This window comes from Marinitoga sp. 1154, assembly GCF_013363285.1.
GTDB lineage: Bacteria > Thermotogota > Thermotogae > Petrotogales > Petrotogaceae > Marinitoga.
The window spans coordinates 57,672-115,342 of the sequence record NZ_LBFB01000002.1; the positions used below are offsets into that span (position 1 = coordinate 57,672).

Annotated in this window: 58 protein-coding genes and 1 riboswitch (2 of these 59 cut by a window edge); of the genes, 30 read left to right on the forward strand and 28 right to left on the reverse strand. The window is 27.4% G+C overall.

Annotated elements, in window-relative coordinates; all coding sequences use genetic code 11:
- The 4 genes in view from recG to XO12_RS01415 are tightly spaced (at most 1 nt apart) and all read right to left on the reverse strand, a layout consistent with a single transcriptional unit that may run on beyond the window.
- Nucleotides 1-504: the 5' portion of an ATP-dependent DNA helicase RecG gene (recG, locus tag XO12_RS01400; RefSeq protein WP_047265319.1), read on the reverse strand. 1,839 nt of this gene lie to the left of the window's left edge; the window shows 504 of its 2,343 coding nt (coding positions 1-504); the start codon lies at nt 502-504; the stop codon falls past the left edge of the window.
- Nucleotides 504-1,382, reverse strand: coding sequence for a DegV family protein (locus tag XO12_RS01405; RefSeq protein WP_047265318.1), 879 nt, complete (start codon nt 1,380-1,382; stop codon nt 504-506). Before XO12_RS01405 ends, recG begins: the two co-directional genes overlap by 1 nt.
- 1 nt (nt 1,383) lies before the next feature.
- On the reverse strand, nt 1,384-1,632 hold the full coding sequence (locus XO12_RS01410) for a hypothetical protein (RefSeq protein WP_047265317.1): 249 nt from the start codon (nt 1,630-1,632) through the stop codon (nt 1,384-1,386).
- Complete coding sequence (locus XO12_RS01415) at nt 1,629-4,259, reverse strand: O-antigen ligase (RefSeq protein ID WP_047265316.1); 2,631 nt, start codon at nt 4,257-4,259, stop codon at nt 1,629-1,631. The genes XO12_RS01410 and XO12_RS01415 overlap by 4 nt, the downstream gene beginning before the upstream one ends.
- Before the next feature lie 132 nt (nt 4,260-4,391).
- On the opposite strand from XO12_RS01415, the gene XO12_RS01420 reads away from it, so the two are divergent.
- From XO12_RS01420 to XO12_RS01435, 4 genes are all read left to right on the forward strand, one after another.
- Nucleotides 4,392-4,688: a metal-sensing transcriptional repressor gene (locus XO12_RS01420; protein WP_231580372.1), complete on the forward strand. Its 297-nt coding sequence runs from the start codon at nt 4,392-4,394 to the stop codon at nt 4,686-4,688.
- Nucleotides 4,689-4,869: 181 nt separating this feature from the next.
- On the forward strand, nt 4,870-5,322 hold the full coding sequence (locus XO12_RS11560; protein WP_052913145.1) for a ferrous iron transport protein A: 453 nt from the start codon (nt 4,870-4,872) through the stop codon (nt 5,320-5,322).
- 237 nt (nt 5,323-5,559) lie between these two features.
- The gene (gene feoB / locus XO12_RS01430) at nt 5,560-7,509 is read left to right on the forward strand and encodes a ferrous iron transport protein B (RefSeq protein ID WP_047265314.1); all 1,950 of its coding nucleotides are present in this window, start codon (nt 5,560-5,562) and stop codon (nt 7,507-7,509) included.
- Nucleotides 7,506-7,892 carry a hypothetical protein gene (locus XO12_RS01435; RefSeq protein WP_047265313.1) on the forward strand — a complete coding sequence of 129 codons (387 nt, stop codon included), beginning with the start codon at nt 7,506-7,508 and terminating at the stop codon, nt 7,890-7,892. Before feoB ends, XO12_RS01435 begins: the two co-directional genes overlap by 4 nt.
- Before the next feature lie 67 nt (nt 7,893-7,959).
- On the opposite strand, the gene XO12_RS01440 is transcribed toward XO12_RS01435, so the two are convergent.
- The 10 genes from XO12_RS01440 to XO12_RS01485 are packed head-to-tail and all read right to left on the reverse strand — an operon-like array spanning nt 7,960 to nt 15,785.
- On the reverse strand, nt 7,960-9,816 hold the full coding sequence (locus tag XO12_RS01440) for a hypothetical protein (RefSeq protein WP_047265312.1): 1,857 nt from the start codon (nt 9,814-9,816) through the stop codon (nt 7,960-7,962).
- A 34-nt stretch (nt 9,817-9,850) separates the two neighbouring features.
- Nucleotides 9,851-11,278 (reverse strand): complex I subunit 5 family protein, encoded by a 1,428-nt coding sequence (locus XO12_RS01445; RefSeq protein WP_175419560.1) that lies wholly within the window; start codon nt 11,276-11,278, stop codon nt 9,851-9,853.
- Nucleotides 11,278-11,613 carry a cation:proton antiporter subunit C gene (locus tag XO12_RS01450; RefSeq protein ID WP_047268146.1) on the reverse strand — a complete coding sequence of 112 codons (336 nt, stop codon included), beginning with the start codon at nt 11,611-11,613 and terminating at the stop codon, nt 11,278-11,280. The genes XO12_RS01445 and XO12_RS01450 overlap by 1 nt, the downstream gene beginning before the upstream one ends.
- A complete protein-coding gene (mbhE, locus tag XO12_RS01455; protein WP_047268145.1) occupies nt 11,613-12,296 on the reverse strand; it encodes a hydrogen gas-evolving membrane-bound hydrogenase subunit E in 684 nt (227 codons plus the stop codon). Before mbhE ends, XO12_RS01450 begins: the two co-directional genes overlap by 1 nt.
- A complete protein-coding gene (locus XO12_RS01460; RefSeq protein WP_175419561.1) occupies nt 12,293-13,042 on the reverse strand; it encodes a transporter substrate-binding domain-containing protein in 750 nt (249 codons plus the stop codon). Before XO12_RS01460 ends, mbhE begins: the two co-directional genes overlap by 4 nt.
- A complete protein-coding gene (locus XO12_RS01465) occupies nt 13,035-13,316 on the reverse strand; it encodes a monovalent cation/H(+) antiporter subunit G (RefSeq protein WP_047265307.1) in 282 nt (93 codons plus the stop codon). Before XO12_RS01465 ends, XO12_RS01460 begins: the two co-directional genes overlap by 8 nt.
- Nucleotides 13,316-13,570 carry a monovalent cation/H+ antiporter complex subunit F gene (locus XO12_RS01470; protein WP_175419562.1) on the reverse strand — a complete coding sequence of 85 codons (255 nt, stop codon included), beginning with the start codon at nt 13,568-13,570 and terminating at the stop codon, nt 13,316-13,318. The genes XO12_RS01465 and XO12_RS01470 overlap by 1 nt, the downstream gene beginning before the upstream one ends.
- On the reverse strand, nt 13,567-13,989 hold the full coding sequence (locus XO12_RS01475; protein WP_047265305.1) for a Na+/H+ antiporter subunit E: 423 nt from the start codon (nt 13,987-13,989) through the stop codon (nt 13,567-13,569). Before XO12_RS01475 ends, XO12_RS01470 begins: the two co-directional genes overlap by 4 nt.
- Nucleotides 13,986-14,963, reverse strand: a complete 978-nt coding sequence (locus tag XO12_RS01480; protein WP_052913144.1) for a bifunctional oligoribonuclease/PAP phosphatase NrnA — start codon at nt 14,961-14,963, stop codon at nt 13,986-13,988. The genes XO12_RS01475 and XO12_RS01480 overlap by 4 nt, the downstream gene beginning before the upstream one ends.
- 9 nt (nt 14,964-14,972) lie before the next feature.
- A complete protein-coding gene (locus XO12_RS01485; protein ID WP_047265304.1) occupies nt 14,973-15,785 on the reverse strand; it encodes a purine-nucleoside phosphorylase in 813 nt (270 codons plus the stop codon).
- Nucleotides 15,786-15,909: 124 nt separating this feature from the next.
- Between XO12_RS01485 and XO12_RS01490 the strand changes: the two genes are divergently transcribed.
- From XO12_RS01490 to XO12_RS01500, 3 genes are all read left to right on the forward strand, one after another.
- The gene (locus tag XO12_RS01490; RefSeq protein ID WP_175419563.1) at nt 15,910-16,533 is read left to right on the forward strand and encodes a cyclodeaminase/cyclohydrolase family protein; all 624 of its coding nucleotides are present in this window, start codon (nt 15,910-15,912) and stop codon (nt 16,531-16,533) included.
- A complete protein-coding gene (tgt, locus tag XO12_RS01495; RefSeq protein WP_175419564.1) occupies nt 16,526-17,650 on the forward strand; it encodes a tRNA guanosine(34) transglycosylase Tgt in 1,125 nt (374 codons plus the stop codon). Before XO12_RS01490 ends, tgt begins: the two co-directional genes overlap by 8 nt.
- A 162-nt stretch (nt 17,651-17,812) precedes the next feature.
- On the forward strand, nt 17,813-18,967 hold the full coding sequence (locus XO12_RS01500) for a hypothetical protein (RefSeq protein WP_175419565.1): 1,155 nt from the start codon (nt 17,813-17,815) through the stop codon (nt 18,965-18,967).
- 57 nt (nt 18,968-19,024) lie between these two features.
- Here XO12_RS01500 and XO12_RS01505 read toward each other — a convergent pair whose 3' ends face one another.
- Both XO12_RS01505 and XO12_RS01510 read right to left on the reverse strand, forming a co-directional pair.
- A complete protein-coding gene (locus tag XO12_RS01505; RefSeq protein ID WP_175419566.1) occupies nt 19,025-19,681 on the reverse strand; it encodes a hypothetical protein in 657 nt (218 codons plus the stop codon).
- 55 nt (nt 19,682-19,736) lie between these two features.
- Nucleotides 19,737-20,876: an MFS transporter gene (locus XO12_RS01510; RefSeq protein WP_047265294.1), complete on the reverse strand. Its 1,140-nt coding sequence runs from the start codon at nt 20,874-20,876 to the stop codon at nt 19,737-19,739.
- Nucleotides 20,877-21,036: 160 nt separating this feature from the next.
- Between XO12_RS01510 and XO12_RS01515 the strand changes: the two genes are divergently transcribed.
- From XO12_RS01515 to XO12_RS01570, 12 genes are all read left to right on the forward strand, one after another.
- A complete protein-coding gene (locus XO12_RS01515; protein ID WP_047265293.1) occupies nt 21,037-21,702 on the forward strand; it encodes a hypothetical protein in 666 nt (221 codons plus the stop codon).
- 176 nt (nt 21,703-21,878) lie between these two features.
- Nucleotides 21,879-22,847 (forward strand): LacI family DNA-binding transcriptional regulator, encoded by a 969-nt coding sequence (locus tag XO12_RS01520; protein WP_047265292.1) that lies wholly within the window; start codon nt 21,879-21,881, stop codon nt 22,845-22,847.
- A 56-nt stretch (nt 22,848-22,903) separates the two neighbouring features.
- Nucleotides 22,904-24,118 carry an ABC transporter substrate-binding protein gene (locus tag XO12_RS01525; protein ID WP_175419567.1) on the forward strand — a complete coding sequence of 405 codons (1,215 nt, stop codon included), beginning with the start codon at nt 22,904-22,906 and terminating at the stop codon, nt 24,116-24,118.
- A gap of 49 nt (nt 24,119-24,167) precedes the next feature.
- Complete coding sequence (locus tag XO12_RS01530; RefSeq protein ID WP_052913141.1) at nt 24,168-25,325, forward strand: carbohydrate ABC transporter permease; 1,158 nt, start codon at nt 24,168-24,170, stop codon at nt 25,323-25,325.
- Between the two features lie 9 nt (nt 25,326-25,334).
- On the forward strand, nt 25,335-26,222 hold the full coding sequence (locus tag XO12_RS01535) for a carbohydrate ABC transporter permease (protein WP_047265290.1): 888 nt from the start codon (nt 25,335-25,337) through the stop codon (nt 26,220-26,222).
- A 10-nt stretch (nt 26,223-26,232) separates the two neighbouring features.
- On the forward strand, nt 26,233-26,892 hold the full coding sequence (locus XO12_RS01540) for an HAD family phosphatase (RefSeq protein ID WP_175419568.1): 660 nt from the start codon (nt 26,233-26,235) through the stop codon (nt 26,890-26,892).
- On the forward strand, nt 26,889-29,120 hold the full coding sequence (locus tag XO12_RS01545) for a glycoside hydrolase family 65 protein (RefSeq protein WP_047265288.1): 2,232 nt from the start codon (nt 26,889-26,891) through the stop codon (nt 29,118-29,120). Before XO12_RS01540 ends, XO12_RS01545 begins: the two co-directional genes overlap by 4 nt.
- A gap of 43 nt (nt 29,121-29,163) precedes the next feature.
- Nucleotides 29,164-29,292: riboswitch (FMN riboswitch) on the forward strand.
- A 124-nt stretch (nt 29,293-29,416) separates the two neighbouring features.
- Nucleotides 29,417-30,601, forward strand: a complete 1,185-nt coding sequence (locus tag XO12_RS01550) for a bifunctional 3,4-dihydroxy-2-butanone-4-phosphate synthase/GTP cyclohydrolase II (RefSeq protein ID WP_047265286.1) — start codon at nt 29,417-29,419, stop codon at nt 30,599-30,601.
- Complete coding sequence (gene ribH / locus XO12_RS01555) at nt 30,602-31,066, forward strand: 6,7-dimethyl-8-ribityllumazine synthase (RefSeq protein ID WP_047265285.1); 465 nt, start codon at nt 30,602-30,604, stop codon at nt 31,064-31,066.
- A 4-nt stretch (nt 31,067-31,070) separates the two neighbouring features.
- The gene (ribD, locus tag XO12_RS01560; RefSeq protein WP_047265284.1) at nt 31,071-32,132 is read left to right on the forward strand and encodes a bifunctional diaminohydroxyphosphoribosylaminopyrimidine deaminase/5-amino-6-(5-phosphoribosylamino)uracil reductase RibD; all 1,062 of its coding nucleotides are present in this window, start codon (nt 31,071-31,073) and stop codon (nt 32,130-32,132) included.
- The gene (locus XO12_RS01565; protein WP_047265283.1) at nt 32,117-32,674 is read left to right on the forward strand and encodes a riboflavin synthase; all 558 of its coding nucleotides are present in this window, start codon (nt 32,117-32,119) and stop codon (nt 32,672-32,674) included. Before ribD ends, XO12_RS01565 begins: the two co-directional genes overlap by 16 nt.
- 92 nt (nt 32,675-32,766) lie before the next feature.
- Complete coding sequence (locus XO12_RS01570; RefSeq protein WP_047265282.1) at nt 32,767-33,132, forward strand: NifB/NifX family molybdenum-iron cluster-binding protein; 366 nt, start codon at nt 32,767-32,769, stop codon at nt 33,130-33,132.
- A 20-nt stretch (nt 33,133-33,152) separates the two neighbouring features.
- Here XO12_RS01570 and XO12_RS01575 read toward each other — a convergent pair whose 3' ends face one another.
- Genes XO12_RS01575 through XO12_RS01595 form a run of 5 tightly spaced genes read right to left on the reverse strand, consistent with a single transcriptional unit; the run spans nt 33,153 to nt 37,988 of the window.
- The gene (locus tag XO12_RS01575; RefSeq protein WP_047265281.1) at nt 33,153-34,037 is read right to left on the reverse strand and encodes a glycosidase; all 885 of its coding nucleotides are present in this window, start codon (nt 34,035-34,037) and stop codon (nt 33,153-33,155) included.
- Between the two features lie 10 nt (nt 34,038-34,047).
- Nucleotides 34,048-34,866 carry a carbohydrate ABC transporter permease gene (locus XO12_RS01580; protein ID WP_047265280.1) on the reverse strand — a complete coding sequence of 273 codons (819 nt, stop codon included), beginning with the start codon at nt 34,864-34,866 and terminating at the stop codon, nt 34,048-34,050.
- Nucleotides 34,863-35,741, reverse strand: coding sequence for a carbohydrate ABC transporter permease (locus XO12_RS01585; protein ID WP_047265279.1), 879 nt, complete (start codon nt 35,739-35,741; stop codon nt 34,863-34,865). The genes XO12_RS01580 and XO12_RS01585 overlap by 4 nt, the downstream gene beginning before the upstream one ends.
- Before the next feature lie 4 nt (nt 35,742-35,745).
- On the reverse strand, nt 35,746-36,996 hold the full coding sequence (locus tag XO12_RS01590; protein ID WP_047265278.1) for an ABC transporter substrate-binding protein: 1,251 nt from the start codon (nt 36,994-36,996) through the stop codon (nt 35,746-35,748).
- 2 nt (nt 36,997-36,998) lie between these two features.
- Nucleotides 36,999-37,988 carry a LacI family DNA-binding transcriptional regulator gene (locus tag XO12_RS01595; protein ID WP_047265277.1) on the reverse strand — a complete coding sequence of 330 codons (990 nt, stop codon included), beginning with the start codon at nt 37,986-37,988 and terminating at the stop codon, nt 36,999-37,001.
- A 348-nt stretch (nt 37,989-38,336) separates the two neighbouring features.
- Here XO12_RS01595 and aglA point away from each other — a divergent pair, with 348 nt between their 5' ends.
- The 11 genes from aglA to XO12_RS01650 all read left to right on the forward strand — a co-directional run bounded on the left by aglA (nt 38,337) and on the right by XO12_RS01650 (nt 50,288).
- Entirely contained in the window at nt 38,337-39,773 is a 1,437-nt protein-coding gene (gene aglA / locus XO12_RS01600) for an alpha-glucosidase AglA (protein WP_047265276.1), read from the forward strand.
- A gap of 13 nt (nt 39,774-39,786) precedes the next feature.
- Nucleotides 39,787-40,731 (forward strand): hypothetical protein, encoded by a 945-nt coding sequence (locus tag XO12_RS01605; protein ID WP_175419569.1) that lies wholly within the window; start codon nt 39,787-39,789, stop codon nt 40,729-40,731.
- Nucleotides 40,732-40,926: 195 nt separating this feature from the next.
- Nucleotides 40,927-41,136: a hypothetical protein gene (locus XO12_RS01610; RefSeq protein WP_175419570.1), complete on the forward strand. Its 210-nt coding sequence runs from the start codon at nt 40,927-40,929 to the stop codon at nt 41,134-41,136.
- A gap of 39 nt (nt 41,137-41,175) precedes the next feature.
- Nucleotides 41,176-43,368, forward strand: coding sequence for a hypothetical protein (locus XO12_RS01615; protein WP_047265274.1), 2,193 nt, complete (start codon nt 41,176-41,178; stop codon nt 43,366-43,368).
- A gap of 242 nt (nt 43,369-43,610) precedes the next feature.
- Nucleotides 43,611-44,375 (forward strand): DeoR/GlpR family DNA-binding transcription regulator, encoded by a 765-nt coding sequence (locus XO12_RS01620; protein WP_047265273.1) that lies wholly within the window; start codon nt 43,611-43,613, stop codon nt 44,373-44,375.
- Between the two features lie 14 nt (nt 44,376-44,389).
- Entirely contained in the window at nt 44,390-45,235 is an 846-nt protein-coding gene (locus XO12_RS01625) for a PfkB family carbohydrate kinase (protein ID WP_047265272.1), read from the forward strand.
- Between the two features lie 27 nt (nt 45,236-45,262).
- Entirely contained in the window at nt 45,263-46,615 is a 1,353-nt protein-coding gene (locus XO12_RS01630) for an ABC transporter substrate-binding protein (protein ID WP_047265271.1), read from the forward strand.
- Nucleotides 46,616-46,678: 63 nt separating this feature from the next.
- Nucleotides 46,679-47,599, forward strand: a complete 921-nt coding sequence (locus XO12_RS01635; RefSeq protein WP_047265270.1) for a carbohydrate ABC transporter permease — start codon at nt 46,679-46,681, stop codon at nt 47,597-47,599.
- Nucleotides 47,599-48,462: a carbohydrate ABC transporter permease gene (locus XO12_RS01640; protein WP_047265269.1), complete on the forward strand. Its 864-nt coding sequence runs from the start codon at nt 47,599-47,601 to the stop codon at nt 48,460-48,462. Before XO12_RS01635 ends, XO12_RS01640 begins: the two co-directional genes overlap by 1 nt.
- Before the next feature lie 12 nt (nt 48,463-48,474).
- Nucleotides 48,475-49,575, forward strand: coding sequence for an ABC transporter ATP-binding protein (locus tag XO12_RS01645; protein ID WP_047265268.1), 1,101 nt, complete (start codon nt 48,475-48,477; stop codon nt 49,573-49,575).
- Between the two features lie 8 nt (nt 49,576-49,583).
- A complete protein-coding gene (locus XO12_RS01650; protein ID WP_047265267.1) occupies nt 49,584-50,288 on the forward strand; it encodes a glycerophosphodiester phosphodiesterase in 705 nt (234 codons plus the stop codon).
- A 267-nt stretch (nt 50,289-50,555) separates the two neighbouring features.
- Here XO12_RS01650 and iolG read toward each other — a convergent pair whose 3' ends face one another.
- The 7 genes in view from iolG to XO12_RS01685 are tightly spaced (at most 14 nt apart) and all read right to left on the reverse strand, a layout consistent with a single transcriptional unit that may run on beyond the window.
- Nucleotides 50,556-51,569 carry an inositol 2-dehydrogenase gene (gene iolG, locus XO12_RS01655; RefSeq protein ID WP_047265266.1) on the reverse strand — a complete coding sequence of 338 codons (1,014 nt, stop codon included), beginning with the start codon at nt 51,567-51,569 and terminating at the stop codon, nt 50,556-50,558.
- A 9-nt stretch (nt 51,570-51,578) separates the two neighbouring features.
- A complete protein-coding gene (iolE, locus tag XO12_RS01660) occupies nt 51,579-52,475 on the reverse strand; it encodes a myo-inosose-2 dehydratase (protein ID WP_047265265.1) in 897 nt (298 codons plus the stop codon).
- A gap of 14 nt (nt 52,476-52,489) precedes the next feature.
- Nucleotides 52,490-54,364: a 3D-(3,5/4)-trihydroxycyclohexane-1,2-dione acylhydrolase (decyclizing) gene (gene iolD / locus XO12_RS01665; RefSeq protein WP_047265264.1), complete on the reverse strand. Its 1,875-nt coding sequence runs from the start codon at nt 54,362-54,364 to the stop codon at nt 52,490-52,492.
- On the reverse strand, nt 54,365-55,159 hold the full coding sequence (locus XO12_RS01670) for a 5-deoxy-glucuronate isomerase (protein WP_047265263.1): 795 nt from the start codon (nt 55,157-55,159) through the stop codon (nt 54,365-54,367). It abuts the gene before it with no gap.
- Nucleotides 55,160-55,172: 13 nt separating this feature from the next.
- Nucleotides 55,173-56,138 (reverse strand): transketolase family protein, encoded by a 966-nt coding sequence (locus tag XO12_RS01675; protein WP_047265262.1) that lies wholly within the window; start codon nt 56,136-56,138, stop codon nt 55,173-55,175.
- Nucleotides 56,138-56,989, reverse strand: a complete 852-nt coding sequence (locus XO12_RS01680) for a transketolase (protein ID WP_047265261.1) — start codon at nt 56,987-56,989, stop codon at nt 56,138-56,140. Before XO12_RS01680 ends, XO12_RS01675 begins: the two co-directional genes overlap by 1 nt.
- 4 nt (nt 56,990-56,993) lie before the next feature.
- On the reverse strand, nt 56,994-57,671 hold the 3' portion of the coding sequence (locus tag XO12_RS01685; RefSeq protein WP_047265260.1) for a tartrate dehydrogenase. 396 nt of this gene lie beyond the right edge of the window; 678 of the gene's 1,074 nt are visible here — the last part of the coding sequence; the start codon falls outside the window, past its right edge; the stop codon is at nt 56,994-56,996.

The following is a 57,671-nucleotide window of genomic DNA, read 5'->3' on the forward strand; positions in this document are numbered from 1 at the left end:
TTCTTCATAATTTACTATATTTCCAACAATTAAGCAATTTTGTCCATGGTAACAATCTAATATACACTTTATCTCTCTTCTATCTTCATATTCTCTTGGAAAAAAATAAAACGTATCTTCAATATTATTAATCCCTAATTCTCTCATTAACGTAGCTCTTTTATTCCCTACTCCTTTTATAAATTTAATATCTGTTTTCAATGGCAATTCTTTATGTGGAAAAGCAGGAGTATCAATTAAATACATATTCTTTAATTTTTCAATTAAATTAAACCCTTCTTTTATTCTTCTAATTCTTCTCTCTTCTGATAATTTATTTATGGGTTTGTAATATGCTAAAAATGAGCCTATTTTCTCTTTTAGGCCCTTTTCTTTTTCTATAATATTTATATTATTTTCACAAAATCTGTATATTTCCGGGAAAAAAGTATTCCACGAAATTTCTTTATTCAATCCTCTTTTTAAATATTTTTCGAGTTCTTTAAAAAAATCCTCAAGAAACATTATAAAGAATTTTCCTCCCCATAAACACCCAATCCAAAAACCTCTGGACCACTATGACATGCAACTGTTGGCCAGATTCTCCCCTCAATTAATTCGTATTTATAATTTAATTTTTCAAATTTTTCCATAAACATATTAAAAACTTTATTTTCCTGTTCTAAATTTGACTCAAATCCATGCACTTTATAAATTTTTATATTATATGGCCTTTCTTTTATAAATTCAAAGGCATTATCAGCCATCACTTTGAAAACTTTATTTATTCCTCTTACTTTTGTTAAAGGGGTTATTTCACCATCCTCAACTGTTAATACAGGCAAAATTTTCAATAGTGTACCAGCCATACCTGATGCTTTTCCTATTCTTCCATTTTTTATAAGATATTTTAGAGTTGGAACTGAAAATTCCATAAAAGTGTTATTAATAATTTTTGGTATTAAATCATCAAGCTTTTCAGAAGGAATTTTTTCATCTACTAACAATTCAACAATTCTTCTTGCTACCAAAGATGCTCCTATTGATACCATTTTAGTATCAATAATTTTAAGATTTATATTATCAAGCATATTTCTTGCCATTTGCGCAGTATTATATAATCCAGACATTTTAGATGAAAAATGTATATCAACTATTTCTTCGTATCCCTCTTCCATTAATTTTTCATAGATGTTCATTATTTCCTTTAAAGATGGCTGTGCAGTATGAATTTCTTTAGCATTTTTTACTAAATCATAAAATTTGTCATGATTTAAACTTATTCCATCAGTATATTCTCCACCGTCAACATATACTTTCATTCCCATAAATTTCAAATTATATTTTTTTATCCATTCTGGCGTTGGGGAACATCCGGAATCTATGATTATAGCTCTTTTCATTTTATTCCTCCTTAACAATAATTTTATTTCCTTCTCTCTTAAATATAAGCCCATTTAATTCTACTTCTTGAATATTATTATGATTTAACATAAATATTATAAGTTTATCATAAAATCTTGTCTTCATATATACATCATATATCGAATACTGTGAATTAACTGATTCGATATTTTTTATTTTTAAATAAAAATAAAATGTTATAGAATTCAAAATAATAACTATAGTTAATAAAATTATTGCTATTCTCATTTTAAAAATTCATATGTTTTTATGAAATTTTCTACTCTACTTTTATATCTATAATCAGGATATTTTTTTAAATACTCCACATAAAAACTATATACATTTTCATAATTTTTGGATACAGCTTTTGATAATTTTAAAGCCAAATCTTCCTTTTTATTTGATTTTAAATAAAAATATAAATCTTCAAAAAATTTAAATGATTTATCTGGTATTCCTTTATATTTCTTTGCCATATAATAATCAGCTTTTCCTTCCTTTTCTGATATCTTTATTATATTGTCTACGACTGTTTCATATCCTAAGTATTGATTAAAATTAAACATTATTCTCATGTACTCAGTATATACATCTTCCCATTCTGGAAATCTATTCCAGCCTCCTGGTAATATTTCAATAGTTTTATCATACCAATGAACAAAATCATTATAATACTTTTCTTTTAATCTATTTATTTCTTTAACAATATCTTCTTCTGTCTTAAAAAATTTTTCTATATTGCTTAAATTTTGAAATATTAAAACATTTAATTTAGCAATTAACCTATATGCATTTTTTTCATTAAAAGATATATAATTGCTTTCTAATTGATCAATTTCATCCTGTACTATCTGAATATAAGCTAAAGCCTGCAATAATTGTTTATTATTATTATCCTTTAACAACTCATAGAGTCTCATTATAGTATCCCTTATTTGATATCTATTAAATGGCATTAAATCTATTGACCCTTCAAATTTATTTAATATAAAATTATAATCTGGAGTTTCCATTTTCATATATTTTTCAAGATTATTATAATCTATTTCCATTAATCTATATGGAGTTTTAGCTAATAATTGGGCCAGATAAAATCCAGATTTTCCAAAAGCAGAATTTGATTTTAATGATTTCAAAAAGTATTTTTTAGCCTTTTTGTATGACTCAAAAGCTTTATTTTCATACTCTGTTTTAGCAGATATATATTTTTGTTTTTGCTCCTCTAAATTTTTTATTTCCATTGATATCTTTTGCAAATCCAGAGGATTTGTAACTTTATAACTTTTATATTCCTGTATCTTTTTATCTATTTGTCTTAAAACATCTGGTATTTGTTTTTTTACTACATTTTCATATGCATCAATTTTCATATATTCAGTATTTCCTATTTTAAAATAAACCTCAGCTGCTGTTGACTGAATTTTTAAATAAGATACAATTATACCTATAACAAAAAAAACTAATAATAAAACTTTCAATCCCTGTTTTGAAACTCTTATTTTTCTTGTTTCTCCAAATTGTCTGGAAAGTGCCACCGATATAATGAATAATGCAGACATTATATTTGGATGAAGATGCATTGGAAATTCTGTAAATGAATGTATTGCAACTATAGTTAAACTCCACGCAAATAAATTAAATAATAAAATTTTATCAAAGTCTTCTATTTTAAAAACTCTTTTTATAAAAACTGTTATTAATCCGAATAATAACAAAATTATTGCTATAAATCCAAAAAGACCTGTTTCACCTAAAACCTGTAGATAATCATTATGAGCTCTTTTAAAATTATTCCAGGCATAATAAAATTTTTCAGGATTTCTTGCCTGAATATCTGACATATATCTAACAGCATAAACAGGATAAGTAGCTATTCCCCCGCCTATAAATCTATTTTCTATATGATTTTTATCCTGCCATTGTTCAACAGCAGCTAACCAAGATAAAGTTCTTTCATCCCATGAAGATACTGATGCCATTGCTCCAAATCTTTTTGATGCTACCACTTCTCCACTTTTATTAAACGGTGAAGGAATATTAAACATTATAAATAAAAATAAAATTGACAAAAAAACTGACAGCAAAGGTATGATGAATCGTTTAGATGTTATATATTTAACTTTTTCTTCGTCTTTATTTTTTAAAATACTAAGAGTAAAGAAAATTGCAAAAATCATCATTCCCAGAAAAAAAGACAAATAAACTGAACGTGTCTGTGCAAATAATAATACCCAGAACATTATAAAAACAGATATTATGGAAAAAATTTTTTTAAATATATTAGAATTTCTGGATAATGCAAAATATATACCTATTGGTATCATTTGCCCCATATAATCAGATACAAAATTTGGATTTCCAATTGTTGTTCTTAAAGTAATTCTTTGAGATGGATCTCCATACTTACCAAAAAAGATGTCAAATCCAAAAAATTTATTTAGAAGACCATCGAATCCGATTATAACTCCTGTAATTAAAAAAATAAATAAAGCATCCTCAATATATTTATAATCTTTCCCAAATCTATTAGTTAATATATAAGAAACAAAAACAATAATTAAAGTATATAATGACACTTCAAATGAATATCTAAAATAATATTTATTCTGAATAATAACACTTATTAAAGAAAACAAAGTCGCTATACCAAATAAAGAAAAATATACATGATTTAATGAATATTCTATTTCATATTTTTCTTTTTGAATTTTATAGTAATAAATAAAAAACATTATTGTAAAGAATAATGAAAAAACAAGATGTTTCTGTGTTGAATATTCGTATACCCAATTTGGAACCATTAAAAAAGGCAATAACAAAAAAAATATTCCCATTGCAATTATGTCTTTAGAATATTTTGATAATTCTTTCATATTCAACCTCCCTCGAATTTTTTCTTTCTATATTATCATACCACAAATTTTTTATTTGACAACACACAAAATAAATAAAAATAGTATATAATTATATATGAGAAGAAAATATAGAACAGGGAGGAAAAAAAAATGGATAAACACACACATCATCATATGAAGCACAAAAAAACTTTAAATGTATTAAAAACTGCAAGAGGACAGGTTGAAGCTGTTATAAAGATGATAGAAGATAACAGATATTGTATTGATATATCAAAACAAATTTTGGCTTCTATATCTTTATTAAAAAAAGCTAATTCACAAATTTTAAAAGAACATCTTGAAACTTGTGTAAGAGAAGCTGCATATTCGGATGATTCAAAAGAAATAGAAATAAAACTAAAAGAATTAGAAGATGTTATAGAATATATAAATAAAACTTTGTAAAATATAATAATATATATTTAATGTTTTAATTTATTATTGTTAATTATTTTATATGAAAAGTTTATATTTATTTTATATATAGAATTAAGTAATTCTCTATTTTATTTTATGCTGTAAGATTTTAACAGAAATTGGATATAATATAAACGAAAAATATCACTTATTTCAGGAGGAAACTAATGTGATTATACCATTAAGTAGTTTAAAAATAGGAATGGATGGCATAATTGTAAGATTGGAATTTGATGAAGGTATTAAAGAAAGATTTATCGCCATGGGTTTAATCCCTGGAAAAAAAATAATATATATACACGAATCTCCTTTTGGCGATCCAATGGTATTTAAAATAGATGATAATAAAATCATGATAAGGAAAAATGAAGCTCAAAAAATTTTTGTAGAAGTTACAAATGAAATATTTTCCTTAGATGAAGCTTCACCTGGGAAATATGAGATTTTTTTCATTAAAGGCGGAATCTTTTTTAAAAAGGATATGGAAAGTTTAAATTTATCTGTTGGAAAACAAATAAATGTACTTCATAATCATCGTGGTAAAGTAACAATAGACATAAATGGAAAACAAATAATCTTTGGTAAAGGTCGCGCAAAAAAAATTCTTTTAAAAAAAGAATAAAAAAGTGGTGAGCATATGATAAATCAAGTTCTAACATTTTTGAAAAACACAAACGAAAATATTTCTATAGATGAAATTAAAAGGAAATTCAATTTAAATAATCAAGAATGGGAAATTTTATTCCCTTTTTTAATATCTAACGGCATAAAAATAAATACATTTGATTCATTAAATTTAAAATGCAGTGATTGTCCAATAAATAAATTTTGTAATAAAAAAAATTGCGGAGGGTAAAACATGACTTTTGAAATTGCTATAATCGGAAATCCAAATGTTGGTAAAACCTCTATATTTAACATTATAACTGGAAGTAGACAATATATTGCAAATTGGCCTGGAGTAACTGTTGAAAAAAAAGTTGGCTCATTTAAATATAAAAATCATCATTTTAAACTTGTAGATTTACCTGGAATCTATACTTTATCTGCTCAAAGTGATGATGAAAAGGTTGCAAGAGATTATTTGATAAATGAATCTCCAGATGCAGTTGTCGTCGTTGCTGACTCCCTTAATTTAGAAAGGTCTATTTATCTTTTAATACAAATTTTAGAAATGAATCTTCCTGTAATTCTAGCAATTAATTCTATTGATGAAGCATATTCAAAAGGTAAAGTTATAAATCCCTCTTTTATTGAAAAAACTCTAAATATACCTGTTGTTTTAACCTCTGCAAAAAAAAATATTGGGATAGATCAACTACTAGAAGCCATTCATAAAACAGCAGAAAATAAAAATATTCCACTAAAAAAATTCGCATATACAAATTCAATAAATTCTTTTATAAAAATCTTTTCGAAAGGATTAGAGAAATTTGATTTCTTAAAATCATATGACAAAAGGTGGCTATCAATATATTATTTAGAATTTGGATCCAAAAATTTATATTATCCAGAAGAATTGATTAAAGAAATAAATTCAAAGGTTGATATTAATAAATTAAAATCAGAATATATGGATTGGAAATTTAAGTTTATTTCAACTGTTATAAAAAGTTCTGTAATTGAACAAGGTAGAAGCTGGGCAATGAGAGATATTCTTGACCATGTAATGACACATAAAATATTAGGACTATTAATATATATCGTTGCTTTATATTTTGTTTTTTCGTTAACCTTTAATATTGCCAGCCCTCTTTCAGATTTGATTGATATATTATTTAGCAATTTAGGAAATTCAATAAATGGAAAAATTCCTATACCATGGTTAAATTCATTAATTGTTGATGGAGTGATAGGAGGAGTAGGTGGCGTTTTAATTTTTGTTCCTCAATTATTTGTACTATTCTTTTTTATGGGTTTTTTAGAAGAATCAGGATATTTACCCAGAGCAGCTTTTTTAGTTGATAAATTAGTTAGAAAATTTGGCCTCAGTGGTCGCTCTTTCATGTCTATTATACTTGGGTTCGGATGTAGTGTTCCTGCAATAATGTCAACAAAAACTATAGCTAATAAAAAGGAAAGAATGGCTTTAATATTAAGTATACCTTTTGCCTCCTGTTCTGCAAGATTACCTGTTTATATATTATTAATAAGTGCCTTTTTTGAAAAAAACGCTGCTACTATATTACTTTTCGTGTACATATCAAGTATAATTTTAGTATTATTATCTGCAAAGATACTTCAAATATTTTTTATAAAAGGAGAAGAGGTTCCCTTTACAATAGAATTACCAAGGTTTAGAATGCCTACTTTTAGAAATTTAATCTTATATTCCTGGAATAGAGGGAAGCATTTCTTAGAGAAGGCTGGAGGGATTATATTAATAGCAACTATTTTTATATGGCTTTTATCTTATTTTCCAAACAATAATGATATTGCAAATTCTTATGCTGCTTATCTGGGAAAATTTTTTGAGCCTATAACTCAAAATCTTGGATGGAATTGGCAAACGAATATTTCTTTGATTTTTGGAGCAGTTGCAAAGGAAGTTGTAGCTTCTTCTTATATGACTATTTTAAATGTTGGAGAAGAGAGTATAACTTATGCATTGCAAACAATATTATCTCCTCAATCAGCATTAGCTCTAATTTTCTTTGTTTTAGCTTACATTCCATGTTTTGCTACATTAAGTGTAATAAAACAAGAAACTAATGGTTGGAAATGGGTTTTCTTTGAATTAATTTATACATTAATTGTAGCTTATATAATAGCCAATATAGTTTATGTGATAGGAGGAATATTCCTATGAAAAATAAAAAAAATAATTTTAAGAAAAATATTTTAATTTTTATTGGAATTTTATCCATATTTATGGCTATAATTAATTTTAAATATGATAATTTCATATTTGTATCTTATATCATAGTATCACTTATTGCTTTTATTGGATTATGGGAGGATATAAAAAACGTCTGGTATCATTTCTCTGCTCATATTATAGTTAGTGGAATTATATCCTTGTTAATTGGTACATACGAACTATTAAAATATATTTTTGGATGGCTTGCAGTTTATACGAGCGGTAATGATATCCCTGATTTTAAAATTTCAATATACTTATTCTCCTTTTTAATGCTATATGTACTTTACAAAGAAACTAATTTTTTAAAAAAAGAAGGGTATAATAAATAATTTATTAATATAAAAATGGCTGATAATTCAGCCATTTTTATATTTAAACACTTTTTATAAACACTTTTTAATATTCAAATATTTTCATAGATACAACAGAATTATTTTTTAATAAGAATATAACATCACCTGTTGAATCTAATAACGTATAAATTATATCTTTTCCAATATTAAATTTTGAAACTTTATTTAAATTTATACTATTCCATACTTCTATTTCTCCATTTTTTCCTGATACTATAAAATAATTTTTCAATAAAGATGGTAAAATACTATATACACCTTCAAATGATTGAAATGAGGTTAAAACATTTCCATTTTCGATATTTAAAATTGATATTTTCCCATTATATTGTGCTGCTACTAAATATTTATCATTTTTTAATAATAAAATATCTGTTATAGAATTATCAAATTTTATATTCCAAATTGTTTTTCCGTTAAATTTATCAATTTTTGAAATTTTTCCATTTTTCATAGAAATATATATTGCTCTATCATTCACACTTACTCTCGTTATCTCATCATTCATATCAATCAATAATTTACTTTCAACCCCTGTAATTGTATATAATTTTCCGTTTTCGAGAGCTACATATAATACCTTATTTTTTGATATTAAATATGTAATTTTACTTTTAAAATCAAACATATAATCAATTTTTTTAGTAATTAAATTATAAACATTCAATATCCCCTTTTCATCTCCTGAATACAGTAATTGACTTTCATCATCAAACGATAATGCTGTAACCTTTGAATCATGGTTATAATTACCAAAACCTTCATTATTTACTGCAGAAACTATCATCACCATTTTGTCATTTCCATAAGCTAATAAATTATATTTACTCAAAGCCAGAGATTTATTTATTACATTTGTTTTCAATTCCCAATTTTTCATTGGAGTACTTACAATACTTTCTTTTTCTTTATTAGAATTAACTAATATAATATCTATTTTACCAATATTTTCTGGATTTAAAGATATTTTTCTATTCTCACGTTCATAATTTCCATATAAAACCTCGTCTTTGGAAACGATAAGCATTATTTTTTCATCAGGTATTTTAGCATATGTTAAAATGGAACTTTTTGATATTTTATGTTCTCCAAATATACTTGTAACATTTAAGTTTTCTTCGTCACTACCAGTAATATCCCCAAAAAATTTCATTCCATTTTTTAATATAAAATATGTATATTTAGTAGTCGGAGTCTTCATACCACCAGAAAAGCCAAAAATTGATGAATTAAACAAACTTAATGTACCATACCCTAAATCAAAGAAATAATAGTCATTAACCTTTTTCAAAAAATTTACATATTTAAATTCATAACCATTATATAATTTTAGAATATATGGTTCTTTAAAATCATACTTTGGATATGAAATGCTTTTTATTACACTCAAATCCAATACACCCTGCCCCAAAATAGGTATATTTAAAAACAATTGATTTTCTTTTGCTTCAAAAATATTACCTTTTATTTCTGTATAATCATCACCTAATGTTATATCAAAATTTTGAGGTTGTTTTTCTCTAAACCATTTTATATCTGGAACTTCAGAATTGGCAAAATTAACAAACTTCAATTTAGAAACATCATTTAATATAAATTCACCTATATTCATCTGAATGTTTGCAGTTGTTGATGCATATGATGTCAGCTTACCAGAAAAGACTTTATCATCTATAATAACTCCATAATCAGCTGTGGTTTTTTCATCAAAAGATATATACAATACATTACTTTCCTGAACTGTATATATTTGATTAAAAAGTTTTACCTTGATATTTCCATCTTTTATTTCCAAAACTTCTACTTTAACAGTATTACCATCAACAGATTTCATTAACGCAGCAAATGAAAAAGAATAGAAAAAAATAATAAACAGTAAAGAAATTACGACTTTTTTCATAAACCTCCTCCTCTCATTTTTTATCTAAATATTTTTATATTACTTTTATTATATAATATCCTATTATTATAGAAAAAACCTGTAAAATTAATGCATTTTCAAGATAATTAAGCCTAACCAATATTGGTTTTGTCTTTATTCTTGAAAGAATTAATGCTGTTACAAATGCCGATATTGAAATACTCATATCTTTTAAACTAAAATGTAATGATAAAAAATTAAGTATTGGCAGAGTTGTAATTAAAAGACTAAAATAATAGAACTTTTTAGTTAATTTTAATGAGGCTATTAATTTAATTGAATAAGAAGCTGTTATAAATGCCGAAATATACAATAAAGTTTTAAGCCCTCCTTGCAATTCAATACCTTCTTTAATAAAAAATGTATGCGTTGGAAAAATCCCGGATAATCCGAAAACACTAAGCATTGCCAATATCTTATTTGTATTGTAACCTTTTATATTTTTTAATAAATATATATCTCTACATTTTGTTTTCTCATAAATTCGACCAATATTATAAAAAGCTAAAGCCTTATACAACATTTGTAATATAAAAAATAAAATAAATAATTCTTTTTTTACAGCAATAATTATTATTGCTAATCCCATTTGAGAAATTGTGGAATAGGCCAATATTCTTTTCGAATCATTTTCAAAAAAGGCCAAAATTCCACCCAATATTAATGATATAAAACCATACATAAGGAAAATTACTTTTGCTTCGTTATAAAATCCATCGTATAATGAAAAAGAATATAAAACATATGTTCCTATTGGAGCTATATATCCTGATAATACCGCCGAAATTTCAGAAGAAGCTTCAGAATGAGCTGTTGGAAGCCATGCTGATAAAAATAACATACCACTTTTTACCAATAAACCAGTAATAATAAAAGATACCGCTAACGGGTTAGGTTCTTTAGAAAATGCTATATGCAAATTTAAACTTCCAGTTTTCGCATAAATTAATCCTACTCCTAAAAGATAAAAGCTTAAACCAATATAGCTTAAAAACATGTATTTTAAACTTGCCCAAATTCTTTTTTCAGTCCTTCCAATTCCAATTAATAAAAATGAAGATATTGATATCAGCTCAAGATGAACATATGTATTAAAAAAATCCTCAGAAGTTAGAATTCCTATTAATGTTCCATTTATTATCAACCACAAAGCGGTAAAAATATTGTTATGTCTTCGTGCAGAACGCCAATAAATAATAAACATCATAATATTAAAAAAGAAGGCTACTACATACATTTCTTTTGGAAAATATATTTCTATTCCTTTTAATCGATTCCATCCACCTGGAAATATTCTTTCTTCTTTACCAAAAAAAGTTAAATATGTATTTAAGGTTAATAAAATTATATAAGTAATATATCCAATCTTCTTATGATGTTCTTTAAAAAGATAAGCTAAAATTCCCAAAGAAATAGGAAATATTATTAATAATATTGCCATTATTTTTCTAACTCCTCTTCAATTATATCTACATTATGAGTTTTGAAATTTTCTGCTAAAATCATTATATATACTAAAGATAGTGATATTGTTGCAAAGCCTATAACAATTACAGTTAACAAAAATGAGTGTATCAATGGATCAGCATTTTTAAGTATAATATTAGACATTATAATAGGAATATTTTCATCATATCCCAGAAAAATAAAGAATAATAGAACTCCCGATTGAAATATACTCAAAAAAAATAATTTCATTATTAAATCCTTTTTTATAATTATACCTAATAGTCCCAAAAACAAAACTATATAAGCATATATAAAATATATCCTCATTAAAGCAACCCCCTGTGCTTTATAAATTGATAAAGAATGGTCCATGAACCTCCAAAAACTTCAAAAGCTATAAACGAATTCAGCATAATGGCACTTCCACCACTAAAAATACTACCTGGTTGAAATTTTGGAAAAAAATTGATAAAATACTCTCCGAAAAATATTTTTCCTACTACTCCATACACTATTATAAATAAAGGCATTAAAACTTTGATTTCTTCTATTTTTGATTTTTCAAATATATCTTCTATATCTTCATATTTTTTTATAAGTGTCAAAGAAAGAACTCCAGTTCCAAGTATGATCCCAGAATTAAAACCACCACCTGGATATAAATGTCCTGTTAATGTATTATAAAACCCCAATAATAGAGTAATTGGAAACATCACTGGAGCAAATACCTTTAAAACAACAGATGGTTCAGAAAATTGCGTTTTAGCCGGTTGAAAAAATTTCATAAAATAAGATATTCCAATTATTGTTACTGTAAAAACTAAAATTTCAAAAAAAGTATCATAAAATCTATAATCTAATACAATAGCAGATACCATGTTTAAAGATCCATTTTCTGATAAAATATTAATATTATAATTAGGATTTTTTACAAATTCTCTCGGCGTCTCTTCATATAAAATAAAAAAAAGAATTAATATTGCTATTAATGAAATTATTATTTTTTTCATCCTATATTCCTCCGGATTATAGTTTCATATTCTTTCGATTTTAAAAAGGTTTTTAAAAATCTGTTAAAATCATCTCTTAAAGCTTTATTATTTTTAGAAAAAATCAACACATATCCTGTACTTATAAATTCTTCCGTTTTCAAATAAGAATTGTTTCTAAAATATTCTTTCAAACGTAAATAATCTATAATTTTCTGCTTCTTTGTCCTGTTTAAAATAACACATTCAAACTCTTTATCTATTACACCATCATATTTAAATAATTTTGTTGGTAAATATTCTTTAGAACATAAAAATTTATCAAATCTTTTATTTTCAATTATTATCCCTCCAACAATAATATCAAATTCATCTTTATAAATATAATCATTAATCTTTTCCTTTTCTATTGGTATATAATCAATTTCAAAAAAAGAGTTTTCCGAAAAAATATCCAATAATTCTTTTTCAAAACCTTTTAATTTTTTACCCTGCTTTTCAAATAAATACGGTGTTTCAATATAACCAACTTTTATTTTTGATCTTGTTTTTACAGCAATAATATAAACGAAAATTATAAATGCCGATCCTATCGTCATTTGAACCGCTGCGACATCTGGTGCATTAAAAATAAAAAATATTCCTGATAATATTGTTCCAAAAGCTGCATATATTAAAATAGCATTAATATATTTTTTTACAAAAAACATCAGAATTGTTAATATTACTGTGGAAATCAAAAAAACACTTTCTATAATTTCACTCATTGTCTTTCACCCTTATTTTATTATATGCCGCACTATGAGCAATTGCATGTGATAAAACCGGCCCTATTAATAAAACCAATAATCCTATTATAATAAATCTGAATATCTCATTTTGCGTTTTTAATGCCAATCCAATTAAAACAGTAAATGTACCTACAGTATCAGCTATACCGCCAAATTGTATTCTGGTATATAAATCCTTTTGTGTTAACATACCTATACTTCCTAAAAATATCAAAATTCCGCCTAAAACAAGAAGAGCGTTAGCAAACATTATTTTCTCCTTCTTTCTAAAAAACGTGAAATAATGACAACACCCCACAAGTTTAATACTAAAAAAATTATAATAATATCTATCATAACAAAAAAACCTTTATTTATAGCATATATTAAAGAAATAATAGAAATTTTTGAAGACATAGATGCAAATGCCAAAACTCGGTCCCAGGCAGTAGGACCGAGAATTAATTTAACAATCATTAAAACCAGGGATACAATTACCAATAAATCCAATATTAAATATATCAAAATAATTCACCCTTCCAAACATCCTCATAAGAATGTGCCTCTACTGGGGTTTCATCAAATTTATGTATAACAAGTTGATTATTTTCTTCTAAAATAAACATAGTTCCTGGTGTCAATGTAATACAATTTGCTATTGCGGCTTTTTCTGAATCAGTCTTATTTTCAACATTAATCGGAACTAATCCACAATAACTTTTTTTGACTAAATATTTTAAAGATTTAAAGGTCATCTTATACATATCTAAAATTCTACCTATCGCAGAAATAAAAAGTTCAACAAAACCATAAATTTCAGATTTTAAAAAAAATTCTGAAATTTTTACTACTAAAATTGATATTATTATTCCTAAAAAAATTGTCATATCATTTAATACTCCTATAAAACCTAACCATAGAAACATAATAAATAAGTATATCATTTATAACTCTCCATCAAAATTTTTATAGTTTCTATAACTTCTTTTTCCAATTTTTCAAGGTCATGTGTTTCTTTACTAAATCCTGCAGCTCTTGGATGACCTCCACCGCCAAAATGCACCGCCACTTTTGAAACATCAAACCAATTTTTCGACCTCATACTTACGTGATAAACATTCTTTTCTGCTTCTAAAAATGTAATGGCAACTTCAACGCCTTTAATCGCTCTTAATTCCCCAACAAATGAAGGAGCATCCTTAGGTAAAATATTGTATTTACTTAACATATCAAGAGTAATATGAGAATACACAATTGTATTATCTTTTTCTAATTTCATAACGTCAAGAAAATCTTTATATAATTTTAAATTTTCCAATGGTTTATTTTCTAAAATCATATTGCTTATTAACCCAATATCTCCACCTTTTCCAACAAGCCAGGCAACATCTTCAAACACTGCTGCATCAGTATTGGAATATCTAAAAAAGCCAGTATCAGTTGCAATTCCTAAAAGATTAACTGTAGATATATCCTTATCATATTCAATTTCTAACATCTTATTTAACCTTAAAATCATTTGAGCAGTTGCTCCATAAGTATCGACCCAATTTATATTTCCAAAATATGTATTAGTTGCATGATGGTCTATAACTATACTCCTAGCATATTTAAAATGCTCATACACCCTGCCAATTCTATCCGGTGATGAAGCATCAACAGAAATTATTAATTCAGCTGGAAATTTATTAATACAATCATATGATTTTATTTTATCTTTTACAAAGGGAAACTCTTCAAGATAACCTGGAATATTGTCATCAATTACTGCTCGAACATTTTTATTTAACTTTTCCAATCCCATAGTTAAAGACAAAACAGAACTTATATCGTCTCCATCTGGCATAATATGACCAACAACTATAATATTTTTCACTTTATTTATTTCACCTATTATAGCTTCTATTGTTCTAATCATTCTATCACCTCAAAATGTTTTTATTGCTATTTTTACAACTTTTGCAAATTTATGTTTTATTCTTTCAGCAACCTCCATTACCTCTTTGTGATTAAGTGGCTGAGGCAATATACCTGCAGCCATATTAGTTACTGCTGAAAAGGCTACAGCTCTTATACCGCAATGATTAGCGGCTATTATTTCTGGCATTGTTGACATACCAACTAAATCTCCTTCAAATTTTTCCAGCATTTTAATTTCCGCAGGTGTTTCATACGAAGGCCCTAACATCCAACAATACGTACCTTCTTCAATCTTTATCCTCTTTTCCTCCGCTTTATACTTAATTTTCTTTAACCATTTTTTATCTATTGGTGATACCATTGAAGGAAATCTCGGACCAAATTCTTCAATATTTGGACCAATTAATGGATTTTTCATCGCAAAGTTAATAAAATCAACATTTGCAACTATATCTCCTGGATTTAATGTTCTATTTACTCCACCAGCTGCATTTGTTAAAATCAAACCATCTACTCCCAACTCTTTAAAAACATAAATTGGAAATATTAATTTCTTTAAACTATGTCCCTCATATGCATGAAATCTCCCTTTTAAAGCAACAACTGGTTTCCCTTCCAACATACCAATAACCATTTGTCCGGCATGTCCAATAACAGTGGATTGTGGAAAATACGGAATATTTTTGTAATCAATAACAATCGGATCTTCTATCTCATCCGCTATATATCCAAGACCAGACCCTAAAATAAGACCTAATAACGGTTTAATATCCGTTTTAGAATTAATATATTCTGCCGCCTCTTTAATTTTAGCATACATTTAAATTCCTCCTTTATACATTTCTCTTTACTTAGATTTTATCACAAAATTATCTTAAATTTACTATTTTAAAAATTATCTGATATAATTAATACATGAAAAAGATTTCGAGGAGGTGAAAAACATGATAAAAGAGAAAAAAATAATAGAATTTATAAATGAATTAGATTCCAAAACTCCAACTCCAGGCGGTGGCGCTTTAGCCGCAGTATGTGGTGCTTTATCTTCTTCACTTGGAGGAATGGTTTCAAGATATTCCATTAAGAAAAAAGGTTTAGAAGATTATGAAAAAATTATTGAAGAAGCATTAGAAAATTTCCTTATATGCAAAGAAAGGCTATTAGAATTGGCAGATGAAGATGTAAAAGCATATCAAAATTTTAAAAATGCTGCCAAAAGCAAAAATAAAGATGACATAGCAAATGCAACTAAACATAGTATAGAAACTGCGTATAATATTGCAAAATGCGCATATACAATACTTAACAATGCATATAATATTGCAAAATATGGAAATCAAAATTTATTATCGGATGCTATTATAACTGGATATTATGCATGGGCTACTATGCAATCTGGATTAACATTAGTAAAAGATAATTTAAATTATTTAGAAGACGATGAATACAAAAAAACATTTATTGAAGAAATTAAAGAATTTATAGTTGAAACAGATAATTTAATAAGCAAAATAAGAAGTTTAAGTGATGAAAAAAATCATAATTACAGGAGGATATTTAATGTTTGAAGATAGCCCTTTAAAATATGAACTATTGCATAAAGATAAAAATTCAAATGCTAGAAGAGGAAGAATATATACAAAAAATGGAATAATTGAAACACCAGTTTTTATGCCAGTAGGAACTAATGGAACAGTTAAAACATTAAAGAATTCTGATTTGAAAGATATAGAAGCAGAAATTATTCTTGGAAATGCCTTTCATTTATTTTTAAGACCAGGATTAGATGTTATAAGAAATGTTGGAGGCTTTCATAATTTCATGAATTGGGATAGACCAATATTAACTGATAGTGGGGGATTTCAGGTTTTTTCTTTAAAAGACAGAAAAATTTCTGATGATGGGGTTTTATTCAGATCTCCACTTGATGGTTCAAAGATAATGATGACACCAGAACTTTCAATGGAAATTCAAATGATAATTGGTTCAAATATTGCTATGGCATTTGATGAGTGTGTTGAAGCTGGAGCAGAAAAAAAATACGTCGAAGAATCTGTCGAAAGAACTTATCAATGGGCAAAACGCTCATTTCAAGCTCACACCAAAAAAGATCAAGCATTATTCGGAATTGTCCAAGGAGGATTTCATGAAGATTTAAGAGAGAAAAGTATAAAACAAATTACCTCAATTGATTTTGATGGATTCGCATTAGGCGGATTATCTGTAGGAGAACATTATTCTGAAACAGAAAGGATTTTAAAACATTCTGGTCCAAAATTACCAGAAAATAAACCGAGATATATAATGGGAATTGGAACACCTTTAATAATTTTAATGTCTGTTGAAAATGGAATGGATATGTTCGATTGTGTATTGCCAACAAGAATGGGAAGACATGGAACTGCAATGACTTGGGAAGGAAAAGTGAACTTAAAAGCTGGAAAATGGAAATTTTCAACAGATCCAATTGATAATAAGTGTGATTGTTATGCTTGTCAAAATCACACACGAGGATATATTCATCATCTAATTAGAAAGGACGAAATATTAGGAAAGATTTTATTGAGTATACATAACTTGAGATTTTTAATTAATTTCGTGAAAGAGGTAAGAAAAGCCATAGAAGAGGATAGGTTTATACAATTTAAAGAGGAATTTTTATCAAATCCAAACAATATTTATTAAACGCGAAGTCCTTATAGGACTTCGTAATTAAACTTTTTTGTTTATTAAATTTTTAAATTTGAGAAATTATTTGATTATAAAAAATTTGCATATAGGTTATATTTCTTCACTCTTTTTGTAGGAAATTTTTTTATATGAAATTATATAGAAAGAAGGATAGATATGAAATTTGCTATCGTTATAAATACTTATATAAGAGTAAATGAAAATCTTGTAGATAACTTTGATCATCCAACACCATTAAATGAATTTGAACAAAAAAACACATTGTATAAAACAATAAAAAGCATTAATAATTTAAATATGGATGAAAATGATGAATTAAATGTTTATATTTTTTCAATAGCAGCACATGAAAATACTTCTCACGATGATGAAATCAAAGAAAAAACAGAAAAAATATTAAAAAAATTGAAATTCAAATATTATTTATATACAAATACAGACATAAAAAAGTACAGAGAAAAATACAACTCAAATTTCTTTTCAACAAAAGGATATTCTGAAATAAGGAATCTTGGTTTTATATTCCCTACTATGAATAATGAAGATATTATTATACAAATAGATGATGATGAATTATTAAGAAAAAATTATATTCTAAAAGCTAAAGAAATTTTGACAAAAAATCCTGATAAATATTTAATAACTGCTCCCTATGAAAAAAATGGAACAATAAGAATTTTAGGAAAAGATATTTTAAAAAATTGGAGAAAAAATGAATCTATGGATAAAGATATTATTAGATTATCTAAAACTAATCATTTAAAAGAAGCTATATTTGGTTTTGGTGGTAATATGATAATACGAAAAGAATTTGCTCAAAAAATGTTTTACCCTTTAGAAATACCTCGTGGAGAAGATTTTGCATTATTATTAGCATCACGATTAATATATGAAAATGGAAATGAGTATGCAGGAATAAAGTCAAAAGATCCTATATTTAAAACATATTATAGCCCGGAAAAGGATATTACTATTATTCATGAACCACCATATGTTCCAAGTAAAAATTTTATTTTTTATGTTGAAAAAAATTTAAAAAGATTTATTTTAGAGTGGTTGATGATTAAGGGGCAGAATAAACTTAAATTTGAGGATTTGAAAAAATATTCGATATACTTATATGAAATGATAGGGTACGAAGATTTTAAGTCGAAAGTTAAAGAAATACTTTCGGAGTTAAAGTCTAAATATGACGTTACAATATTAGAAAAAGAAATTTTTGATTATTTTGACGAACATTCTAAAATAAATAGATTCGAAGAGTATAAGAAAAAACAAAAAGAGTATATTGATTTATTACGCATACTATGAACCATTTTAAACCCTATTTAAAACAGTCTCTTGCAAAAAGCAAGAGACTGTTTTTGTTTATTCTATTATTCTTTTCCATTCTGAATCATCATCAAAAATTATTTCCCAGATTTTTCCTTTAACAAATCTAAGTAACTCTGCATCTTGAATTTCAATATCAACATTATAAAAATCAAAAGACTTTATTTCAATATTTTTTTCTTCATATTTTAAATAACTTTTTCTATTAATTCTTATTGCTTTTCCTGAATAATCAATACCCCAATAACGTATTTTAAATTCTCTAATAGTTTTACTCGAAACATTTCTTAAAACAAAGTGTATGTACTTTTTTTCTTCTGTTTTAACAACCTTTGCACCTATAATCCTTAATGGTTCTTCTTCATTATCAAAAACCACTAAAGTTGCTATCTTGCTTTCACCTAAAATATTTCTATCAATATTCTTAGCAACGACTTTTAAGTAATATATATATCCTTTTTTTTCTCCGGAAATCAATACGTCCTTATATTCTGTAATAAAAGTCATATCTGTTTGTATTTCTTCATTTTTAAATTCTAAATAATATAAAATTGATCCATCATAAGAAATATCAAAATTCCATCCTATCTTATGTTCGATATAATATGTATTAAAATTTTTAAAACTTATATTTTGAGAAAACGTTAATACAACAAAAAACAATACAAAAAAATTAAAAAATATTTTTTTCATATTATCACCTCCATTATTATTATACTCTTTTTATAAAAAAATAAAAAAAGAAGCATCATGCTTCTTTTAATCCTACATATGTTATTATAGAATTTAAAAATAATACAATAAAAGATATTAAAAAAACAATTTCATACGAAAATTTATAAGCTATATAACCTGCAAGGATTGGCGTAAATATTTTTGAAAACAACTGAATACCATTGAAAAATCCCTCATATCTCCCAAAATTAATAGGTGCATATTCCTGTTTTAATGGTTCTTTAGATGAAATCCATAATATAAACCCTATTCCCAAAAAAACATGTGATATATAAAAAAACATCCAACCTTTAAATAATAATAGCAAATAAAATAAAGACATTATAAATGTACCAAAAATTAACGTATTTTCTACATTATACTTTATATACTTTTTCCATATAAACGAAGATACAACAGTCGCTGAAAAAACAACTTCATATATTAACATTATTTTTGCATCACCATTCAGGTTCTCTTTCACATAATATGATATTATTAAATAACTCCCAAAACCAAAATTAGCAAAAAATATTATCTGATTTAACAAAACCGTGATATACTTTCTTAAATTTGGTTTGTGTATATGAACATGTTCTTTGTGTAAATCACTCCCGCTTTTAACATAAGGTAATAATTTCAAAATAGATATTGCATATATTATATTTAAAATAGACACTGTTAAAAACACACTTTTATAAAATATTATAGAAGTCTCATCTGGTTTCATAAAAAGTATTAATGGTATAAATAAAATTACTTTTATTCCTTCAGAAATTAATGGTAACAAAAAATAAAAAGTATTTCTTTTATCCGGTGGAATAATAGCTCTTTCATACATGCTCACAAGTGGCCAAAAAATATCTATACTTCCTATTATAATCTGAGCTATTAAATATGTATAGGGGTTATATGCAAAAGATAACAATGCACTTCCAATGGCAAATAATAGTCTTCCAAAAGCTAATCCATAATTTGGAGATTTCTTCTCAAAATAATGCCCTAATATAAAAGTTAATATAGCTTGAACTCCATACACTATAGAAAATATTAAACTAGTTTCATATATATTTAATCCAATTTTATTAGCAAACATGGGAGAAATCAATATTATAATAAAGGAAAATGCTGGAATCGAATTAAAAATTAAATATCTTTTTAAACTTTTTTCCACATCAACACCTCACAATTTGAATTTATTTAGCTTTACGAATTATTATATATTATTTTTTAAAAAAAATCAATAAATTCAATTGTATTTCTCATTATTTATGATATAATTTAATTGGTGAACAATTAACATAATAAATAAAATTTTTGAAGGAGGGGATTTTATGGATAACAACATTGTATTATGGACTGGAGTGGGATTAGGAGTATTAGCTTTACTACTTGGAGGTATTTTTTTATATCACACTTTAACATATCCTTTTAAACCGCTTGATATTGATGGCGTAAAAATTGCAGAAATTCCTAAAGAGGCCGTTATTGAATTTAAAAAAGCTGGTAAAGGACCTGAATTAAAACAACTTAAAAAAGAAGGATTTCTTTTATATTTTGATGGAATTTCAGAAGGCGCCCCAGGTATGGGATCAGTCATGTATAATCAAGCAGAACAGGATGCGAGAGAACAATTAGCAAGATATTTAAATTCAGTAGTTACAAATTTCCAACAAAGAGCTCAAGGAGTTTTACAGAGTTCATCCCAGGGTACAGATAAAGATAAAGTTGTTGCAGTTACTAATAGCGTATTTAAAAATGTAAGTTCTAATTTTGCAAAAACTATTCAAACTGGTGCCGAAGTTGTTGCAAAATACTATGTGATGAAAGCAGGAAGAATAGAATATCATTCCGTGTTAATATATAATCCAAAAACCGCATTTTCATTATTACAACAGCAATCTTATTTAATCGAACAATTGGGAGAACAGGGAAAAGAATTTTATGAAAATCTAAATAAAGTTTTAGAAGAAGCATTTAAAAACACACCTGTAAAGTAATTAAAAAAACACCCTTGAAGGGTGTTTTTTTTAGTTTTTTTAAAATTTTTTTAATTAATTATTGCTAATAAAATTTAATTATTTGTCATAACCAACAAATATAAAATATGGTGATTTGGATTTTATTATTTTTTTGTTATAATATTTATGTAATCGATTACATACGAGGTGATAATATGAACATAAAAGACATAGCTTCTTTGGCTGGAGTTTCTGTAGCAACAGTTTCAAGAGTAATAAATAATTCTCAAAAAGTTAGAGAAGAAACAAAAATGAAGGTACTAAAAGTTATAAAAAAATATGGTTATGAACCAGATTACAGTGCAAAATCATTAAGAAAAAGATCATCAAATTTATTTGGCATATTAATGTTGAGAACAGAAATGCCAAAAAATGATTCATATACTAATCCTTTTTTAAATGGTATTTTAGAGTATTTTTTTCATAATAGTTTAAAATTAATTGTTGATTCTCATTCTGATAAACATTGTATTGATCAGTATAAAAAATTAATTAGAAGCAATTTAGTAGGTGGTTTTTTTATAACAGATTTAGAAGATGATGATGAAAGAGTTGAGTTTTTTAATTCAATTAAATTTCCTTTCGTTGTAATAGGACGCAACAATAAAAATAATTTTCATTTTGTTGATCCAGATAATGAATTAGGTGGATACTTAGGAATTAAACATTTAAAAGAAGTTGGATGCAAAAATATCTTATACATTAGCGGTAACTTAGGGCCAGCCGTAACTTATCAACGTTTAAACGGAGTATTAAAAGCGAAAAAAGACTTTGATGTGAATATCGATATAATATACGGTGATTTCAGCAGAAAATCTGGTTATGAAATAATAAAAAAAGCAAATTTTAAAAATTTTGATGGTATCTTTTGTGGTTCTGATTTAATGGCTTATGGTGTATATGATTATATGAATGAAAAAAAATATTATTTACCTTTAATCGGATTTGATGACTTACCATCATCAAAAATATTAAAAATTACTTCTATTAATCAAAATATATATAAAGTAGGATATAACGCAGCAAAAATGCTTCATGATTTATCTTTAAGAAAAGAAGTGAAAAGTATTATTATTCCTGTTGAAATATCAAAAAGGGAAAGTACACTAAGGTTCTTAAAATGAACTTTAGTTTATAAAAAAATGTAATCGATTTCATTACTTTAAAAGGAGGGTTTTTCATGAAAAAGGTATTATCTTTATTATTGGTATTTTTCATTGTATCATCGTTATTTGCAGTAACAACTATTAAAATTTCAGGATGGCCTGGAAATCCTGATGAAGAAGCAGCTATTAAGGCGGGGGTTAAAGAATTCAATTCAACACATAGCAATATCCAGGTAGTTTGGGAACCAATTCCTGGAAATTATTTGGAAACTTTAAAGACACGTTTATCTGCCGGAACTGCTCCTGATATTTTTTATGTTGATGTTTACTTTTTTCAAGAATTTGCTTCCAAAAACGTTTTATTACCGTTAGACTTATATATAAAAAAAGACAAGTTTGATTTAAATGATTATTTCTCTACATTAGTTGATGCATTTAAATTCAATAACAGAATTTATGGTATTGCAAAAGATTTCTCAACTTTAGCTCTATACTTTAACAAAGAAATTTTTGATAAATATGGGGTATCATATCCTACTAATAATGATACATGGTTTGATTTATTGGATAAAGCTTTACAGTTAAAAAGAAAAGGTTTTAAAACACCTTTAGTTTTAGCTGCAGATTTTAACAGAGTTATTCCTTTTATTTTAGGGGCTAATGGTAGATTGGTAGACGAAAATTTAAATACTACTCTAAATGAACCTTCTTCCAGATTTGGAATCAAGTTTTATATTGACCTTGTAACAAAGTACGGTGTTGCTTTTGAGCCACAAGCTGTTGGAGCAGGTTGGATTGGAGAAGCATTGGGAAAAGAAAAAGTTGCTATGGGAATGTCGGGACCATGGACATTGGGATTCTTAAAGGGATCTTACCCTGATGTATATAAAAAAATGGGTATTGTTGAAATGCCTTCATTAATAAAAAAATCAACTATGGTTTATACAGTTTCATGGTCTATAAATAAAGAATCAAAACATAAAAAAGAAGCATGGGAAGTACTAAAATTTCTGGTTACAAGAGGTCAAGAAATTTTTGTTGAAAAAGCTGGTGTTCTTGCATCCAGAAAAGATTTAGCTTCTAAAGATACAGACCCTATGAAAATACCTTTTTATAAAGGTGCAGAATATGCTCATCCATGGAGTGTTCCAACACCTACAGGGATTTTTTCTGTTGCTAATGATCAAATTAATTCTAGATTAAAAGATTTATTCTACAATAAAATAACATTAGATGAGACTCTAAATCAGATTAAAAAGAATTATCCTCAATGGATTAGTGGTCAATGATTTAAAGGGGGATATCCCCCTTTAAATTTAAAGGATGGTGATATTTATTATGAAAGTTCAATGGAAAACAAAAGAAGCTTTAATCGGGTATTTATTTGCTTCGCCTATTATTCTATCAATAATAATTTTTACAATATATCCGATATTTGCAGCATTTTATTATAGCTTTACTGATTACAATCCATTAAATGCAAGAAATTTGGAAGTTTTATTTAATCCCCAGGAAACTTTAGAATTTCATTTAGGAATGTTTCAAAATGAGATAAAAAATATTAATGAAATTAAAAATAATTTTGATTTGATGACATATATAAAATCTGACGTTGGAATAAATTTGGATGAAAAAAAAGAAGAAATAATAAAAAAATATTTTAATACTAATAAGTTATTAAATGACTTTATTTCTGGTAAGTTAAATAAAGAAATGAAAATTTCTCAATTCATGTCTATTTATCTGGATAAAGGTGCATCTTCGTTTAAAAAATATATTCCAAATTTTTTGGGTTTTGAAAATTTTAAACGTATGTTCAAAGACCAATATTTTAAAATATCTTTATTTAATGCTTTTTTTTATTCTATTATAGTTGTTCCAGTTCAAACATTATTAGCAATAGTTTTAGCCGTAGCAGCAAATTCTAAAATAAAAGGTGTAAAATTTTTCAAAGCAACATTTTTCATACCATCAATTACTTCTTCAGCTGCGATATCAATGATTTTCTGGATGTTATATTCGCGTCCGGGAATTTTAAATAGATTTTTGTCTTTATTCGGATTTCAGCCTATTGCATGGTTGGAAAATCCAAATACAGCATTACCAGCTATTATGGTTATGAATATCTGGACCACTGCAGGTTATTTTATGATTACTTTTTTAGCTGGTTTACAGGATATCCCTGTCTCAATATATGAGGCCGCAAGAATTGACGGCGCTTCCTCATCTAAAATTTTTTGGAAAATAACTATTCCCATGTTGCGCCCACAAATATTATTTGTAATGATAATGGGAACAATTGGAACGATGCAAGTTTTTGATCAAATCTATTTTTTGATAAAAAACATGAGAAATATAACTATATCTTATTATATTTATAAAAATGCATTTGAATATGGAAATATGGGTTATGCTTCTGCATTGGCATTAATATTATTTTCAATTATTTTAACAATAACTTTCTTACAGAGAAAGTTCATTCGAGAAGAATATTGAGGTGAAATTATGAGTTATAAATATGCAAAAATTATCTCCTACACTGTATTAATAATATACGCTTTAATTTCTTTATTTCCTTTTTTTTGGGCATTTTTAATTTCTATAACCCCTTTAAACGGAATAAATCCAGATACCGGTGAAAGATTTGGTATTGATATTATGCAATGGCCTCCAAAAATAAATCTTTTTAAAATTCCGCCTCAAGTATTCGGAACTAATGCTACATTTGAAAATTATAAAAAAATTTTTGAAGTAGTCCCTTTATATAGTCGATGGATATTAAATACTATTTTTTACGCTGTTGCTTTGACATTTGGTCACTTAATTTTAGATACTCTTGGAGGATATGCTTTTGCGCGTTTAAAATTTCCACTAAAAAATTTCTGGTTTTCTTTATTTCTGGCAACAATGATGGTGCCCTTTCAGGTTGTAATGATTCCTCAATATAATTTAATGGTTAAATTTGGCCTGGTAAACACCTATACAGGTTTAATATTACCTAAATTAACAGGTGTATTTGGATTATTTTTAATGAGGCAATTTTTTTTAAATTTTCCAAGAGAATTAGAAGAAGCTGCAAGAATTGATGGAGCAGGAATTATTAAAACATTTTTTACTATAGTATTGCCAAATGCCAAACCTGCTATGACTGCACTTGCAATTTATACTTTTTTAGGCGCCTGGAACGATTTTATGTGGCCACTAATAATTACCTCTGATAAAACGATGTATACATTAACTATGGGATTAAACTTTTTCAAAACATCTTATTATACTTTTTGGCAATATATGATGGCAGCATCTATTTTAATGACAATACCTATGATAATTATCTTTTTATCTTTCCAAAATCAATTTGTAGAATCAGGAAAAGCAGCTGCAATAAAAGGTTAGGAGGAATAATATGTTAGAAGCTGTTATCTTTGATATGGATGGTGTAATTACAGATACAGTTACTTTACATTACAAAGCATGGGAAAAAATGTTTAAAAATCATGGATATGAATTCAACTTTAATATTTACAAAGAAAAGGTCGATGGAAAACCGAGAATAAAAGGTATAGCATCAATTGCATCAAATGAAAATGATGAAGTTTTAAATAGTATGGCCGAAGAAAAACAAAAATATTTTTTAAATCTCATTGAAAATCATCCGCCAAAAATATTTGATGATGCTTTATATTTAATAAACTTATTAAAGAAAAATTCTATAAAAATCGCCGTTGCCTCTTCAAGTAAAAATACAAAAAAAATTTTACAGTCATTAAATATTTATAATTTATTTGATGATGTTATAACAGGATATGATTTTAAACACGGAAAACCTGATCCGGAAATTTTTTTAATAGCTTCTAAAAGATTAAATACTAAATTTCAAAATTGCATAGTAATTGAAGATGCTATTGAAGGAATAAATGCTGGAATAAATGCTGGAATGGTTACTATTGGAATAGCCCGACATGGGAATGAAATAGAATTGTCACATGCAAATCTAGTTGTAAAATCATTAAATGAATTAAATATTGAAAAACTAAATATTTTATTACAGGAGGCAAAAATATGATTTTATCTGAAAAAAAATGGCTACTTGAAGAAAATATTTTTGAAATTTCTCCTGTAAAAGAAACTATTTTTACACTGTCTAATGGTTACTTGGGTGTTAGAGGCACTTACGAAGATCTATTTTATAATGAAACTCCTGGAACTTATGTTGCAGGTATTTTTGATAAATCAGAAGCATCTGTCAAGGAATTAGTTAATTTCCCTTATTTCTGGGGATTAAGACTTTATATAAAATATGAATATTTAAATCCATTTGAGTGCAATATATTAGAATTTAAAAGGATACTGGATATGAAACAAGGAATTTTATACAAAAAAATGAGATTAAAAGATAAAAAAGGAAGAATAATGAAAATTGAAGGTTACAGATTTTTAAGTATGGATAAAAAAAATTTAGCTTTAATGACTTATACTATAACTTCAGAAAATTTTAGCGACAGAATAACAATAGAAACATTTATCGATGGTAGAACTTATAATTCAACAAAACACCCTAAAGACCGCGTGAAGCACTACTATCTAAACAATCATATCTTATCAGAGGATTATATATATGTAGAAGCATGGACAAAAGACGAAAAAAATAAAATTGGAATATTATCAACCATAGAAACAAAAAGCACTTTTACAAAAACTTCAAGAAATTTCATCGACTTTATTTCTCAATCTATTGATATTGACTTAAAAGTTGGTGAAAGTCATACTATAAACATTTATACAAGCATTTTGGACTCCAAAAGACATAATGATTTATTTAATAAAAATATTAAAGAAATTAATAAAGCAAAAAAAATTGGTTTTGAAAATCTACTTAAAAATCATTATGAAAAATTTAAAGAATTATGGAAAATTGCTGATATAAAAATTGTTGGTGATGAAAAGGCTGATAAATCCTTACGATACAATATTTTTTCGTTACTTTCTCTCGCAAATCCTGAAGATGAATTGGTTAGTATTGGAGCTAAAGGATTGCACGGTGAAGGGTATAAAGGTCATGTTTTTTGGGACACTGAAATATACATGCTCCCATTTTATATATATGAATATCCAAAAGCAGCCAAATCATTTTTAATGTATAGATATCACACTCTTGATAAAGCAAGAGAAAATGCCTTGAAAAATGGATATAGAGGTGCCCAATATCCATGGGAATCTGCTGATAACGGACAGGAAGAGACTCCAAAATGGGGTGAGGATTATTATGGGAACAAAGTGCGAATATGGACTGGTGATATAGAATATCATATAACAGCTGACATTGCTTACGCAATAAGAGAATATCTTAGAGCTACTGATGATTGGGAATTTTTTGTAAATTATGGTGCAGAAATTTTTTTTGAGACAGCAAGATTTTGGGCTTCAAGAGCTGAATATAATAATGAAAAAGATAGATATGAAATTAATAATGTTATTGGGCCAGATGAATTTCACGAACATGTTAATAATAATTTTTACACGAATTATTTGGCTAAATGGAATATAGAAAAAGCTTTTGAATATTTAAATATACTAAAACAAAAATTTCCAGAAAATTATTTAAAAATAATAAAAAAAATAAATTTGACAAACAGTGAGTTAAGAATATGGAAAGATGTAGCTGAAAAATTATATATTCCATGGAATAAATCTTCTCACTTAATTGAACAATTCGAAAATTATTTTAAACTTGAAGATTTCACAATTAGTAAATACAATGAGAAAAATATGCCAGAATGGCCTGAAGGTATCGATTTATCTAATTTAAATAAATACCAGTTAATTAAGCAAGCTGATGTTCTAATGCTAATGCATTTGTTACCAGAAGATTTTGATTTTGAAACAAAAAAGGTAAATTTTGAATATTATGAAAAAAGAACCATGCATAAATCCTCTTTAAGCCCCAGTATGTATGCAATAATGGGATTGGCAATAGGTAATCACTCTAAAGCCTATGAATATTTTATGAGAACAGCTTTAGTCGATTTGGAAAATAATCAAGGAAATACAGCCTTTGGATTACATGCTGCAAGCGCTGGTGGAACCTGGCAATCTATAATTTATGGGTTTGGTGGAATGTATATTGATAATAAGGAACAAATTACTTTTAATCCCTGGATACCTGAACATTGGAAAAGTCTAGAATTTAACATTATTTATAAAAACAAATTATTAAATATTAAAATCACCCAAAATTCATTTGATATAAAAGAACTGCCCTCCCTTACTGCAACATTAAACAACCTCACATGAGGTTGTTTTTTTCATAATTATATGATATAATCCATAAGAAGTGAATATTCTCCGGGGCAGGGTGAAATTCCCGACCGGCGGTGAAAGCCCGCGAGCCTTAATAAATGCTATTAAGGTTGATCTGGTGAAATTCCAGAGCCGACAGTTAAAGTCTGGATGGGAGGAGAACAAAGGCATATACTTAGATTTATTATTTGTATATTACAGTGATATCTCTATTGATATATATGCCAATAGTAATAAAAAATCATGCCCTGGAGAAATCCAGGGCAATTTTGTTATTGGGAGGAGAATTTATGGATAAAAAAAATATAATTAAAACTTTCGAATCAAGCAAACCAATAATTATTTGGGATGAAAAAAAAGAAATAGAAGCTGACTTTATTTTTCCAGCAGAATTAGCAAATAGCGATATTATTAATTTCATGGTATCTCAAGGAAAGGGATTATTATGCTTAGCAGCTGAAGAAATTTATCTTATCCAAAAAGGTTTTTTTAAACTTCCATCTAACAATATGGATGCATTAAATACAAATTATTTCATAACTATTGATCATAAAAAAAATGTAACAGGAATTTCTTCATATGAGCGTGCAAAGACTATAAAATCTATTACAGAAAACACTACTATAAATGACTATAAATATCCTGGTCATGTTCAACTTTTAGGAAGCATCGGTATTAATAAAAGAAAAGGACATACTGAAAGTTCCGTTGAATTAATGAAACTATTAGGATTTAAACCTTTCGCAGCTTTAATCGAAATTTTAGATGAAAATGGAAACTCCCATAACTTTAATTACATAAAATCATTATCTAAAAAATTCAAAATACCTATAATTTCTGTAGAAGATATAGTTATTGAAACAGTAAAAAACAACTTATATGTTAAACCTATTACAGAAGCCAAACTACCTACAAAATTTGGAAACTTTAAAATTATTGGTTTTGAAAATAATTTTGATAAAAAAGAACATTTTGCAATATATAAAGGCAATTTAAATAATAACCCTTTATTAGTTAGAATTCATTCAGAATGTGTAACTGGCGACGTATTAAATTCAAAAAAATGCGATTGTGGTAGCCAATTACATTTAGCCATGCAAAAAATAAATAATATAGGTAGTGGATTAATAATATATTTAAGACAGGAAGGAAGAGATATTGGTATTACTAATAAAATAAAAGCATATAAATTACAAGATAATGGTTTGGATACAGTAGAAGCTAATTTAAAAATTGGAATGCCAGCCGATAATAGAGATTATGCTATAGCTGCTCAAATATTAAAATCATTAAATATTAAAAATATTATTTTAATGACAAATAATCCAGATAAAGTTAAACAATTAAAAAAATACGGAATTAATGTAAAAAATATGGATACGCATATTGGAGAAATTACTCCAGAAAACAAGTTTTACTTAAAAATTAAAAAGTTAAAAATGAATCATAAAATTAAAATAAAGGAGGAAATATAAATGAAGGTTATAGAAGGAATCTTTGATGGAAAGAATTTGAAATTTGGCATTGTAGTTTCAAGATTCAATTCATTTTTCTCTGAAAAATTATTAGATGGATCTCTGGACGCTTTAAAAAGGCATAATGTAGAAGAAAATAATATCGATATTTTTAAAGTTCCAGGTACTTTTGAAATTCCTTTTGTAGTAAAAAAATTAATAAAAAAGAATTACGATGCAATTATAGCTTTAGGTGTGGTAATTAGAGGTGAAACATATCATTTTGAAGTTGTATCTAATGAAGTTTCAAAAGGAATTGCTCAATTGAATTTGATGTCTGATGTACCAATTACTTTTGGAATAGTAACCTCAGAAACGCTTGAACAAAGCATAGATAGATCAGGTGCTAAAGCAGGAAATAAGGGATTTGAAGCTGCAATGGCAGCATTAGAAATGGCTAATCTGAATAAAATCTTGAAAGAGTGATTTTATGAATCATGAATATTTTATGAAATTAGCAATAAAAGAGGCTAAAAAAGGGATTGGAAAAGTAAACCCAAATCCTTTAGTTGGAGCTATTATAGTAAAAAATGGAAAAGTTATATCAAAAGGTTATCATGAATACTATGGTGGAAGACATGCGGAAATTGTAGCTATTGATAATGCTAAAGAAAAAAAGATTGATATAAAAGGAGCTACAATGTATGTAACTTTAGAACCATGTTCTCATTTTGGAAAAACCCCACCTTGTGCAAACAGATTGGCAAAAGAAGGCTTCAAAGAAGTTTATATAGGGATGTTAGATCCTAATCCATTAGTCAACGGAAATGGAGTAAAAATTTTAAAAGAAAATGGAATAAATGTAAAATTCGGTATTTTAGAAAATGAAATAAAAGAATTAAATGAGATTTTTATTACTTACGTTAATAAAAAAAGGCCTTTTATTGCCCTAAAATTCGCAATGACTATGGATGGCTTTATCGCTTCGAAAAATTTTGATTCAAAATGGATATCCAATGAAAAATCAAGAAAATTAGTTCATAAATTGCGGAATTATTATTCAGCAATTTTGGTTGGAGCCAATACATTAATATATGATAATCCAAAATTAACCTGCAGAATAAAAAACGGAAGAAAACCGATAAGAATTATTTTAGATAAAGAAGGAATTTTTTATAATAAAAATTTAAATATTTTTACTGAAAAAGGAGAAAATATAATTTTTTCTATTCTTAAAGTTGCTCCAAAACATAAAAATACGGAGATAATAAATGAAACAAATATAAATAAGATATTGAATATTTTATATGAAAAAGGAATAGACAGCATTTTAGTTGAAGGTGGTGCGACAATTCTATCCTTATTTTTAAAAAATAATCTTGTCGATAAAATTCATGTTTTTTATTCTCCTAAGATTATTGGTAACGGCATTTCTCCTTTCAATAAATTAAAAATTAATAATATAAAAGATTCTATAAAATTCAAACCTGTTAAAAGTAAAAAAATTGATAATAATATATATTGGGAGTTGATACCTTGTTTACAGGAATAATACAACAACTAGCAAAAATTCGCATTGCAAATAAATCAGTTATTATAGATAATCCCTTTAAAGATGTTCAATTAGGCGAAAGCATTGCTATTAACGGTGTTTGCTTAACTGTAGAAAGAATTGATAATAATAAACTTTATTTTTCAATAGGCGAGGAAACATATATAAAAACAAATTTAAAATATTACAATAATAAAATAGTTAATCTCGAAAGGGCTTTGCGATTAACTGATTTTCTTGGTGGGCATATTGTTACCGGGCATGTTGATGGAATAATCAAATTTTTAGGTATTAAAAAATCTTCAAATACATACTGGATGAAATTTAAAATCCCAACAGAAAAATGGGCTATTGCTAACAAAGGAGCTATTACAATTAATGGTATTAGTTTAACGATTGCAAAAAAAGATCTGGATTCGTTTGAAATACAGGTAATAGAACATACATATAAAAATACAAACCTACGATATTTGAAAATAAATGAATTTGTTAATTATGAAATAGATATAATTGCTCGTTATGTAAAAGAAATTGAAATATAATTGTTATTTTATTCTCATATAAAAATAAAAAAATCAGTTTATAATATTAATTGAAATATATATTTAAAACATATATGTCAAGGAGGGAAATAATGAAAATAGCGATTCCTGTATTAAACGATGATGGAAAAAATTCTAAAATCAGCGAACATTTTGGACATGCACCATACTTTGCCTTTATTATTCTCAAGGAAAATGGTGAGTACAAATTAAGTATAATAAAAAATCCTTTAGAAGAACATGGACCTGGGGATATACCAAATTACTTGCATAAAGAAGGTATTAGTCTTCTTATAGCCAGAGGGATTGGAGGAAGAGCAATTACATTTTTCGAACAACTCGGAATTCATGTAATTAGAGGTGCTGATGGAACTGTTGAAGAAATTATAAATGATTTAAAAGAACAAAAGCTATTTGATAGAGAATATGAAGTAAAAGAAAAATTTCATAATCATTAATATAAGGCCCATTATGGGCCTTATTCTTTAATCCATTTATAAACTTCTTCTTTTGTTATAGTGGCTAATGCAATATAATTATCAGCAGCCCCATAATAAATATAATATTGATCATTATATTCTACCATTGCATCAGAAAATACTACCATAGGTACTCCACCAAACTTTTCCCATGGTTCTTCTGGCTCTAATATAGGTTTTTCACTTCTCTTTAAAACTTTTGTTGGATCTTCCAGATCTAACAACATAAATCCTAATCTATAAATATTTCGTGGAGCTTTTTGAACCCCATGATAAAGCAACAACCATCCGTATTCTGTTTTTAATGGTGGCCCAGCTATACCTATTTTTAAATCATCCCAATAACCTTCTCTGGGTTTAGCAATACTTATATAATCACCCCAATGAACTAAATCATCTGAGAAAGCTAACCAAATGTCTGGTTCCAATCTGTGAAACATTACATATTTATCATTTATTTTCTCTGATAAAATTCCAGCATCTTTATTTGGAGATTCTGGCAAAACAATTCCATATCTTTCCCAATTAAAGAAATTTGTTGTTGATGCTAAAGCAACACTTATATTAGTGGGTGAATATGCTGTGTAACACATATAATATTTCCCATCAATATAAGTTAACCTCGGATCTTCAACACCATACATCTCACTTATATCTTCAGGTTCAAATACGGGTTTTTCCATTCTGTTAAAATGTATTCCATCTGTACTAACAGCATATCCTATCCTTGATACCATATCTTCACCTTGTGCTCTGTATAGCATATGAAACAAATCTCCGTCATATACTACTGCTGGATTAAATACAAATCTTGATTCCCACAAATGATTTGGGTTTGGTGAAAATAACGGATTTAATGGATGCCTTTTTAATTTTAGTTCCAATTAAAACACCTCACTTTAATGTAATTGAAATTCCTTGTAAGAAGTATTTTCTAAATATTAAAAACAGAATGACCATAGGAATAGTTTGTATAACAGAACCTGCTAATATTGGACCAATATATGCGCCATATTCATGATTAAAACTTGCCAATAAAACAGACAATGGCATTTTATTATAATCCTTCATTACAATTAATGGCCACATAAAATTATCCCATATACCTATAAATGTAAATAATGAAACTATAGAAAGTGCTGATTTATTTAAAGGCATCATTATTTTAAAAATTATCCATAAATCAGTAGCGCCATCCATTTTTGCAGCCTCAATATAATCATTTGGAGTACTTCTATAACTCTGTGTTAACATAAAAATTCCCCATCCGCTCATTAAACTTGGTAATATAAGAGCAGAATAAGTATTCAATAATCCTAAATTTCTTATCAAAATATAAAGTGGAATAGTAAACATAAATCCGGGAAATACCATTTGAAAAATTAGAAAATCAAATATTTTATCTCTACCTCTAAATCTTAGCTTAGCTAATGCATAAGAAATTATTGCTGATGTTAACACAACAGAAATAGTTACAGTTAATGAAATAAACAAACTATTAAAAAACGCACGTATAAAAGGTCTTTGCATTTTTTTTGCACTTTCTAGTATAAATTTAAAATGCTCTAATGTAAAATGCGTTGGCCAAAATCTTGTATATATTTCATTTGAAGGTTTTAGAGAGGACATAAATAGCCAGATATATGGATATAACCATAATAATGACAATGAAAACATTATTATATGAAAAATTATAACACGTATTTTTTTCATACTATATCAACTTCTCTTTCAAATAATTTTCTTGTTATCCAGATAATGACAAAACTAAATATAGCAGTAAATATAGACATTGTTGCTGCATATGTTGGATCCAACTTTTGAAAGGCTGATGTATACATTACCATCATTGGCATTAAAGTACTTCTCATGGGACCACCACCTGTAATCATATATGGTTCAGTAAATATCCCAAAAGATAATGATATTGCAAAAACTAAAACCATAACTATTGAGGGATTTAACAGTGGCAATGTTATTTTAAAAAATTTAACATATTTATTTGCTCCATCTAATTCTGCAGCTTCATATATATTGTTTGGAATACTTATTATACCAGCATATAATATCAAACCATAATAACCTATAAATTTCCATACAACAATTAATGAAATGGAAAACATTGCTAATTGAGGACTTGTAAACCATGGAATAGTTGTATTGAATAATTTATAGATTATCTGATTTAAAGGACCATTTTCAGCAAACAATTTAGAAAACATTATTGAATAAGCTACACCAGAAGATATATTTGCTACTAAAAAGGATAAGGCTACAAATGTCTTCCCATATTTTATTTTACTCAAAGCCAATGCAAACAATAAAGAAAAAATTAATACAATGGGAATATAATACATTAAAAAATTTAATACATTAAAAAAAGCTTTCCAGAATATAGGATCATATAATACTCTTAAAAAATTTCTAAAACCTGCAAATCTGGGGGAGCCTACATATCGCCATCTGGAAAAAGCTAAAATTACAAGCCATACAAATGGATATCCCCAAAAAATAGCCGCATATACAAGGTATGTTGAGGATATAAGAAGCCCCTTTCGGGCTTCTCTTTTTCTTATATTTTTTGTCATATAATCACCATATTATTCTATTAATTTTTTTCACAGAATTTTTTACAGCATCTTCTGCATTTGCTTTTCCATACATAATAGGTTCTATTAAACTATAAGTCATTTCATCCTGCACATCTACTGTTTTCGAAATTAAAGCTGGAGGTATTGCATATCCAACATATTTTGCATACTCAGCAGCTAAAGGATTTTTATCAAAAAAGTCTTTAAAAAGTGGATTCTTTAGCAAATCTGACCTTGCAGGTGGCATCTTTGTCATTTCTAACCATAATTTATCATTTTCCGGATTAGAATATACCCATTTTACAAAATCCCATGCTTCTTTTTGATGTTTGGAACTTTTAAATATAACTAATCCTTTAGTATCTGCAAAAGTGTAAATAGGTTTGTCCTTTGGATAATTATCTGGAACTACTGGTGGAGTTATAGTAATATTTTTTATTATTTCAGGGAACTGATTTTCTGCATATGGTATTTCCCATGGACCTTTTAAACTTCCAATTATCACACCGTTATATAAAGGAGCATTACCTAAATCAACAGCTGTCCATTTATTTTTAAACATTGTTTCAAAAAACTTAGCTACTTTTATCCCCGCGTCGTTATTATATACTGCACGATACTTTTTTAAATCTATATAAGGTTTTCCTTCACTTGCAGCATAATAATAAGTAATATAATCAAACCATCTATCCCACCAATTTCTCCCTGCAACTACTCTCATAGTATATTTTTCTTTTGGAACAACAAATTTTTTTGAAAGTTCATAAATTTCAGAATACGTTCTAGGAGGTTTTTTAAATCCATATTCCTGTAATATATCCTTTCGCCACCACATTAATATAGGATTTGAATATATAGGTAAAACATAACTTTTACCCATAAATTTCCAACCTTTTATAATATCATTCATTTTTCTTTGTGAAACTACCTCATCAAAACCAGGTAATTTACTTAATTCAACCAGTTGATCTAATTCAATTAATTGTGCTGCAAAACCAGAAAAAATATTAGTACATATATCAGGTGTTCTTCCCGAAGCTATAGCACTTAAAATTGCTTCTTCAGAGCTTCCAGCTGCTGGAATAGTAGTCCATTCTATATCTATATCCGGATTTAATTTTTCATACTCTGAAACTAACTTTTTCCAATATGCTTCTTGATTAGGATTAGGCGCTGTCCAAAATACTATTTTTGTTTTTGCAAATGACATAATAATTAATGTTAAGAATAAAACGAATAATAACTTTTTCATTTTCAAACCCCCTTTGTAGATTTTCTTTCTATAAATTCGGTAAATAATGAAGTTACGTACGGATGTAAATTTTTACCATTAATAAGTTCAATAACTCTTTCCAATGCAACATTTCCCATTTCATACTTAAAAACTTTTACTGTAGATAATGATGGTTCAACTGTTGAGGAAAATACAATATCATCAAACCCTATTATTTGTATGTCCTCAGGTATTCTAATTTTCTTTTTTTTCAAAATATTTATAATCATTACAGCAATTGGATCATTTGATGTGAAAATTATTTCTGGATTTTTTGATAAGATTAAATCTATAATATAATTTATAGAATTTTGAGTTTCTGCAACTTCATAAGTTATAGGCAGTAAATTACTATTTTTCATTGCCAATTCATATCCTTCAAACCTTCTCCTAAAACCATAAAATTCTAAAGATCCGTGTACATGTACAATTTTTTTATACCCTCTTTTTATCATCTTATCTATAACATAATATGCTCCATCAAAACCATTTGAAATTATTGCATTTATTTTTTTACCCATAATATAATTATCAATCAAAACTTTATGTATCTTGCAATCTAAAATCTCAAATGGAATTTTATCTGAACCCAAAATCAGTATACCATCGCATATTTTTTTTTGATTTATAAATTCATCAAAAGTCATTAATCTTATTTCAGCTTTATTTTCTTTTGCTCCATCGTATATTCCTTTTAACACTGTAGAATAAAAATCCATTTCACCATATTCATTTTTTCTTTTTTCTAATATATTTTTTATTCTATTACTAATTAAAACTCCTATTTTAAAACCATATTTTACCTTTGCTAAATGTTTTGCTTGACTCGAAGGTTTGTAATTAAGTTCTTCAACAGCTTTTAAAACCTTTATTTTTGTTTTTTCTGAAAATTTTCCTTTATTGTTTAATACACGAGAAACTGTTGCAATTGATGTTCCAGCCAACTTTGCAACATCTTCTATTGTTGCCATATTATCACCTCGTTGTGTAAGCGCTTAACTAATAATATAATATCATAGATAATTAAAATACAAAAATTTGAAAATGACTAGTTAATATTGATTATAGTTTTTTATAGTATCTTACGTATTATTATCAAAGGAATTCTAATTTTTCATTGTAATTTTTTATTATTTTTATAATTTATAAAAATAAAAGAAATTCCATCGTAATAAACGATTTTTAATTATAATATCTTCTAAAAACTAATATTCAGCTTAAAATATGTTTTGAATAAATGAATTTATATTATATAATGCAAATGTGTAAGCGCTTAACTAAAATAGAAATACGGATATCTTCATTTTGAGGTGAGTTTTATGAGTGTGAATATTAGTATAATCGGGGCTGGAAGTGCTGTTTTTTCAATGAAACTTATAAGTGATATATGTAAAACAAATGAGTTGTCAAATAGTAAAATAACTTTAATGGATATTGATGAAGAAAGATTAAATGCTATATATTTATTAGCAAATGAAATTGCTAATAAATTGAATGCATCTATTAATTTTAAAAAGACTTCTATTTTAGAAGAAGCAATTAAAAATTCAGATTTTGTCATTAATACAGCAATGGTTGGTGGACACAAATATTTAGAAAAAGTTAGAAGTATTAGTGAAAAATATGGGTATTATAGAGGTATTGATTCTCAAGAATTTAATATGGTTTCTGATTATTTTACAATCTCTAACTACAACCAGTTAAGTTTTGCTCTTACTGTTGCAAAACTTATGGAAAGATTTTCACCCAATGCTTGGTTAATACAAGGTGCTAATCCTGTTTTTGAAATAACTACACTAATTTCAAGAGAGTCTTCTATAAAAATAATAGGGATATGCCATGGCCACTATGGTATTGAAGATATTATTAAAAATTTGAATATCGATAAAAATAAAGTATCATGGCAAGTCGCTGGCTTTAATCATGCTATATGGTTAAATAAATTTGAATATAATGGGAAAAATGCTTATCCTTTATTGGAAAAATGGATAGAAGAAAACTACCAATATAATCCAGAACATCCGTTTAATGATCAGTTGAGTCCGGCAGCCATTGATATGTATAACTTTTATGGTTTATTTCCAATTGGTGATACTGTTAGGAATAGTTCTTGGAAATATCATTACACTTTTGAAGATAAGAAAAAATGGTATGGTATACCTTGGGGTGGTGCTGATTCAGAATTAGGCTGGAAATGGTATCAAAACATGCTTGAAGAAGTAACAAAAACTATTAAATACTTATCAAGGTTAGTTACAGAAAATCCGGAAAAAGATTTTTCAAAATTATTAGAAATCTCTTTAAAAAGATATAAATTACAATCGCATTTTAAAGAAGAAATGAAAAATATATTGAATCCAAATTCTTTAAGCAAAGAACAACATATTCCTTTTATAAATGCTATTGTAAATAATAAGGAAGTTCGCCTTGTGTTAAATATAATGAACTCAAACATTATTGAAAATATCCCCAAAAATGTCGCTGTTGAAGTTCCAGTTAAGGTAAATAAAAATGGAATTCATCCTGAAAAAATTTTTCCTAAGTTAAATAAAAGAATTTTATATTATTATCTTTATCCTAGAATGATACGAATGGAGATGGCTCTTGAAGCATTTTTAACTGGTGATATTAAACTTCTTGAAGAATTTTTAATTCGAGATAGAAGGACTCATTCTTATGAACAAGTAAAAGATGTTTTAAAAGAAATTATTTGTCTTCCTGAAAATAAAAAAATGAAAGAACATTACAAATATTAAAAGGGGGTATATTATGAAAAAATTTGTATTTTTGACTTTAGTTGTTATTTTGACTATTTTTGTAATGGCAGAAGAAAAGGTCATTGAAGTACGTACTAATCAAATGACATGGATGGAAGTACCTTATAAAATTTCTTTTTCAAAAATGCTTGATATTGTTGGTGAAGATTTCGAAGCTAATTGGTATTCTATCAGAGTTGTTGATGAAAACGGAAATTATTTACCTTATCAAATCGATGATATAGACGGCAACAAACGTATATCTTCTGACGATGTATTGTTATTCACGTTTAAAAAAACTGCTAAAATCATCATTTCAGATGACTCAAATATGGATTTAATGAATTTCAATCCTTATTTTTCTATTGAAAAAAATAACGATGAATATTTAATCACTTCAAAAGACTTTGATATAAAAATAAATAAATATGGTTTGGCAAACTTCGTTAGATATAAAGATATAAAAGGAAATATATATAACGAATTAGGAACTGCAAGAATAGCTGGCTGGTCTGGAAGCACTTTCTATATCAATGGAAAATTAGGAAAACATGTAGAAATGACTTCATCTGGCCTATCTATTGAAAAAGTTAGAGTTTTGGATGCTGGTCCTATTGCAGTAACAGTTATTTCTGATTTATATTCCCGATTGCTACCAGGATTAAATCAACATATGGTAACATATATTTTTAAAACTGGTGATGTATTAGTTGAAAATACATTTTCTTTTACAAACTATGTTGACATAATGAAATTGCAGGTCATGGCTACATCACCTATCACAAGCGTTGATGATAACGCTTTACATATTCTTCCATTATTTAGAAGAATGGTATGGGCTGAACAAATAAATGGAACGCCTTTAGATTACTGGTCACAAAGAAATGCTATAAAATACGTAAATGGAAAACCATATATTGAATTTTCTGCTATTGATTCCATGAAACCTTTATGGTAGGGAGCAACATATGCTTTTGTTTCTGAAGAAAATTGGAGGGCTAATTTCTCACCAAAATATGGAATTGGTGCAGCAGAAATATTACCAGAAAAACCTGTTGTATATTCCGATTTAAAAGACTTTGTTTTCCATGATTTTTGGTTCTATGAAAGTAGAGAATTCAGAGATGGTATTTTCAGATGGTTACCAGGTGAAATGGATAATTATAAAGCAACTAAAGGTGTTTTTCCACCGTATTTTGAAGAAAATGTTGGAAAATACTGGATGGCTAAATTTAAAGCTGGAGATGTTGTAAAGTATAATAGGTATTATTCTATTTTCCAATCTCGTGATACAACAGAAGCTATTAACTTTTTAGAAAAACGTTCTGCTGAAATTCAAGGAATTCATGTAATCGAAAAATAATATAAGGGCACTTAACGTGCCCTTTTTTGGAGGGTGAATATGAAAAATAAATACATAATTCTTTTTTTTATCGTATTTTTCTCTTTAAATTTATTTTCAATTGAATTAAATTTCTCACATCTCGAATTTTTAAGAGATACCTTTAAGATAAACGATAAAAATGTAGTTGGATATTGGATATACGCCGATAAATATGGTCAAAAATATGTACATAAAGAAGCTATCGGTGAAGGCGTTACCTGTGTAGATGATGTTGCAAGAGTTGCTATACTTTATACAGATCTTTACAAAACAAATAAAAATGATTTTTATTATCAAAGAGCTAAAGAAGCTTTAAATTTTGTCATCTCTATGCAAGATTTTGATGGTGATTTCTACAATTTCATTTTAAAAAATGGAAATATAAACAAATATGGAATAACAAGTAAAAAATCAGGAAGTTGGTGGGCTGCAAGGGCTTTTTGGGCTTTGAGTAATGCTATAAATGTATTTCCTGATGATTTATTTAATAAAAAATTGATAAATTCTGCTAAAAAGGCCAAATCTTTTTTATTAAAAAAACTGGATTCTAATTATTTATTAAATAAAAGTTCCGATGTGTCTTCAATTTTTTTATTAGGATTATCCGCTTACTATAATCAGTACCCAAACAATAGTGACTTAAATTATATAATCAACATAGCTGATTCAATATTAAAAACACAAATATCAAATGGACCTTTTAGCGGCTCTTATAACGAAAGTTCTGATAATAATCGTTATTTATGGCATACATGGGGATCAAGACAGGGTGAGGCTCTCATTGAAGTTTATAAAATTACAAAAAATATAAAATATTTAAATTCTGTAAAAAAATATGTCGATTTTTATGATTTACTACTTTCAATTGGACCTGTATATGAAATAAAAGATTATATAAAAAAATATCCATATTTATCTTATGGGTTAGAAACAATAATTTCTACTTTATCAAAACTATATCTTGTGACAAAAGAAGATATTTATGCTGTTAAAGCATTTTTATTTGGTTCTTTTTATAATGGGAATAACCATTTAAACTCTCCTTTTACCGGCAAAAACGGAGAAGGATTCGATGGCATGCATTCTGTTTATATTAATCAAAATGCTGGTGCAGAATCAACTGTGTCATATCTAATTTCTTTAGAAAGATTGAATGAATTACCAAAAACTTTTGAAAAATTTTATTTTTCAAAAACTATAGACAATGGAAATTCTTTACTTTTAGAGGCTGAAAAAATGGATTATGGAATTTATTCATTTGAATTAGAAAATACAAATAATATACAGATTAAAACCAATGAAAAAATAGCCTTGAAAACATATATAAATATTTCAGGAAACTATTATATATATTTAATAGGAAAAATTCCTGATTCAAAAATAAAAATATATTCCGGTAAAAATAAAATAATAGTAAATAATAAAATTTTTATTCCTATTGAACTTGAAAAAGGTAAATTAACAATTTCGATAACTCCTAAAGAAACGTTATATCTGGATCAAATATTGATTATTCCAAAAAAATTCAAATTTGTTGTTAAAGTAAAAAATGAATTTTTTGAGATTTTAAATAATGAATATAGAATTATTTCATATAATGGTGATGATATTTCATATAAAAAAGACTTATTAAATATAAAAATAGATTTTATAAAGAAGGATAACTATTATATTGCAAATTTAGATAATATTTTTAATAATAATGGTATTGTAGAATTTTCAGAAAGGAAAGAAGGAAACTTTGACAATCCAGATGGAGTTTTCGGTGCTAAATATCCTGCAGAGGAAATTGAAAAATATTTATCTAATAATATATTAAAATATAACAACATACTATTTAAAATAAAAATCCAAGGTTTAGATAATTTAATAGCAGTTGGGCAAAAATTAGAACTAAAAAATATAATTGGAAATACTTTATATATTTTAGGATCATCTGATCACGGAAATTACCAAGCAAAACTTATTATTGAATATACTGATGGAACACTTCAAGAAGAAATACTTAGTTTTTCTGATTGGTGCCAGCAACCTATTTTTAATGAAAATATCGTTATTGATACAAAATATAGATATAATGGTATTGGTATAAAAGAAAATTTGAATCCTAAAATTTATTTAAACAAGTTTTTATTAAAGAATAAAAAAATCAAATATATTTATCTTCCCAAGAAACCAACCATGCATATTTTTGCTATTACTATAAAATAAAATTTGCTAAATATTATTATATTATATTTTAGAGTCAGATAGTTGAACTATCTGACTTTTATTTTATTTCGTTTATTTTCGTTTTTTCAAATAATACGAAAATAAACGAAATTAAATTATAACAATTCATAATGTTTTGTAAGAGAACATAAAGATATATTAATGAATTTTGAAAAATATAAATAAAGTATTAAAATAATATTGTTAGTATATGTATGATAATTTAGAGAAAGGATGATATTATGTTTGCTGAAGAAAGACAAAAGAAAATATTAAATTTTATAAAAAACAAAGGGAAAGCATCCGTAAATGAATTATCTAAATTTTTAAATGTAAGTGCTGTAACTATAAGAAAAGATTTATCTTATTTAGAAGAATTAGGGAAAGTGATTAGAACTCATGGCGGTGCCATTTTACCAGATCATGCAAAGGTAGAATGGAATTTTTTGAGTAAAATAAAACAAATGAGTAATGAAAAAAAAATAATTGCTAAAAAAGCATATTCATACATACAGGAAGATGACACTGTTGTCCTTGATAGTAGTAGCACAAATTACTATATTGCAGAATTGCTAAAAGAAAAACATATTAACGGTGTGACTATTATAACAAATAATATATATATAGCTGAAAAACTTGTAGAAAGCCATTATGAAATAATTCTTTTAGGTGGAACAATAAGAACTAACAGTTTCTCAATTGTTGGACCATGGTCTATAAAATTATTAAAAGAATTAAATTTAGATATTGCATTTCTCGGGACAACTGGCATTTCTAAAGAGAAAGGTTTCATGGTTGCGAACTTTCTTGAAGCAGAATTAAAAAAAGCGATTATTAATTCTTCGGAAAAAAAATTTATTGTTGCTGATTCATCAAAATTTTCAAAAAAATCTTTTGTTTCTTTTGCTGATTTTAAAGATATTACAGGTATTATATCAGGCAACACAATGCCTATTGAATTTTTAACTTTTTTTGATGAAAACAAAATAAAAATTGATTGTGTTTAACTGGGGGTTATATTATGTCAATTACATTTATAGGGCACGTATCAAAAGATATAAACATAGTTATGGAAAATTCAGTCATAAAAAATAAATTAGAAATTCCAGGCGGAGGTGTCTTTTTTGGTTCAATTGCTGCAGCTTCATTAAATAATGAAGTAAATGTAATAACCAAAGTTTCAAAAAACGACCAACAATTATTTTCTGATTTGGATAAAAATCTTATAAAAGTCAAATGGTGCTATTCTAAAACTTCCACATCTATCGAGAATGTTTATCCCTCAGGAGATCCAGATCATAGGATGAGTCGAATGTTATCAAAAGCTGATTCTTTTGCTGTAAAAGACTTTGAAAATTTAAATGATGAAATAATTCATATTTCTCCATTATGGCATGGTGAATTTCCTGAAGAGCTTATTCCAGTAATTAGGAAAAAGGCGGAAATTTTAGGTCTCGATGCTCAGGGCTTTTTAAGGAATGTTGATGAAAATAGAAATATGAATTATTCAGATTGGGAATTCAAACTTAAGTATTTACCCTTAGTTGATATATTTAAAGTTGATATTAAAGAAGCATATATATTGACACAGGAAAATGATCCTATAAAAGCATTAAAAATCATAAAAGAATATGGAGCTAAAGAGGTTTTATTAACCCATAACAGAGGGATTATTTTAGGAGTAGATAATAAAATTTTAGAATCTTCTTTTGGAAAGTATAAAATTGAAGGAAGGACGGGCAGAGGTGATACATGCGTAGCTGCATATTTGGTAGCAAGAAAAAAAATGGATTTTCAAAATGCTTTAAATTATGCAGCTGAAATCACAACAAAAAAAATGCAATATAAAGGTCCTTATAAAGGGTAATTAAAAACTATTTCAGGAGGGATTAGTATGAAAAAATTAGGTATGTTGATGGTATTATTGATTATTGGAACTACATTGATGTTTAGTGTAAAAACTATAAAAATGGTAGCCTGGACAGTCGGACCTGATGATCCGTCAATTAACAGAAAAGTTAATTTAGAAAAAGCAGCTGAAAGATTAAACAAAATGTTAGAAACCGCTGGAGCCGATATACGTATTGATTTAGAAGTATCATTTGATTCTACAGATTGGGGTTCATATAAGCAAAGAGCTTTGATAGCATTTCAATCAGGAAAACAACAAATTGATATTATAACTAGTGGTCATGATGATATAGGAATGTGGGCAGCAGCAAATTACATTATACCTATAGATTCTTATGTTAAGGAATTTTGGGATTTAGGGTTATATGACATAATACCTTCATTGTGGAAATCAACAAAGTTTAAAGGTAAAATTTATGCTATCCCTCAGGACACTGAAGCTAGACCATTGTATGCAAGAAGAGATAAATTGAGAGAAATGGGTTACACCGATTCTCAAATAGATGAAATGATGAAAAAATTCAATACTGGTGAATACACATTATATGACTTAGTAAAAATTGCTCAAGAAGGTATTAGAAAAGGTGTTGTAAAATGGGGATTATGGCATAGACCTTCAAAAGGTATTGACTATTTCCAAATCTTCACATCTTTCGGAGCACAAATATATGACCAAACTACTAATAAATTAGTTTTTGATGAACCAAATATGAGAAAAGCATTCCAGTTTTTCTATGATATATCAAACAAATATAAAATTACACCAAAAACTTTGATTGGAACCCCATGGAATTCAGTTCATAGTTCATTTGCTGGACCAGAAGGCAATGTATTATTCCATATGGGTGGAACCTGGAATGTTGCAGAATGGAAAAAAATGTTTGGATATACTAATGAAGATATAAAAGAAAAATTCGCATTTTCTTTAACTCCTAGCGCTTATAAAGGTTATCCTGGTAATACATTATCACATCCTGTTGTGTATATGGTTACATCAAGATCAAAATATCCTGAATTAGCTACATTATTGATAACCTTAGCTTCCGCAGCAGATTTAAATGCTAAACATGCTATAGACAGCGGACATTTAGCTATAAGATTCGAAGAGATGAGTAACCAATATTATGCAAAAGATGAATTTACAAAAGAAGTAACCAAATTATTACCTTACACCTCTTTCATACCTAATAACGATAGATTTGATGAATATAACAAATCAATTTTTGATGCAATTACAGCTTTGGAAGCTGGAAGATTTACACCTGATCAAGCAATTAGATTTGTCGAAATGACCTTGAAATCAAGGCTGAAAGATAATGTGATTATAAAGAAGTAGATTTTTTTACTCTCTCTCCCTTTGTTGGAGAGAGAGTATTTAAAGTAAAGGGGTTGATATAAAATGACTATCTCGAAAAAAAATTATAAAAAGGGGACGAAACTTTCACTTTTTTTCTTTTTATTTCCAGGAATTTTGCTTGTAATAGTATTTTTTGTTGTACCTGCAATATTAACAATTATTCTTTCATTTACCAATATGGACTATTCATTTAATTGGGATTTTCACGGTTTTACTAATTTTAAGGATATGTTTTCAGACTTTTTAATACCCATAGTTATAAAAAATACATTTATATATGTAATTTTGACCTTGACATTTTTTAATGTGGGATTAGCTTTGATTTTATCATTATTAACAACTTCCATTGATGAAAAAGGCGGATTATTTTTTAGATTAATATGGATGTTGCCAAGATTAACTCCTTCTGTTGTATATTCATTATTATGGTTATGGATATTTGATCCAACAAAATTCGGAATGATAAATGGCGTTAGGACAGAGATTTTCGGAAAAGATCCTATAAATTTCTTAAGTTCTCATCCAATGTTAATTGTTATTTTTGCAAATGGATTTGTTGGAGCATCTTTTGGAATGATTTTATTTACATCAGCGATAAAATCTATACCACGTGATTATATTTATGCTGCTAAGGTTGATGGCGGAGGATGGTTTTTTACTATTAGAAAGGTAATTTTACCTATCCTTAAATGGCAAATTCTTTTTACAACTGCTTATCAAACTTTATCTTTGTTGACATCATTTGAATATATTTTGATTTTAACCAATGGAGGTCCGGTATTTTCTACAGAAGTATGGGCATTATATACATACCATACTGCATTTGAAAATTTCAGATTTGGTTATGGTGCATCATTATCTTTAGTTTTAGTAATATTAGGTTTTGTAGCTTCATTACTATATTTGAAAGTATTCAAATTCGGAAGCATGATGGAAGATCCTAGAATCGAGGTTGATTCATAATGACTGAAAAAAAATATAAAATAACATATTTTCAAAGAAAAAAGGAAAAAATAACACGTATTATTGTTTATGTTGTTTTAACATTTATAAGCTTACCTATAATTTTAAGCTATATGTGGCTTATATTAAGCTCATTTTCAAATGGTATGAAATATGGGATAATTCCACAAGAATTTACTTTAGAACACTGGAGATTTTTATGGGAATCAGTTAAAGGATATCCTAATATTTGGTCTGTTACATTTAATACTTTTATTGTAGCTTTTCTTGTAATGGCTTTTGAAGTTTTTGTATCAAGTTTTGCCGGTTATGCACTTTCAAGATTTAAGTTTAAAGGACGTGTCCCTATTTTAAAAGGAATTCTTGTACTGCATTCATTTCCATCTGTTTCATTGTTGGTTGCAATTTATTATGTATTAAATACTTTAAATTTAATTAATACATTAGGTGGCGTTATTTTGTTAAAAGCTGCTCTGGAAATACCATGGGGATCATGGATTATGAAGGGATTTTATGATCAATTACCATGGGAAATTGAATGGGCAGGTTTGGTAGATGGATATACAAGGATACAGGTTTTTAGAAAAATAATCCTGCCATTGGTAAAGCCGGGTATAGCTGTTGCTGCAATTTTTGGGTTTTTATCAGGTTGGTCAGAATTTATTTTTATAAATACATTTATTTTAAATCAGCAAACCTGGACTTTATCAAGATATATCAAAGGAATAATTGGAGATTTTAGATTTGTTGATTATGGATTATTAACGTCAATTTCATTATTTTATATAATACCAACTTTAATTTTCTTTTTATTCACCAATAAATATCTATTAGAAGTAAATATAACAGGAACTAAGGGTTAAGGAGTGATAGTTATGGCTACAATTGAACTTAAAAATTTAAAAAAATATTTTGGAAATGTAAAGGCTGTAGACGATATTTCATTAAAGGTAAACGATGGAGAATTTGTAGTATTTTTAGGTCCATCTGGATGTGGGAAAACTACTACTTTACTAATGTTAGCAGGGATATATAAACCAACTGAAGGAGAAATATTATTTGATGATCAGATTGTAAATGAAGTACCACCAAAAGATAGAGAAATCGGAATGGTTTTTCAAAGTTATGCTTTATATCCACATATGACATTATATGAAAATATTGCTTTTCCACTTCAAGCAAAAAAAATGTCAAAAGAGGAAATAGATAAAAAAGTTAGAAGCGTAACTAAAAATTTAGATATTGGAAAATTACTTGATAGGAAACCAAATCAGATTTCTGGTGGGCAACAACAAAGAGTTGCTATTGCAAGAGCTCTTGTAAAAGAACCAAAAATTTTATTATTTGATGAACCTTTATCAAATTTAGATGCCGCATTAAGGGCTTATATGAGAGCAGAAATAAAAAAATTACAACATGATTTAGGGATAACATCAGTTTATGTAACCCATGATCAAATAGAAGCAATGACTATGGCTGATAGAATCGCAGTGTTTAACAAAGGAAAATTAATGCAATTTGATTCACCAGATAAAATTTATAATCAACCTAAAAATCTATTTGTTGCAAAATTTGTTGGAACACCTTCTATGAATATAATAGATGTAGAAATCATAAGAATAAATGGAAATATTTATATAAAAATCGATGAAGATACCAGGATAAAAATTGAAGATAAAACGATAAAAGCGAAAATTGAAAAAATTGAAAAAAGTAATGTTCTATTAGGATTAAGACCTGAAGATATTAAAATAAAATTTAAAAAAGAGAATGTTAACACTTTTAAATCAAAAGTATATATTCTAGAACCTTTAGGTCGGGAAATTATATATAATATAAAATTAGGAAACAATATTTTTAAAATAATAAGTGATGAAAAATATAATCTTAAGTTAGACGAAGAAATATATCTGGATTTTCCAGAAAAGGAATTTCATCTTTTTGATAAAGAAAGTGGAAAAAATCTTCTTTTTTAGGAGGTACTATGAGAATATTAATTACAGCTCATTCCGGGTGTAATAATACAAAAGATAATTCTTTTGAACATATATATTCCGCAATTAAATCAAATGCTGACGTTATTGAAATTGATATTGATATTAGTATTGATAGGATTCTGGTACTTTCGCATGATCCATTTATTTATCAATATTCCGGTCATTTTGAAAAAACTTCGAATATTTCAAGTGAAGTTTTAAAATCAAACGGAATTATCACTTTGGAATCTGTATTGAAAAGAATTAATATGACAATACCTCTTAATCTTGATTTAAAAAGCATTGAAGTTATAGAACCAACTATAAAATTATTAAAAAAATTAAATTATACCGATAATATAATTTTCAGTGGATGCAATTCAAATTGGGTTGTTAAAATAAGAAATTTATGTGATGAATATGGTGTTTTTCTCAATTCACAGGAATTTGAAAATTTAGCAAAAGAAAATTATAAAAAATTCATAAAAGTATTTGTTAAAACAGCTATTAAAACAGGAGCTATAGGACTTAATTTAAACTACAAATTATGCAGTGAAGAACTTGTATATCAAGCACATTTAAATGGTTTATTTGTTCAAGTATGGACATTAGATAAAGAAGAAGATATGAAAAAATTAATAAAAATGAATGTAGATGGAATAACTACTCATAATCCATTATTATTAAAAAAAATAGGTGATTTTTGCGAATAACATATTGAGTATTTTTAATTTAGAAAGTTTATGGAAAGTAAAATCGACTCATAGAGTCAATTCAAAAAAATGATGAAATATTCCGTATAAATTAACTTTTTCTCTTATGTCATTGTTTTGAATAAGAACATAAAAGATTTCTAATAAATATAAAATTTAGAAGAAATAAATATAGAATTTAATTAAAATCTTTATAATTTTGTTTTCCTCCCTTTATCTACATATGTAAAAAAAGCTGGCAAAAATTCTTTCGCCAGCTTTTGATTTTTATAATATCTCACTAATTTTTACAACTCTATTTTCTTTTGCTGATATTAGCGCAGCTTTTGCAATTAAAGTTGCTTTTAAACCATCTTCGCCAGAAACAGGAACATTTTTATTATTCAAGATAGAATCAACAAATTCTTTCAATTCATCTTCAAATGATTGCATATACCTTTCAAGAAAAAAGTATAGAGGCTTATCTTCTATAACACCGTTTTCATTTAATAAAATAGTGTTTGTAGGTTTATCATTTTGAGCTATAGCACAACCTTTAAGTCCAAAGTATTCAACTCTCTGATCGTAACCATAAGAAGTTTCGCGGCTATTATCAATTATACATACAGCATCATTTTTAAATTTTAATGTGATTACAGCAGTGTCAAAATCACCTAATCCTTCAATTTCCAAATTTATTAAAACATTACCTACTGCAAAAACTTCTTCTACTTCTGATCCAGCAAGATATCTTGCCATGTCAAAATCGTGTATAGTCATATCCATAAATATACCTCCAGAAGTTTTTACGTATTCAGCAGGAGGAGCTTTTGGATCTCTTGATGTAATTTTTATAATATGTGGTTTTCCTAATTTATCATTTTGTATTAAATCTTTTATTTTTTTGAAATTATGATCAAATCTTCTATTAAAACCTAACTGTAATTTTACTCCGCATTCTTTAACAACATTCAAAGCTTCTTTGATAACTTCTATATCAAAGTCTATTGGCTTTTCACAGAATATATCTTTTCCTGCTTTTGCACTTTCTATTATTAGCTTTGCATGAGTATTAGTTGGCGAACAAATAACTATTGCATCAATTTCACTATCATTTATAACTTCCGAAAAATCGGAAAAATACTTTTTTGCGCCAACTTTCATCACTAAATCTTTTGCAGCATCAACATTAATATCAGCAATACTTATTAATTCAACGTTATTTAATTTAGCAATATTCATTGCATGAATTTTACCAATCCTTCCTGCACCAATTACACCAACTTTAAGTTTTTTATTCATAATATCACCTCAAAATCCTATTAGATTTCTAATATAGTTTCGTGCTTTTATAGCATATTCTAAAGGTGGAGCTTTTTGGGGATCCTGTTCAGCTTCCACCACAAACCAACCTGTATAATCAATTTCATCTAAAACATCAAAAATAGGTTTAAAATCAATCATTCCATCACCAGGTACTGTAAATACTCCGGCCTTTACAGCATCTAAAAAACTTAAATCTTCACTATATGTTTTTTCTAATATTTCTTTTCTTAAATCCTTTAAATGAACATGTTTGACTCTGTTGGGGAATCTTTTAATCAATTCGACAGGATCACCGTTTGCAAATATCATATGTCCTGTATCAACCAATAAAAAAACTTTTGTTGGGTCTGTTAATTCCATTAATTTAATAATTTCTTCATATGTTTGAACTCCCGTTCCCATATGATGATGATATACTATTTTCATATCTTTTTCCAAAGCCAAATCACCAAGAAAATTCAGCCCTTCATAGAGTTTTTTCCATTCATTTTCGTTGAAAATTGGTTTGTTTTTGTGTAAAGGTACATTTATATTACCATGTATAGCTTTACCACATTCAGCAACAACAATAATCTCAGCTCCAACTTCTTTTAAAAAATTTCTATGTTTTTTAAAATTTTCAACTGTCTTGTTAAATTCACCTATTGTAAAAAAAGTACTAAACCATTGACTTGCTACTTTTAAATTTCTTTTTTCCAATTCAGATTTTAATACTTTTGGATTTTTAGGGTATTTATTTCCTATTTCGGTGCCTTCAAAACCTGCTTTTTGCATTTCATTTATGCATTGTTCAAACGATATATTCCCACCTAATTCCGGCATATCATCATTTGTCCATGCGATTGGAGCAATACCAATTTTAATATCTTCTCTTTTTAGCATAATACATCCTCCTATCAATAATCTTTTGCATATTTTTGTAAATATTCGTCATGTTCCTTTTGAACTTTTATGACTCTTTTATTTTCAGAGTGGTGGGCTATTCCTACTCTCCAGAATGATTCATAACCAGAAGATTGAGTTCCCGGTAAAATTTTTATATGGATTAATGTACTGATTTTTGATTTTTTTGCATCTTTTAAAGCTTTTTTTAATTTTTCAATAGAATCTACGACATAAGACTTTGCTCCATAACTCTCAGCATTTTTTGCAAAATCAATATTCATATAATCACCGTCAAGTTTATTGGTTTCAGGATTTCTGTACCTCAATTCATTTCCAAATCCATTTTCACTTCCATGCCCCTTTTGTAATGAATTTATAGATTGGAACCCTCCATTGTCAAACATAATGATGTTTATTTTTTTTCTTTCCTGAATTGTGGAAACTAATTCTGAATGTAACATTATATAGCTACCATCACTAATCATAGTCCATACTTCTTTTTCAGGTTCAGCTAATTTTACCCCATAAGATCCTGCAACTTCGTATCCCATGCATGAAAATCCATACTCAAGGTGATAAGTTTTTCTTCCTTTACATCTCCAAAGTCTGTGCAAATCACCTGGTAAACTTCCTGCAGCACCTACGATAATATCATTCTCATTCAAAAATTCGTTAATTACTCCCAAAGCTTTTGTTTGAACAATACCTTTTTTAGATTCTAAAGAATATAATCTGTCAACTTCATTTTTCCATTCATTTTTTAAAGAAAAAATATAATCTTTTTTGTAAGAAGTTTTATAATTATGTTTTTCAAGCACTTCTTTTAATTCCTTCAAAGCTAGTTTAGCATCTGATAAGAGTAATGTCGAGTCCATTTTTATACCGTCAAATCTTGAAACATTAATACTTAATATTTCAACTTCTGAATTTTGAAATTGTGTTTTTGATGCGGTTGTGAAATCCATCAATCTTGTTCCTATAGCTATAACTAAATCTGCTTCTTTTGCTAAAATGTTTGCTGCTAAAGTTCCTGTAGTTCCAATACCTCCCATATTTAATGGATGATCCCAGGTAAATATACCTTTTCCGGCTTGAGTAAATCCAATAGGAATATTAAATGCTTCGGCAAATTCTTTTAATTCATCATATGCAAATGAATAGTGTATGCCACCGCCTGCTATAATTAACGGTTTCTTCTTATTTAAAATAAGTTTTATAGCTTTTTCCAAGCTCTTTGGATTGGGTTGTCTTCTTTCAATTGTCCATGTTCTTTTTTCAAAAAAAGATTTCGGATATTCATATACTTCACCTTGAACATCTTGAGGTAAAGCTAATGTGACAGCACCTGTTTCTACAGGATCAGTTAAAACTCTCATAGCATTTATTGCAGCTGTCATTAATTGTTCAGGTCTTTCAATTCTATCCCAATATTTACTTACAGATTTAAATGCATCATTAGCTACAATTTTATAATTATTCGGAAGCTCTAATTGTTGTAATACAGGATCCGGTTGTCTCGAAGCGAAAATATCTCCAGGTAATAACAATACTGGAATTCTATTAACTGTTGCTGTTGCTGCAGCTGTTATCATATTTAAAGCGCCTGGTCCAATGGAGCTTGTACATGCAAAAATTTCCAATCTATTTTTTTGTTTGGCATAGGCGGTTGCAGCATGAACCATTCCCTGTTCATTATGACCTTGATAAAATTTCAATGATAAATCATTCATGTTTTCCAGAGCTTCTGCAATTCCCAATACATTACCATGTCCAAAAATACCAAAAACTCCTTTTACAAATTTATATACTTTCCCATCAAGTTCTACATATTGATTATCTAAAAATTTTAATAAAGCCTGTGCCATTGTTAGTTTTATTCGTTTCATTTATTTCTCCTCCTCTGGCCAAATAGAAGCATTTTCTTCCATTACCCACATATGTTCTTTTACAAATACAGGAGTAATATATGGATTATCTTTAAAATGTCTTATTGCCCATATATAATACATTGCATATCCAGGTGCAGAAACTTGTGGGTGTACTTTATCATTTAATATCTTTACTGTATCCCCATCACATACTTTATATGCTTCATCGCCTAAAATTGATATTCCAAATCCATGTTTGGGAAATATTCTGTAATGATAGATCTCCGGTTGTGGATGATGATGCGGAGGATAACTTGACCACTTTCCTGGATAATTTACAACTTCACCAAGCACTAAATTGGCATATGGAGCATTTGATTTATCAAAAATAGTTCTAACTATTCTTGTCGACGTTTCTTTCATTGTGCCTTTTCCGCGTTGTTCAGATCTTGTATTTTCAGGTTTATAAAATACACTTTTGAAATCATTATCGTTTTTTGTTGCAATATAGCAAATTTCACACTTGCCAGTGGAAGTTAACTTTACTTTTGTATTTTTTGAAACATGTAGTGTGTATGGTAGTTCATCGAGTAAAGAATTTCTTCTAACACTATATGAAACATCATCGAATTCAAAAGTAACGTCTCCACTCATTAATAAAAAGGCTCTTTCTTTTTTTTCATCATTCGCGTAAACATCATTTTTTTCTAATATTATTATTCCAAAGTCCATCATCATATTGTTATCTTTTTCATCTTCTGAAGTTATTTGATTGTACCCTTTTCTAAATTCGTTTTTTTTCTTAATTAACAAAGATATCTCCCCCTTATTTTCTACTTATAACTTTTTTAACATTTTGAACAATATCCTGTGCTGTTAAATTAAAACGCTTTTTCAAATATTCAACATCGCCTACTTCACCAAATTCATCGTTTATTCCAACCATTTCCATAGGTACGGGATAATTTTCAGAAACTATTTTAGATACAGACATTCCCAAACCGTTAATTACCGTATGATTTTCAGCAGTTACAATTGCACCAGTTTTTTTTGCACTTTCTATTATCAATTCTTTATCAATAGGTTTTAAAGTAAACATGTCTATTACACGTACATTTATACTTTCCTTTTTTAACTGTTCTGCAGCTTTTAGAGATTCTTCAACCATAATCCCGCTTGATATTATGGTTGCATCACTTCCATCTAAAAGCAAAACACCTTTGCCTAATTTAAATTTACTACCTTCTTCATATATTTTTGTTGGGAATTTACGTAATAACCTAATATAAAACGGGGCTTCAGTATAAGTAATTTGTTCAATTAAATTTCCCATCATAACACAATCTGTAGGTTCAACTACATACATAGTCGGTATTGATAACATAACCGCAAAATCTTGCAAAGCCATATGAGTTCCACCATTATATGCTGCTGTTATTCCAGGATCTGTAGCAACCAATTTAACATTTAATCTTGCATAAGCAACTGACATATAAACTTGATCGAGAGCACGTCTTGACATGAATGAAGTAAAAGTATGAGCAAATGGAATTTTGTTTGTTGCAGCTAATCCCGCAGCTATTCCCACCATATTTGATTCTTGAACACCTATGTTAAAGGCCCTTTCAGGAAAAGCGTTTAAAAATTTCAATGTTCCGTTTGAATTCATTAAATCTGCATCTAAAATAACAATTCTTTCATCATTCCTTGCCAATTCTATTAATTTATCTATATATGCATCTCTCATCATTTTTGTATCGGTTTTTCTATTATTCAAAATTTTTATATCCATTACGACTCACCTTCTTCAAGTGTCTTTAATTCTTTTTCAAGTTTTTCGATTGCTTCTTCAATTTCACTTTGTTTTACTTTTACATGATGCGCTACTTTTCCCTCCAAGAAAGAAACGCCTTTTCCTTTGATTGTATGTAAAATAATTACAGAACTTTTATTTTTGACATTTTTAGCTTTTATTATTGCGTTGTATATGGCTTCAATATCATGCCCATCAATTTCAAGTGAATACCATCCAAAATCTTCCCATTTTCTTCTTAAATCTCCTAAATCATTTATTTCATACGTATATCCGTCTAATTGTTGTTTGTTATAGTCAACAAAAACCGTTAAATTATCAATTTTTGCGTTCCCTCCATATAAAGCCCCTTCCCAAACTTGTCCTTCTTGAGTTTCGCCATCGCCTAACATTACGTATACATAATTATCTTTTTTGGAAAGTTTATGTCCTAGAGCCACTCCTAAAGCTGTTGACATACCTTGACCCAAAGAACCAGTTGTCATATCGATTCCGGGTGTTAAATTTTTATCCGTATGACTTGGCAATAATGTACCACCTTTATTCAAAGTTAAAAGCCAATCTTTCGGGAAATATCCTTTTAAAGCCAAAGTTGCATATAATGATGGACCTGCATGTCCTTTTGATAAAATAAACCAATCCCTTTCTTCCCATTTTGGATTTTGTGGGTTTATTTTCATAATTTTTCCATATAATACGGCAAGTAATTCTACAATGGACATAGCTCCTGGTAAGTGTCCAAAGCCCAAATGTCCGATTTCTTTTAATGTTTCAATTCTTATTTGAATGGCGAATTTCTTCAATTCTTTGATATCTTCTTTTGAAAGCATAATTTCACCAACCTTTTTTTACTAATTCTTTAATTTTTTCATTAATTGCATCTCCAACTTCGTTAGTTTTTGCATTTCCGCCAATATCTTTTGTAAGATATTTTCCTTCCTCTGTAACTTTTTCCATTGCTTCCATTATTAATTTTGCTGAATCACTCTCACCTAAATGCTCTAACATCATACTTGCTGTCCAAATGGCACCTATAGGGTTTGCTATTCCTTTTCCAGCTACATCTGGTGCAGAACCGTGTACTGGCTCGAACATAGAAGGATATTTTTTTTCAGGATTAATATTTGCACCTGGTGCTATACCTATGCTTCCTTGCATTGCAGATCCTAAATCTGTTAATATATCTCCAAATAAATTTGAAGCAACTACAACATCGATATTTTCAGGGTGTAACAAAAAATATCCAGATAAAGCATCTACATGCATAATACGAGTTTCAACTTCGGGATAATTATTTTTTAGTTTATTAAAAACCTCATCCCAGAAAACCATACTATAATTCAAAGCATTCGATTTTGTTGCAGATATTAGACTCTTATTTCTTTTCAACGCAAGTTCAAAAGCATATTTCATAACTCTTTCCGTTCCTTTTCTGGTAAAGATAGCTGTTTGAATTGCTACTTCATCTTCTGTCCCTTGATATACACGACCACCAGTTCCGGAATATTCACC

Coding starts and splice junctions, on each gene's coding strand:
- XO12_RS01405 (WP_047265318.1), bottom strand. CDS start 1,382: ATGAAAAGAGCTATAATCATAGATTCCGGATGTTCCCCAACGCCAGAA.
- XO12_RS01410 (WP_047265317.1), bottom strand. CDS start 1,632: ATGAGAATAGCAATAATTTTATTAACTATAGTTATTATTTTGAATTCT.
- XO12_RS01415 (WP_047265316.1), bottom strand. CDS start 4,259: ATGAAAGAATTATCAAAATATTCTAAAGACATAATTGCAATGGGAATA.
- XO12_RS01420 (WP_231580372.1), top strand. CDS start 4,392: ATGGATAAACACACACATCATCATATGAAGCACAAAAAAACTTTAAAT.
- feoB (WP_047265314.1), top strand. CDS start 5,560: ATGACTTTTGAAATTGCTATAATCGGAAATCCAAATGTTGGTAAAACC.
- XO12_RS01435 (WP_047265313.1), top strand. CDS start 7,506: ATGAAAAATAAAAAAAATAATTTTAAGAAAAATATTTTAATTTTTATT.
- XO12_RS01440 (WP_047265312.1), bottom strand. CDS start 9,816: ATGAAAAAAGTCGTAATTTCTTTACTGTTTATTATTTTTTTCTATTCT.
- XO12_RS01445 (WP_175419560.1), bottom strand. CDS start 11,278: ATGGCAATATTATTAATAATATTTCCTATTTCTTTGGGAATTTTAGCT.
- XO12_RS01450 (WP_047268146.1), bottom strand. CDS start 11,613: ATGAGGATATATTTTATATATGCTTATATAGTTTTGTTTTTGGGACTA.
- mbhE (WP_047268145.1), bottom strand. CDS start 12,296: ATGAAAAAAATAATAATTTCATTAATAGCAATATTAATTCTTTTTTTT.
- XO12_RS01460 (WP_175419561.1), bottom strand. CDS start 13,042: ATGAGTGAAATTATAGAAAGTGTTTTTTTGATTTCCACAGTAATATTA.
- XO12_RS01465 (WP_047265307.1), bottom strand. CDS start 13,316: ATGTTTGCTAACGCTCTTCTTGTTTTAGGCGGAATTTTGATATTTTTA.
- XO12_RS01475 (WP_047265305.1), bottom strand. CDS start 13,989: ATGATATACTTATTTATTATGTTTCTATGGTTAGGTTTTATAGGAGTA.
- XO12_RS01480 (WP_052913144.1), bottom strand. CDS start 14,963: ATGATTAGAACAATAGAAGCTATAATAGGTGAAATAAATAAAGTGAAA.
- XO12_RS01485 (WP_047265304.1), bottom strand. CDS start 15,785: ATGTATGCTAAAATTAAAGAGGCGGCAGAATATATTAATTCTAAAACG.
- XO12_RS01490 (WP_175419563.1), top strand. CDS start 15,910: ATGATAAAAGAGAAAAAAATAATAGAATTTATAAATGAATTAGATTCC.
- tgt (WP_175419564.1), top strand. CDS start 16,526: ATGTTTGAAGATAGCCCTTTAAAATATGAACTATTGCATAAAGATAAA.
- XO12_RS01500 (WP_175419565.1), top strand. CDS start 17,813: ATGAAATTTGCTATCGTTATAAATACTTATATAAGAGTAAATGAAAAT.
- XO12_RS01505 (WP_175419566.1), bottom strand. CDS start 19,681: ATGAAAAAAATATTTTTTAATTTTTTTGTATTGTTTTTTGTTGTATTA.
- XO12_RS01515 (WP_047265293.1), top strand. CDS start 21,037: ATGGATAACAACATTGTATTATGGACTGGAGTGGGATTAGGAGTATTA.
- XO12_RS01520 (WP_047265292.1), top strand. CDS start 21,879: ATGAACATAAAAGACATAGCTTCTTTGGCTGGAGTTTCTGTAGCAACA.
- XO12_RS01525 (WP_175419567.1), top strand. CDS start 22,904: ATGAAAAAGGTATTATCTTTATTATTGGTATTTTTCATTGTATCATCG.
- XO12_RS01530 (WP_052913141.1), top strand. CDS start 24,168: ATGAAAGTTCAATGGAAAACAAAAGAAGCTTTAATCGGGTATTTATTT.
- XO12_RS01535 (WP_047265290.1), top strand. CDS start 25,335: ATGAGTTATAAATATGCAAAAATTATCTCCTACACTGTATTAATAATA.
- XO12_RS01540 (WP_175419568.1), top strand. CDS start 26,233: ATGTTAGAAGCTGTTATCTTTGATATGGATGGTGTAATTACAGATACA.
- XO12_RS01545 (WP_047265288.1), top strand. CDS start 26,889: ATGATTTTATCTGAAAAAAAATGGCTACTTGAAGAAAATATTTTTGAA.
- XO12_RS01550 (WP_047265286.1), top strand. CDS start 29,417: ATGGATAAAAAAAATATAATTAAAACTTTCGAATCAAGCAAACCAATA.
- ribH (WP_047265285.1), top strand. CDS start 30,602: ATGAAGGTTATAGAAGGAATCTTTGATGGAAAGAATTTGAAATTTGGC.
- ribD (WP_047265284.1), top strand. CDS start 31,071: ATGAATCATGAATATTTTATGAAATTAGCAATAAAAGAGGCTAAAAAA.
- XO12_RS01570 (WP_047265282.1), top strand. CDS start 32,767: ATGAAAATAGCGATTCCTGTATTAAACGATGATGGAAAAAATTCTAAA.
- XO12_RS01580 (WP_047265280.1), bottom strand. CDS start 34,866: ATGAAAAAAATACGTGTTATAATTTTTCATATAATAATGTTTTCATTG.
- XO12_RS01585 (WP_047265279.1), bottom strand. CDS start 35,741: ATGACAAAAAATATAAGAAAAAGAGAAGCCCGAAAGGGGCTTCTTATA.
- XO12_RS01590 (WP_047265278.1), bottom strand. CDS start 36,996: ATGAAAAAGTTATTATTCGTTTTATTCTTAACATTAATTATTATGTCA.
- XO12_RS01595 (WP_047265277.1), bottom strand. CDS start 37,988: ATGGCAACAATAGAAGATGTTGCAAAGTTGGCTGGAACATCAATTGCA.
- aglA (WP_047265276.1), top strand. CDS start 38,337: ATGAGTGTGAATATTAGTATAATCGGGGCTGGAAGTGCTGTTTTTTCA.
- XO12_RS01605 (WP_175419569.1), top strand. CDS start 39,787: ATGAAAAAATTTGTATTTTTGACTTTAGTTGTTATTTTGACTATTTTT.
- XO12_RS01610 (WP_175419570.1), top strand. CDS start 40,927: ATGGATAATTATAAAGCAACTAAAGGTGTTTTTCCACCGTATTTTGAA.
- XO12_RS01615 (WP_047265274.1), top strand. CDS start 41,176: ATGAAAAATAAATACATAATTCTTTTTTTTATCGTATTTTTCTCTTTA.
- XO12_RS01620 (WP_047265273.1), top strand. CDS start 43,611: ATGTTTGCTGAAGAAAGACAAAAGAAAATATTAAATTTTATAAAAAAC.
- XO12_RS01625 (WP_047265272.1), top strand. CDS start 44,390: ATGTCAATTACATTTATAGGGCACGTATCAAAAGATATAAACATAGTT.
- XO12_RS01630 (WP_047265271.1), top strand. CDS start 45,263: ATGAAAAAATTAGGTATGTTGATGGTATTATTGATTATTGGAACTACA.
- XO12_RS01635 (WP_047265270.1), top strand. CDS start 46,679: ATGACTATCTCGAAAAAAAATTATAAAAAGGGGACGAAACTTTCACTT.
- XO12_RS01640 (WP_047265269.1), top strand. CDS start 47,599: ATGACTGAAAAAAAATATAAAATAACATATTTTCAAAGAAAAAAGGAA.
- XO12_RS01645 (WP_047265268.1), top strand. CDS start 48,475: ATGGCTACAATTGAACTTAAAAATTTAAAAAAATATTTTGGAAATGTA.
- XO12_RS01650 (WP_047265267.1), top strand. CDS start 49,584: ATGAGAATATTAATTACAGCTCATTCCGGGTGTAATAATACAAAAGAT.
- iolG (WP_047265266.1), bottom strand. CDS start 51,569: ATGAATAAAAAACTTAAAGTTGGTGTAATTGGTGCAGGAAGGATTGGT.
- iolE (WP_047265265.1), bottom strand. CDS start 52,475: ATGCTAAAAAGAGAAGATATTAAAATTGGTATTGCTCCAATCGCATGG.
- iolD (WP_047265264.1), bottom strand. CDS start 54,364: ATGAAACGAATAAAACTAACAATGGCACAGGCTTTATTAAAATTTTTA.
- XO12_RS01675 (WP_047265262.1), bottom strand. CDS start 56,138: ATGGATATAAAAATTTTGAATAATAGAAAAACCGATACAAAAATGATG.
- XO12_RS01680 (WP_047265261.1), bottom strand. CDS start 56,989: ATGCTTTCAAAAGAAGATATCAAAGAATTGAAGAAATTCGCCATTCAA.